The sequence below is a fragment of the Pseudomonas abietaniphila genome, from assembly GCF_039697315.1.
Lineage (GTDB): Bacteria > Pseudomonadota > Gammaproteobacteria > Pseudomonadales > Pseudomonadaceae > Aquipseudomonas > Aquipseudomonas abietaniphila_B.
In genome coordinates, this window is sequence record NZ_CP155619.1 from 4,189,838 (window position 1) to 4,247,508 (window position 57,671).

General features: G+C 59.4%; 43 protein-coding genes (1 of these 43 cut by a window edge). 20 read left to right on the forward strand and 23 right to left on the reverse strand.

Annotation, left to right across the window (positions count from 1 at the left end):
- Window positions 1-765: 765 nt before the first annotated feature.
- Window positions 766-2,349, reverse strand: coding sequence for a peptide chain release factor 3 (locus ABDX87_RS18515; protein ID WP_346829187.1), 1,584 nt, complete (start codon window positions 2,347-2,349; stop codon window positions 766-768).
- Window positions 2,350-2,683: 334 nt separating this feature from the next.
- Between ABDX87_RS18515 and ABDX87_RS18520 the strand changes: the two genes are divergently transcribed.
- The 5 genes from ABDX87_RS18520 to ABDX87_RS18540 all read left to right on the forward strand — a co-directional run bounded on the left by ABDX87_RS18520 (window position 2,684) and on the right by ABDX87_RS18540 (window position 7,870).
- The gene (locus ABDX87_RS18520; protein WP_346829188.1) at window positions 2,684-3,397 is read left to right on the forward strand and encodes an ABC transporter permease; all 714 of its coding nucleotides are present in this window, start codon (window positions 2,684-2,686) and stop codon (window positions 3,395-3,397) included.
- A 27-nt stretch (window positions 3,398-3,424) separates the two neighbouring features.
- A complete protein-coding gene (locus tag ABDX87_RS18525; RefSeq protein WP_346829189.1) occupies window positions 3,425-4,381 on the forward strand; it encodes a glycine betaine ABC transporter substrate-binding protein in 957 nt (318 codons plus the stop codon).
- A complete protein-coding gene (locus ABDX87_RS18530; RefSeq protein ID WP_346829190.1) occupies window positions 4,378-5,031 on the forward strand; it encodes an ABC transporter permease in 654 nt (217 codons plus the stop codon). The genes ABDX87_RS18525 and ABDX87_RS18530 overlap by 4 nt, the downstream gene beginning before the upstream one ends.
- 11 nt (window positions 5,032-5,042) lie before the next feature.
- Complete coding sequence (locus ABDX87_RS18535) at window positions 5,043-6,212, forward strand: osmoprotectant ABC transporter ATP-binding protein OsmV (RefSeq protein ID WP_346833558.1); 1,170 nt, start codon at window positions 5,043-5,045, stop codon at window positions 6,210-6,212.
- 494 nt (window positions 6,213-6,706) lie between these two features.
- Window positions 6,707-7,870 (forward strand): type III PLP-dependent enzyme, encoded by a 1,164-nt coding sequence (locus ABDX87_RS18540; RefSeq protein WP_346829191.1) that lies wholly within the window; start codon window positions 6,707-6,709, stop codon window positions 7,868-7,870.
- A 60-nt stretch (window positions 7,871-7,930) separates the two neighbouring features.
- On the opposite strand, the gene ABDX87_RS18545 is transcribed toward ABDX87_RS18540, so the two are convergent.
- From ABDX87_RS18545 to ABDX87_RS18565, 5 genes are all read right to left on the reverse strand, one after another.
- Window positions 7,931-8,680, reverse strand: a complete 750-nt coding sequence (locus ABDX87_RS18545) for a hypothetical protein (protein ID WP_346829192.1) — start codon at window positions 8,678-8,680, stop codon at window positions 7,931-7,933.
- Window positions 8,681-8,821: 141 nt separating this feature from the next.
- Window positions 8,822-9,823 (reverse strand): alpha-xenorhabdolysin family binary toxin subunit B, encoded by a 1,002-nt coding sequence (locus ABDX87_RS18550; RefSeq protein ID WP_346829193.1) that lies wholly within the window; start codon window positions 9,821-9,823, stop codon window positions 8,822-8,824.
- Between the two features lie 18 nt (window positions 9,824-9,841).
- Entirely contained in the window at window positions 9,842-11,071 is a 1,230-nt protein-coding gene (locus ABDX87_RS18555) for an alpha-xenorhabdolysin family binary toxin subunit A (RefSeq protein ID WP_346829194.1), read from the reverse strand.
- Between the two features lie 213 nt (window positions 11,072-11,284).
- The gene (locus ABDX87_RS18560) at window positions 11,285-12,082 is read right to left on the reverse strand and encodes a tetratricopeptide repeat protein (RefSeq protein WP_346829195.1); all 798 of its coding nucleotides are present in this window, start codon (window positions 12,080-12,082) and stop codon (window positions 11,285-11,287) included.
- Window positions 12,083-12,085: 3 nt separating this feature from the next.
- Window positions 12,086-12,766 carry a Fe2+-dependent dioxygenase gene (locus tag ABDX87_RS18565; RefSeq protein WP_346829196.1) on the reverse strand — a complete coding sequence of 227 codons (681 nt, stop codon included), beginning with the start codon at window positions 12,764-12,766 and terminating at the stop codon, window positions 12,086-12,088.
- A 193-nt stretch (window positions 12,767-12,959) separates the two neighbouring features.
- Here ABDX87_RS18565 and ABDX87_RS18570 point away from each other — a divergent pair, with 193 nt between their 5' ends.
- The 4 genes from ABDX87_RS18570 to ABDX87_RS18585 all read left to right on the forward strand — a co-directional run bounded on the left by ABDX87_RS18570 (window position 12,960) and on the right by ABDX87_RS18585 (window position 18,638).
- Window positions 12,960-15,209, forward strand: a complete 2,250-nt coding sequence (locus ABDX87_RS18570; protein WP_346829197.1) for a TonB-dependent receptor — start codon at window positions 12,960-12,962, stop codon at window positions 15,207-15,209.
- Between the two features lie 186 nt (window positions 15,210-15,395).
- A complete protein-coding gene (locus tag ABDX87_RS18575) occupies window positions 15,396-17,957 on the forward strand; it encodes a PepSY domain-containing protein (RefSeq protein ID WP_431061161.1) in 2,562 nt (853 codons plus the stop codon).
- A 217-nt stretch (window positions 17,958-18,174) separates the two neighbouring features.
- Window positions 18,175-18,306, forward strand: coding sequence for a hypothetical protein (locus ABDX87_RS18580; RefSeq protein WP_346829198.1), 132 nt, complete (start codon window positions 18,175-18,177; stop codon window positions 18,304-18,306).
- Between the two features lie 200 nt (window positions 18,307-18,506).
- Window positions 18,507-18,638, forward strand: a complete 132-nt coding sequence (locus ABDX87_RS18585; protein ID WP_346829199.1) for a hypothetical protein — start codon at window positions 18,507-18,509, stop codon at window positions 18,636-18,638.
- Between the two features lie 771 nt (window positions 18,639-19,409).
- Here ABDX87_RS18585 and ABDX87_RS18590 read toward each other — a convergent pair.
- The 11 genes from ABDX87_RS18590 to ABDX87_RS18640 all read right to left on the reverse strand — a co-directional run bounded on the left by ABDX87_RS18590 (window position 19,410) and on the right by ABDX87_RS18640 (window position 35,386).
- Window positions 19,410-20,384, reverse strand: coding sequence for a peptide ABC transporter ATP-binding protein (locus tag ABDX87_RS18590; RefSeq protein WP_346829200.1), 975 nt, complete (start codon window positions 20,382-20,384; stop codon window positions 19,410-19,412).
- Window positions 20,384-21,352, reverse strand: coding sequence for an ABC transporter ATP-binding protein (locus ABDX87_RS18595; RefSeq protein WP_346829201.1), 969 nt, complete (start codon window positions 21,350-21,352; stop codon window positions 20,384-20,386). The genes ABDX87_RS18590 and ABDX87_RS18595 overlap by 1 nt, the downstream gene beginning before the upstream one ends.
- 10 nt (window positions 21,353-21,362) lie before the next feature.
- Complete coding sequence (locus tag ABDX87_RS18600; RefSeq protein ID WP_074756062.1) at window positions 21,363-22,274, reverse strand: ABC transporter permease subunit; 912 nt, start codon at window positions 22,272-22,274, stop codon at window positions 21,363-21,365.
- A gap of 11 nt (window positions 22,275-22,285) precedes the next feature.
- Window positions 22,286-23,296 (reverse strand): ABC transporter permease subunit, encoded by a 1,011-nt coding sequence (locus tag ABDX87_RS18605; RefSeq protein WP_081565634.1) that lies wholly within the window; start codon window positions 23,294-23,296, stop codon window positions 22,286-22,288.
- Between the two features lie 75 nt (window positions 23,297-23,371).
- Window positions 23,372-24,979 carry an ABC transporter substrate-binding protein gene (locus tag ABDX87_RS18610; RefSeq protein WP_346829202.1) on the reverse strand — a complete coding sequence of 536 codons (1,608 nt, stop codon included), beginning with the start codon at window positions 24,977-24,979 and terminating at the stop codon, window positions 23,372-23,374.
- 102 nt (window positions 24,980-25,081) lie between these two features.
- On the reverse strand, window positions 25,082-26,464 hold the full coding sequence (locus ABDX87_RS18615) for an OprD family porin (protein WP_346829203.1): 1,383 nt from the start codon (window positions 26,462-26,464) through the stop codon (window positions 25,082-25,084).
- Window positions 26,465-26,619: 155 nt separating this feature from the next.
- Entirely contained in the window at window positions 26,620-28,233 is a 1,614-nt protein-coding gene (locus ABDX87_RS18620; RefSeq protein ID WP_346829204.1) for an ABC transporter substrate-binding protein, read from the reverse strand.
- A gap of 341 nt (window positions 28,234-28,574) precedes the next feature.
- Window positions 28,575-30,203: an ABC transporter substrate-binding protein gene (locus ABDX87_RS18625; protein ID WP_346829205.1), complete on the reverse strand. Its 1,629-nt coding sequence runs from the start codon at window positions 30,201-30,203 to the stop codon at window positions 28,575-28,577.
- A 286-nt stretch (window positions 30,204-30,489) separates the two neighbouring features.
- On the reverse strand, window positions 30,490-32,088 hold the full coding sequence (locus ABDX87_RS18630; protein ID WP_346829206.1) for an ABC transporter substrate-binding protein: 1,599 nt from the start codon (window positions 32,086-32,088) through the stop codon (window positions 30,490-30,492).
- Between the two features lie 104 nt (window positions 32,089-32,192).
- Window positions 32,193-34,415, reverse strand: a complete 2,223-nt coding sequence (locus tag ABDX87_RS18635; RefSeq protein WP_346829207.1) for an HET-C-related protein — start codon at window positions 34,413-34,415, stop codon at window positions 32,193-32,195.
- A 254-nt stretch (window positions 34,416-34,669) separates the two neighbouring features.
- Window positions 34,670-35,386, reverse strand: a complete 717-nt coding sequence (locus tag ABDX87_RS18640; RefSeq protein ID WP_346829208.1) for an SIMPL domain-containing protein — start codon at window positions 35,384-35,386, stop codon at window positions 34,670-34,672.
- A 384-nt stretch (window positions 35,387-35,770) separates the two neighbouring features.
- On the opposite strand from ABDX87_RS18640, the gene ABDX87_RS18645 reads away from it, so the two are divergent.
- The 7 genes from ABDX87_RS18645 to garD all read left to right on the forward strand — a co-directional run bounded on the left by ABDX87_RS18645 (window position 35,771) and on the right by garD (window position 44,779).
- Complete coding sequence (locus tag ABDX87_RS18645; protein WP_346829210.1) at window positions 35,771-37,030, forward strand: ATP-binding protein; 1,260 nt, start codon at window positions 35,771-35,773, stop codon at window positions 37,028-37,030.
- Window positions 37,027-37,587: a response regulator transcription factor gene (locus ABDX87_RS18650; protein WP_074756039.1), complete on the forward strand. Its 561-nt coding sequence runs from the start codon at window positions 37,027-37,029 to the stop codon at window positions 37,585-37,587. The genes ABDX87_RS18645 and ABDX87_RS18650 overlap by 4 nt, the downstream gene beginning before the upstream one ends.
- 98 nt (window positions 37,588-37,685) lie before the next feature.
- Window positions 37,686-39,422, forward strand: coding sequence for an ABC transporter ATP-binding protein/permease (locus tag ABDX87_RS18655; RefSeq protein WP_346829211.1), 1,737 nt, complete (start codon window positions 37,686-37,688; stop codon window positions 39,420-39,422).
- 130 nt (window positions 39,423-39,552) lie between these two features.
- Window positions 39,553-40,302 (forward strand): FadR/GntR family transcriptional regulator, encoded by a 750-nt coding sequence (locus ABDX87_RS18660; protein ID WP_346833560.1) that lies wholly within the window; start codon window positions 39,553-39,555, stop codon window positions 40,300-40,302.
- Window positions 40,303-40,661: 359 nt separating this feature from the next.
- Complete coding sequence (gene kdgD / locus ABDX87_RS18665; protein ID WP_346829212.1) at window positions 40,662-41,573, forward strand: 5-dehydro-4-deoxyglucarate dehydratase; 912 nt, start codon at window positions 40,662-40,664, stop codon at window positions 41,571-41,573.
- Window positions 41,574-41,840: 267 nt separating this feature from the next.
- On the forward strand, window positions 41,841-43,214 hold the full coding sequence (locus tag ABDX87_RS18670) for an MFS transporter (protein ID WP_346829213.1): 1,374 nt from the start codon (window positions 41,841-41,843) through the stop codon (window positions 43,212-43,214).
- Window positions 43,215-43,225: 11 nt separating this feature from the next.
- On the forward strand, window positions 43,226-44,779 hold the full coding sequence (gene garD / locus ABDX87_RS18675; protein ID WP_346829214.1) for a galactarate dehydratase: 1,554 nt from the start codon (window positions 43,226-43,228) through the stop codon (window positions 44,777-44,779).
- A gap of 208 nt (window positions 44,780-44,987) precedes the next feature.
- Here garD and ABDX87_RS18680 read toward each other — a convergent pair whose 3' ends face one another.
- Window positions 44,988-45,992 (reverse strand): ketopantoate reductase family protein, encoded by a 1,005-nt coding sequence (locus ABDX87_RS18680; RefSeq protein WP_346829215.1) that lies wholly within the window; start codon window positions 45,990-45,992, stop codon window positions 44,988-44,990.
- A gap of 311 nt (window positions 45,993-46,303) precedes the next feature.
- Here ABDX87_RS18680 and ABDX87_RS18685 point away from each other — a divergent pair, with 311 nt between their 5' ends.
- Window positions 46,304-47,515 carry a zinc-dependent alcohol dehydrogenase gene (locus ABDX87_RS18685; protein ID WP_346829216.1) on the forward strand — a complete coding sequence of 404 codons (1,212 nt, stop codon included), beginning with the start codon at window positions 46,304-46,306 and terminating at the stop codon, window positions 47,513-47,515.
- A gap of 176 nt (window positions 47,516-47,691) precedes the next feature.
- On the opposite strand, the gene ABDX87_RS18690 is transcribed toward ABDX87_RS18685, so the two are convergent.
- From ABDX87_RS18690 to cra, 5 genes are all read right to left on the reverse strand, one after another.
- Window positions 47,692-48,462 (reverse strand): alpha/beta hydrolase family protein, encoded by a 771-nt coding sequence (locus ABDX87_RS18690; protein WP_346829217.1) that lies wholly within the window; start codon window positions 48,460-48,462, stop codon window positions 47,692-47,694.
- Window positions 48,446-49,567, reverse strand: a complete 1,122-nt coding sequence (locus ABDX87_RS18695) for a DUF3182 family protein (RefSeq protein ID WP_346829218.1) — start codon at window positions 49,565-49,567, stop codon at window positions 48,446-48,448. The genes ABDX87_RS18690 and ABDX87_RS18695 overlap by 17 nt, the downstream gene beginning before the upstream one ends.
- A gap of 127 nt (window positions 49,568-49,694) precedes the next feature.
- The gene (locus tag ABDX87_RS18700; protein ID WP_346829219.1) at window positions 49,695-50,126 is read right to left on the reverse strand and encodes a low affinity iron permease family protein; all 432 of its coding nucleotides are present in this window, start codon (window positions 50,124-50,126) and stop codon (window positions 49,695-49,697) included.
- A gap of 94 nt (window positions 50,127-50,220) precedes the next feature.
- The gene (locus ABDX87_RS18705; RefSeq protein ID WP_346833561.1) at window positions 50,221-51,006 is read right to left on the reverse strand and encodes a TatD family hydrolase; all 786 of its coding nucleotides are present in this window, start codon (window positions 51,004-51,006) and stop codon (window positions 50,221-50,223) included.
- Window positions 51,003-51,998 carry a catabolite repressor/activator gene (cra, locus tag ABDX87_RS18710; protein WP_346829220.1) on the reverse strand — a complete coding sequence of 332 codons (996 nt, stop codon included), beginning with the start codon at window positions 51,996-51,998 and terminating at the stop codon, window positions 51,003-51,005. Before cra ends, ABDX87_RS18705 begins: the two co-directional genes overlap by 4 nt.
- Window positions 51,999-52,339: 341 nt before the next feature.
- Here cra and ptsP point away from each other — a divergent pair, with 341 nt between their 5' ends.
- The 3 genes in view from ptsP to ABDX87_RS18725 are tightly spaced (at most 31 nt apart) and all read left to right on the forward strand, a layout consistent with a single transcriptional unit that may run on beyond the window.
- Window positions 52,340-55,201: a phosphoenolpyruvate--protein phosphotransferase gene (ptsP, locus tag ABDX87_RS18715; protein WP_346829221.1), complete on the forward strand. Its 2,862-nt coding sequence runs from the start codon at window positions 52,340-52,342 to the stop codon at window positions 55,199-55,201.
- Window positions 55,201-56,139, forward strand: coding sequence for a 1-phosphofructokinase (pfkB, locus tag ABDX87_RS18720; protein ID WP_346829222.1), 939 nt, complete (start codon window positions 55,201-55,203; stop codon window positions 56,137-56,139). The genes ptsP and pfkB overlap by 1 nt, the downstream gene beginning before the upstream one ends.
- Before the next feature lie 31 nt (window positions 56,140-56,170).
- Window positions 56,171-57,671 carry the 5' portion of a PTS fructose-like transporter subunit IIB gene (locus ABDX87_RS18725; protein WP_346829223.1) on the forward strand. It continues 239 nt past the right edge of the window, so 1,501 of the gene's 1,740 nt are visible here — the first part of the coding sequence; it begins with the start codon at window positions 56,171-56,173; the stop codon falls past the right edge of the window.

Below are 57,671 nucleotides of genomic sequence, written 5' to 3' on the forward strand. Positions count from 1 at the left end.
TCCGTGTTGGGGTGACGCGGAGCGTCACGGTTTGCATGCCCACGCGGAGCGTGGGAACGATCAAGACAGGATTTGGGTTTGGCCACGGATCAGGCAGCGGCAAATAACCTTGTAGGAGCGCGCTTGCCCGCGAATGGCCGGTACATCCGACGCACCTTTGTCGCCTGTGCTCAAGTTTCGCGGGCAAGCGCGCTCCTACAGGATTTGTGTCTGACGCTGAACAATTGAGCGCCACAAACCACTGTGGGAGTGAGCTTGCTCAGGAAGAGGCCGGTACATCCGCAAAATATTCTGCGGCTGAAATTCAGCATTCGTGAGCAAGCTCACTCCCACAGGTTTCTGATCGTCCCCACGCTCTGCGTGGGAATGCATCCCTGGACGCTCCGCGTCCGCAGCAGGGTGACGCGGAGCGTCACGGTTTGCATGCCCACGCGGAGCGTGGGAACGATCAAGACAGGATTTGGGTTTGGCTATAGATCAGGCAACACCGCATTACGTTGTAGGAGCGCGCTTGCCCGCGAATGGCCGGTACATCCGACGCAGATCTGTCGTCTGTGCTCAAGCTTCGCCGGCAAGCGCGCTCCTACAGGGTTTGTGTCTGACGCTGAACAATTGAGCGCCACAAACCACTGTGGGAGTGAGCTCGCTCACGAATAGGCCGGTACATCCGCAAAATATTCTGCGGCTGAAACTCAGCATTCGTGAGCAAGCTCACTCCCACAGGTTTTATGTTCGCCGCGATCTGCGGCGAACCCTTATGACGCCTTAGTGATGCTCACGCGTCGCACGGAAGTTGATGTCTGGCCAGCGCTCTTCCATCAAGGCCAGGTTGACCCGAGTGGGCGCCAGGTAGGTCAGGTGACCGCCGCCGTCCAGTGCCAGGTTTTCCACGGCCTTGTTCTCGAATTCCTCGAGTTTCTTCTTGTCGCTGCTGTCGATCCAGCGGGCTGACCACACGGTGATCGGCTCGTAGGCGCATTCGACCTTGTACTCCTCCTTCAAGCGACTGGCGACCACATCGAACTGCAGCACACCGACGGCGCCGAGGATGATGTCGTTGCTGCGGGTCGGGAAGAACACCTGCGTGGCGCCCTCTTCGGCCAGCTGTTGCAGGCCCTGACGCAATTGCTTGGATTTCAGCGGGTCCTTCAGGCGGACGCGACGGAACAGTTCCGGCGCGAAGTGCGGAATACCGGTGAAGCCCAGCGCTTCGCCTTCGGTGAAGGTGTCGCCGATCTGGATCGTGCCGTGGTTGTGCAGACCGATGATGTCGCCGGCGTAGGCTTCTTCCAGCTGTTCACGCTCGCTGGAGAAGAACGTCAGCGCGTCACCGATGCGGACGTCCTTGCCGGTGCGGACGTGGCGCATTTTCATGCCCTTGTCGTACTTGCCCGAGCAGATGCGCATGAACGCGATACGGTCGCGGTGTTTGGGGTCCATGTTCGCCTGGATCTTGAACACGAAGCCCGAGAATTTCTCTTCGACCGGCTCGACGGTGCGCTCGTTGGCGACCCGTGGCAGCGGTAGCGGCGCCCAGTCGACGACCGCGTCCAGCACGTGATCGACGCCGAAGTTGCCGAGTGCAGTACCGAAGAACACCGGGGTCAGCTGACCGTCGAGGAACTCCTGCTGATCGAAGGTGTGGCAGGCGCCCTGCACCAGCTCAAGCTGCTCGACGAAACGGTCGTACTCGTCACCCAGATGGGCGCGGGCTTCGTCGGAGTCCAGCTTCTGGATGATCTTGGTTTCGGTGCGCTCATGACCGTGACCGGCGGTGTAGACGATGATGTAGTCATCGGCCAGGTGATACACGCCCTTGAAGTCGCGGTAGCAACCGATTGGCCAGGTGATCGGTGCGGCTTTGATCTTCAGGACTGCTTCGATTTCGTCGAGCAATTCGATCGGGTCACGAATGTCGCGGTCCAGCTTGTTGATGAAGCTGACGATCGGCGTGTCACGCAGACGGCAGACGTCCATCAGCGCAATGGTCCGCGGCTCTACGCCCTTACCGCCGTCGAGCACCATCAGTGCCGAGTCCACCGCAGTCAGGGTGCGATAGGTGTCTTCGGAGAAGTCTTCGTGGCCCGGGGTGTCGAGCAGGTTGATCATGTGTTCACGATACGGGAACTGCATGACCGACGTGGTGATGGAAATACCACGCTGCTTTTCCATCTCCATCCAGTCGGAGGTGGCATGGCGGTCGGATTTGCGCGACTTCACCGTACCGGCGACGGCAATGGCCTTGCCCATCAGCAACAGCTTTTCGGTGATGGTCGTCTTACCCGCATCCGGGTGGGAAATGATGGCGAAAGTGCGGCGTTTCGCGACTTCGGCGGCCTGTCTGGTCATGGGAAATCGCCCGAGAGGTGATTCAAAAAAGGGCCGGGATTATAGCCTAAACAACGGCAATAACCGAACCGTTCAGTCGATAAAGGGTGGCTAAATAGTGTCCACCGTGGGAACCTTTCAGACCACGGAGACGTCCATTCCCCCGTAACGACACGTTGCAGGGGCTGCAAAATCAGCAAGTTAGCTTGACGAAGCTGCGCTCATGGCTTGTGTTTTCGCCGAGGTTCAACCCTTTCCGGCGACCCCACCCGCTGCTCTTCGCGAACGCTCGCACGCTGCCTGAAAAGGCCAGTTACGCGCGATGCGTTCGCCGACTGAAATAAGGAGTCCGCCCGTGGCTAATCGCTATGGCAAGGGGCTATTGGGAGGTGTGATTGTCATTGCACTCCTGGCCCTGCTGGTCCAATGGATCGGCATCAGTACCATCAGGCAGTATCAGGACGATCTGCTTTTTTATCTGCAAGCTCACGTGATGCTCGTGCTGGCATCGATGCTGGCGGCACTGGTGGTCGGAATCCCGACCGGCATTGTTCTGAGCCGACCGAACATGGTTGGCCGCGCCGAACGCTTCATGCAGATCTTCAACATCGGTAACACCGTTCCTCCTCTTGCGGTTCTGGCCATTGCTCTGGGTGTCCTGGGTATTGGCAGCGGACCTGCCATCTTCGCTTTGTTCCTCGCCTCGCTGTTGCCCATCGTGCGCAACACGTACGAAGGCCTGAAAAACGTTCAGGGTTCCCTTAAAGAAGCCGCCACCGGCATTGGCATGACACCGCGTCAGGTGCTGTGGCGCGTCGAGCTGCCCAATGCCGTGCCGATCATCATCGGCGGCGTGCGGGTCGCGCTGGCGATCAACGTCGGCACCGCGCCGCTCGCCTTCCTGATCGGCGCCAATAGCCTTGGCAGCCTGATCTTCCCCGGTATCGCCCTGAACAATCAGCCGCAACTCGTCCTGGGCGCCGCGTGTACCGCGTTGCTCGCCCTGTTGCTCGACGGCGCCGTGACATTGGCGAGTCGTCTCTGGCTTGAACGTGGCCTGGCTCGTTAAGCAGCCCGCTCAGTGAAAGGAATTTGAATGAAGAAGTTATGCACATTAATAGTGGGCGCTGGCCTGCTGTTGGCAGGATTCGTCCAAGCGGCCGAAATGCCTGTCTTGCGCATTGGCGCGCGGGTCTTCACCGAGCAGACCATCCTCGCCGAGCTGACTGCGCAATACCTGCGGGACAAGGGGTATCAGGTCCAGATCACCGGCGGCCTGGGCAGTAACCTGGCGCGCAGTGCGCAGGAAGGCGGCCAGCTCGACATGCTCTGGGAATACACCGGGGTTTCGCTCGTGGCTTACAACCACGTCGACGAAAAACTCGACAGCGAACAGACCTATCAAAGGGTGAAAGAGCTCGACGCGAAGAAAGGCCTGGTCTGGCTCTCGCCCTCGAAGTTCAACAACACCTACGCGCTGGCGCTGCCCGACAAAATCGCTCGACAGTACCCGCAGATCAACAATGTCTCCGAACTGACGACGGTGCTCAAGGATGAGGCCAAGAAGGGGCACATCGTTGCCCTCGACACCGAGTTCGCCAACCGCTCCGACGGGCTGGTGGGCATGGTCAAGCACTACGATATGAACCTGAGCCGTGAAAACACGCGTCAGATGGACGCCGGTCTCGTGTACACCGCGCTGCGCAACGGTCAGGTGTTCGCCGGGCTCGTCTACACCACCGACGGTCGCCTGAACGCCTTCAAACTCAAGGTGCTGGACGACGACAAACACTACTTCCCGGACTACACCGCAGCGCCGGTGATCCGCAAGGAATACCTGGACAAGCACCCGCAACTGGCCGAGCAACTCAAGCCGCTGGCGGCCTTGCTGGATAACCAGACGATGATCGATCTGAACGCGCGCGTGGACGTTGATCACGAAAGTCCTACTGTCGTGGCGGCTGACTTCCTGCGCACGCACCCGATCAACCCGTCCGCCGAGAGCGTGCCGATCAAACAGACGCCCGTAGAGCAGCAGGAGAAGAAACTATGAGCTTCCTGAGCGCTTTCTCTCATCTGGACTGGAATCAGGTCTTTCATCTGACCGTGCAACACATCACCCTCGTCGGCATCGCAGTCACCCTGGCCATTGTGGTCGGCGTGCCGCTGGGCGTGCTGATGACCCGCTTCCCGACCCTCGCCGGCCCGTTGCAGGCCAGCGCCACGGTGCTGCTGACCATCCCGTCGATTGCCTTGTTTGGCCTGCTGCTGCCGTTCTACTCCAAGTTCGGTCAGGGCCTGGGGCCGATGCCGGCGATCACGGCGGTGTTCCTTTATTCACTGCTGCCGATCATGCGCAACACCTACCTGGCGCTGACCGGCGTCGAGCCGGGCATTCGCGAAGCCGCGAAGGGCATCGGCATGACCTTCGGCCAGCGCCTGCGCATGGTCGAACTGCCGATTGCCGTGCCCGTGATTCTCGCCGGTGTCCGCACCGCCGTGGTCATGAACATCGGCGTCATGACCATCGCCGCCACCATCGGTGCCGGTGGCCTTGGCGTACTCATCCTCGCTTCCATCAGCCGCAGCGACATGTCGATGCTCATTGTCGGCGCCGTGCTGGTCAGTGTTCTGGCCATCTTCGCTGACCTGCTTCTGCAATGGCTGCAACGCTCGCTGACTCCAAAAGGATTGCTCAAATGACTGTCAAAACCATGATCGAACTTCAAAACCTCTCCAAAACCTTCCAGAGCAACGGCAAGGAAGTGAAGGCTGTCGATTCCGTGAGCCTGACCGTCAACGAAGGCGAGATCTGCGTGTTCCTCGGCCCGTCGGGCTGCGGCAAGAGTACGACGCTGAAAATGATCAACCGCCTCATCATGCCAACCTCCGGCAAGGTGCTGATCAACGGCGAAGACACCACTCAGCTCGATGAAGTGACGTTGCGCCGCAACATCGGTTACGTGATCCAGCAGATCGGTCTGTTCCCCAACATGACCATCGAAGAAAACATCGTGGTCGTGCCCAAGCTGCTGGGCTGGGACAAGCAGAAGTGCCACGACCGCGCCCGTGAATTGATGAGCATGATCAAGCTCGAACCCAAGCAGTACCTGCATCGCTATCCGCGTGAACTGTCGGGTGGTCAGCAACAGCGGATCGGCGTGATCCGTGCGCTGGCGGCCGACGCGCCGTTGCTGCTGATGGACGAGCCGTTCGGTGCCGTCGACCCGATCAACCGCGAGATGATCCAGAACGAGTTTTTCGAGATGCAGCGCGCGCTGAACAAGACCGTGATCATGGTCAGCCACGACATCGACGAGGCGATCAAGCTGGGCGACAAGATCGCGATCTTCCGCGCGGGCAAACTGCTGCAGATCGATCACCCGGACACCTTGCTGGCGCATCCTGCGGACGACTTCGTCAGCAGCTTCGTCGGTCAGGACAGTACCCTCAAGCGCCTGCTGCTGGTCAAGGCCGAAGATGCGGCGGACAACGCACCGTCCGTCAGCCCGGAAACCCCGGTCGCCGATGCGCTGGAGATCATGGACGAACAGGACCGCCGCTACGTGGTGGTCACCGACGGCAATAACAAGGCCATGGGTTATGTACGCCGCCGCGACCTGCACCGCCAGAGCGGTACGTGCGAACAATACCTGCGCCCGTTCAACGCCACCGCCGCCTACGACGAACACCTGCGCATCCTGCTGTCGCGCATGTACGAGTTCAACCGTTCATGGCTGCCGGTGCTGGACGCCGAGAACGTGTTCCTGGGTGAAGTGACGCAAGAGTCGATTGCGGCCTACCTGAGTTCGGGGCAGTCACGGGGCAAGAAGACCAGCATCGTTTCGCCGGCAGAAGTGGCGGAGCAGGTGGCATCGGTTTGAACTGACGGAAGAAAGCGGGCCCTGTGGGAGTGAGCTTGCTCACGAAGGCTGGTTGTCAGACCTATACATCTGATTCGGATGTACTGGCCTCTTCGTGAGCAAGCTCACTCCCACAGAAATGTGCGTCTCTGATAGAACGCCTATCCTGATCCACGGGAACATCGTCCTGTCACATCGGTCGGTTAATACAGGGTGATGAAACAGACGCGAATGCCCGTCTGGCAAAAACGGGCAGAAAAGCGACATTTTTTGTTGATCTTGAACCCCTCAGGTCCTAAAGTTCGCGCCGAACGTCCATGCTGGAAACGATCCATCCGGCTCAAGTACTGACGACGAGACAGCAAGGCCAAGGGAACCCGCGTCCCATGGCCTTTTTGCTTTCGGCGACATGCCTTGGGAAGTAGGCGAACCAAAGTGGGGATACGGAGGACGTTCAAGAGGGCAAGGCCCTCACACCCATTGTTTTTTACCGTTTGCCAACAGGAGTCCCCCGCATGTCGATTCAGGTCGAAGACTATTTCGAGAAAAGCACCTTCGAAAAAATGAAGGCGTTTGCCGACAAGCAAGAAACCCCGTTCGTGCTCATCGACACCGCAATGATCAGCCAGGCCTATGACGACCTGCGCGCCGGTTTCGAATTCGCCAAGGTTTACTACGCGGTCAAGGCCAACCCGGCCGTCGAAATCATCGACCTTCTGAAAGAGAAAGGTTCGAGCTTCGACATCGCCTCGATCTACGAGCTGGACAAGGTGATGGGCCGTGGCGTTGGCCCGGATCGCATCAGCTACGGCAACACCATCAAGAAGTCCAAGGACATTCGCTACTTCTACGAGAAGGGCGTTCGCCTGTACGCGACCGACTCCGAAGCCGACCTGCGTAACATCGCCAAGGCCGCCCCGGGCTCGAAAGTCTACGTGCGTATCCTCACCGAAGGCTCGACGACGGCTGACTGGCCTTTGTCGCGCAAATTCGGTTGCCAGACCGACATGGCCATGGACCTGCTGATCCTGGCCCGTGACCTGGGTCTGGTGCCTTACGGCATCTCGTTCCACGTCGGTTCGCAACAGCGCGATATCAGCGTGTGGGACGCCGCGATTGCCAAAGTGAAGGTGATCTTTGAGCGTCTGAAAGAAGAAGACGGCATCGAACTCAAGCTGATCAACATGGGTGGCGGCTTCCCGGCCAACTACATCACCCGTACCAACAGCCTGGAAACCTACGCTGAAGAAATCATCCGCTTCCTGAAAGAAGACTTCGGTGATGACCTGCCGGAAATCATTCTGGAGCCGGGCCGTTCGTTGATCGCCAACGCCGGTATTCTGGTCAGCGAAGTGGTGCTGGTTGCGCGCAAATCGCGTACTGCGGTCGAGCGTTGGGTGTACACCGACGTGGGCAAGTTCTCCGGCCTGATCGAAACCATGGACGAAGCCATCAAGTTCCCGATCTGGACCGAGAAGAAAGGCGAAGTTGAAGAGGTCGTGATCGCCGGTCCAACCTGCGACAGCGCCGACATCATGTACGAGAACTACAAGTACGGCCTGCCGCTGAACCTGGCCATCGGCGACCGCCTGTACTGGCTGTCCACCGGTGCGTACACCACCAGCTACAGCGCCGTAGAGTTCAACGGCTTTCCGCCGCTGAAGTCCTTCTACATCTAAGCGTGATGCCGTGACGCAAAGAGCCCGCGAGTGATCGCGGGCTTTTTTGTGTCTGGAATATCACTGCCTCGCCGTTTGTTCAGCCTCGTTCAGAGACGGAATGGCAAGTTCAACCATCAGCTGGAAATCGGCACTGGAGACGGTGGACTGAAGCGTCCTGAACTCAGTCAAGGCAACGCTCTGCGCGTTTACCAAACGATTGAAACCCTCGCTCAGTTGCTCGGTGGTTTGAATCAGCGTCTGCTGCTGTTGGCCCATCTGGTTGATCTCTTCGTTGACGGCAGCGGTATTCGCATCGCCTTCGTTTTGGCCAGGCTTGTTGTGGCGGACATACGTTTCAAGCGCGCCGCGCATGAAATCCATGAAACGCGGCAGGATTTCCCGATTGTTCTGGTGCAGCTGATTGACGATTCCTGCGCCTGTGTGAAACGCCATGAGGGTCTGCGACACCATGGCTTTCATCTGCTGCGCGAATGGCCAGGCGGGACCAGCCCTGAGCACCAGCAGCTTGCCCTCCAGCAGAAACGGTAACTGACGTAAATCCAGCTTTGAAAGATAGTCACGACGTTGTGCGGCAGGCATGGACGCGAGCGTGGCTTCAAAGATTGCACTGAATTGCCGGATATCCGCATTCACCCGTTGCTGTTCATGGAAAGCGCGAGGGTAGATCACAGAGAGGTCCGGCCACTGTGCCAGACGGTTACTCGCGAGCCAAAGCGTCTGGTTGAGTGCAGGTTGATAAACCGTCAAAAAACGCGGGTCAGCACCGATACCCAGCCGTTTTTTTATCCGATCCGCTTGTTGCGGCAATTGAACCAGCGTTGCGTGATAGTGGTTGAGGGTGTCGAAGTGACGGGAAGAAATGAGTGCGTCTTGCATGGTGGGGTCTTCCATGTACACCGACAACAATGACGGCTCTTGAGCCGCCATTGTCCGGAGCATGAGCGGGCGTTAACGCACCGTCTCTAAGTAGCTGATCAGCGACTGCGCCGCGTTAACGAAACGGGTTTCCTTGTCGTCATGTTCTGCATTTTCGTTCGAGACCAACCGATCGAATTGCTCGACGGAGTGCTCAACTTTTACCAGTTCCTGGGTGACTGAGGTGTACTCGGCATACAGGTTGAGAACCGAGTCGACCAGCACGATTTTGTGCCCGGCTTCCGTTTGCTTTGCTTCTACGCGACCACGTGCCTCTGCCTCGACTTTAATCCTGGCAATGACGCGTTCCCGCTCCTTGTACATTTCGAGGTAGTTGAGGTTTCGGCCAATGCCTTCCAGCACCTTTTGCATGTGCGCAATGGCGAGTTTCACCAGCTCTGCTTCTGGCGGACTCACACCCAGGTTGTTCACGCTTTCCGCCGACAGCAATGCGTCTTTGGCGATATCGGTAAACCCGGTTTTTTCCAGCGGCAGCATGCCGTCGGTCAACGTCTTACGGTCGATTTCGAGGGTGGCCATGCGGGTGTCGATCGCCGTGATTTCGTCATCGAAGCCCTGAGCTTCCGCTTTCAGGTCCGGTGTATAGGCGATGAGCTGTTCGGTGTTCAGCGTGAGTCCCCGTAGCTCGGACATCTGTTTTTGCAGTTGGGCCAGGTAGTCTTTGTATTTTTTCACGACCGTACTTAATTCAAGCTCTCGGATGTGCAGGTTATCGTCTTGATCCTCGCCATCCGTCAACTTCGGGTATTCACCGCGCAGTTTATTAAGCTGCTTCAGCGACTTGGTCAGGTGGATGATCACGGTCTCCGTCTGGCTCCGGATATTTGCGCGGCCCAGGGAAGCCGTCTTGTGCAGTTTTTCCCACTTGGTCTGAACGCCTGGAAGAAAAGAGGTAACACCGAAGGCATACCGCGCAGTCGCGTCCAGTTTGATCATCTGCGCCAAGCTGTTGTCCAGAATCGAGGCGTCGGGATGAGAGAATTCTATTTCACTGTGGATGTTATAAATAGTCATGATTGAATCACTGATTAATTAATAAGATTTTTTTAAGTCTTTGCCCATTTCTGCGTCCGCCTCGGCGAAGACGCTCAACAGTTGATCGGCTTCTTCCGCGATCAACTTCCAAGGAGCGACAACTTGCTCGAAGTGGTACACAAATAGAGTGGCGCGCATGGCATCATCGATGCGTTCCGACTCTTCTCTGGATTGCAGGGCGTAGGTATGAAGCTTGTTCCAGAGTGTGATCAGGTTTTTGGTGGCACAATCTGCTTCGATGGTCAGCATTTCCAGATCTTGCAAATCGGCTTTGATATAGCCCAAACGACCGAGAATAATGTCCATCTCGTACATTTCATTGATCTTCTGGTCGCGCTTTACTTTGAGCTCGTTCCGCTCTTTGCGGATTTTTTCCGCCTCGACGCCGAAATAGATCGCCATGCCCAGGCCTACGACGTTCAGACCGGCCGCAGATTCCAGCGACGACATGACGGTTTTCTTGTACGCGGCACTCTTTTCGTCGATTTCCTTATTCAGGTCATCGATTTCTTTCTGAAGTCTTACGATGTTTGCCTTGAGTGGCGAGTTTTCGATGGCCACCAATTGAAGCGCAATCGCAGGACGAACCTCATTCGACAAGTCGTCGCCGTAGCTCGCCAAATCGTCCTTCAACTGGTTGGTGCGGGCTTCGTGATCGGCAACCTTGGTAATGATCCTGTCCAGAAGGTGCCCGAAATCGATCGCTGCGTCGGCGTCGTCTGCATCGAACTCAATGCCCGGAAACGCGTCGCCCATCTCGATCTGAACACGCTTTAAATCTTCCAGCGTCTTGATGCCCAGCTGCCGCAATGTCTGTGCGCTTTTAATGTCGGAAATAACGCTTTGTATAGAATCGCCGTACGTCAGCATTTGCGCGGCAAAGACTTTGAGTTCACCGCTCACGTTTTTTACGCGTTGTTGCAGCGGGTTCCAGCGCAGTGCGTGATTGCGAACCACAGTAAAGCAGCGAGCGAAATCGGCAGGCGCCAATCCCGGGCCTGCGATGGTCTCGCTGCTATAACCCAGGTAAGCAATAACCTTGCTGATCTCGGTGGGCAGGTTGAGGGCTTTCTTTTCATAACGATGGAGATCAATGATCTGATCTTTTGTGAGAATCAAACCTTTGGGGCGGACACTGTTTTCCAACGTTCCCAAAGAAGCGTGCATCAGCGTCTCTGACGCCGTGATGGTCTCTTCTATGACGTCGGGTTGGGTGGAGGTGTTCATCTTCAGCTATCCTGTCTGAGTAATTAACAAGCCTTCCTGGCTTGATATAAAACATGCGATATAACAACTGTTTAGTTGTTATTAAGAAGAGTAGGGCGGGGGTGGAAATGTGTCAAACGTAGAGTCTGGTCTGGATATTTCACTGTTTTACTGTGCCAGTACTTTTCCCCGCGAGTGGGCTGGCCTGCGGAAAAGTAACAGCCCGTGTATCGGTCATGTTCTGTTCTTCAAGACTTCTTTCAGGGCCTTCTGATCCTGCTTGTCACCCAGCATCGACGCCCGTTGGTAATAATCGATGGCCAGCGCACGGATTTCCGGTTGAACGGCCGACATCAGCGTCTCACGGCTCACCCGCAGAAAATTGAGGTTGCCGATGCGTAACGCGTTCCGAAACCAGGTGATGGCCTCTTCAATATGTCCTTGCTCGGCCAGAACGGACGCGTGGCTGAACTGGCCGCGGAAATCGCCACCTTCTGCGGAGCGTCGGTACCAGTCCTGCGCCGCGGGCACATTCTGCTCACAGTGCAGGCCTTCCTCCAGGTAACGCCCCAGAAGATTCATCGATTTCGCATGACCCATCTGTGCGGCCTTGCGATAACAGGCGAGCGCCCGCGCTTGATCCTTGTTCACGCCGCGACCGGTCGCCAGCAAGTTCCCGTAGTTGTAAAAGCCCCAATCGAGTTCTGCTTCGGCCGCCTGCCGATAGTACTCGGCCGCCTTGGCGGCGTCGGGTTCACAACCCCAGCCGTGCTCATGGCAACGTCCTGCCATGTTGATCGCCATGGCGTGGCCGCTGCGGGCAGCGATCTGGAACCAGGTCAGAGCCAGCGCGGCGTCCTGCTCAATGCCGGTGCCATCGAGCAGGATCTGCCCGAGCAAGGCTTGCGCGTCGGGCATGTTCTCCTGAGCAGCGATGAGGATCGCACGCGCCGCGCTTGCAGGATTGTCCTGCAGCATCGCGCGCAGCTGTTCGCCATTGAGGACTTCCTGACGTCGCAGATTCCAGCTCATCAATCAGACCTCGACCCACTGGCGCAGCAGGTTGTGATAGGTGCCGGTGAGTTGAATAAGCGACGGATGATCGGGCACGTCGCGGCTCAGTTGCTGAATCGCGGTATCCATCTCGAACAACAGCGTGCGATGGCCGTCGTCGCGCACCAGGCTTTGAGTCCAGAAAAACGAGGCGTAGCGTGCGCCGCGCGTCACGGCATTGACCTTGTGCAGGCTGGTGGCGGGGTAGAGGAGCAGGTCACCCGCAGGCAGCTTGACCTGTCGGGTGCCGAAAGTGTCCTGAATCACCAGCTCGCCGCCATCGTATTCGTCCGGGTCGCTGAAGAACAACGTCGAGGACAGGTCAGTCCGGACGCGCTCGACACCGCCCTTGGCCTGACGCACCGCGTTGTCGATGTGAAAGTCGAAACTGCCGCCGCCGGTGTAACAGTTCACCAAGGGTGGAAACACTTTGTGTGGCAGCGCGGCCGACATGAACAACGGGTTGTGCCACAGCCGCTCAAGCATCGCCGTGCCAATCTCTTTGGCCAGAGGATGACCTTCGGGCAGTTGCAGGTTGTGTTTGGCTTTCGCCGACTGATGACCGGCGGTGATCTTGCCGTCCGCCCACTCGGTCTGCTCCAGGGCCTCGCGGATGCGCTGCACTTCCTCACGGGTAAACAGGCCTGGGATGTGTAGGAGCATGGCGTCGCCACTCAGAATCGAAAAGGTAGCGAATGGTAGTGATTCTTATTGGCTGTGTAAAACCCTGCGGGCGCGCGTAGACGGACGAGTGTGAAAAAGACGTAAAGGGAAAATGTAAAGAATGTAAGTTTTATGCGAATACAAATGATTCCCAACTATATTCCGCGGCCTCAGTATTCCTTGGGGAAGGAAAATGTCGCGCCAATCACAACCAACATCCGTATCGTCTCAGCGCTCGATCGCAGGCGCAGTGGGCGTCGCCATTGCAGCAATGTCTGCCGCCCATATGGCTCAAGCCGCCGAGACCACGCAGGACAAAGCGCTGAACCTCGGGGCCACTACCATCGATGGTGAGCAGGACACCGGTTACAAGACTGAAGAGTCCGCTTCGAAGAAGTACACCGCTCCGCTGCGTGAGACGCCAAAAAGCGTCACGGTGATTCCACAACAAGTGATTCGCGATACAGCGGCTACCAGTCTCGCCGATGCATTGCGCACGACCCCCGGCATCACATTCGGCGCAGGCGAGGGTGGCAATCCGAACGCAGACCGCCCGATTATTCGAGGCTTCAACGCCGAAAGCGACGTGTTCATCGATGGCATGCGTGATGTGGCTGCTCAAAGCCGCGAGATTTTCAACGTTGAGTCCGTTGAGGTGAGCAAGGGCCCGGGCTCCGCGTTCACGGGCGCCGGTTCTACCGGTGGCAGCCTGAACCTGGTCACCAAGGGCGCTCATCTGGGTGATTCCTACAATGGCGGTTACACCTTCGGTTCTGACCAGACCCAGCGCTACACGCTGGACGTCAACCAGCAAATGACCGATACCTCCGCGGTACGCCTCAACCTGATGAAGCACGATGCCAATGTGGCGGGGCGTAACGACGTTGATGTGAGCCGTTGGGGCTTCGCGCCGTCCTTCGCCTTCGGTCTGGGCACCGATACCCGCGTGAAAGTGGATTACTACCATCTGACCACCGATGACATGCCTGACTACGGCATTCCGCTGACCAACACCACCGGTCGCAGCAAATACGTCGTCGACAAACCGGCTCACGTCAATGAGAACAACTTTTACGGCCTGACCGACCGCGACTATCGCAAGAGCGTGAACGACAGCGGCACGTTCCGGGTCGAGCATGATCTGAACGACAGCTTGACGCTTTCCAACAGCTTCCGCATGTCGCGTTCGACGCTGGACTACATCGTTACCAACCCGGATGACAGCCGTGGCAACGTTGCCAATGGGCTGGTGTCGCGTTCGGCCAAAAGCCGTAACTCCACCTCCAGCGGCTTCGTCAACCAGACCGACCTTCAGGCGAAATTCAACACCGGTTTTGTCGAGCACAGCCTGGTCACCGGGATCGAGTTCTCGTATCAGGACACGCACAACCGTGGCTACAACGTGCTGAGCGCCACGGGCGGCACCATTGGTTCAACCTGTAACGCGGCCTTGTTGAGGTCCGGTGACTGCACGAGTCTCTACGACCCGACGCCAAAAGACGCCTGGAACGGCACCATCACCGACAGCCTGGCGTACACGGATACCGACACCAAGACCAGCGCGGCGTACGTGTTCGATACCTTGAAATTCAATGATCAGTGGTCGTTGAACCTGGGCTTGCGCTATGACGATTACGACGTGACGTCGAGCGGGTACAGTACTGGTGGACGTGGGTCGGTGGCCGGAACGTTCAAACGTGAGAACACCAGCCAGCTCTGGAACTATCAGGTCGGCCTGACCTACAAGCCTTTGCCTAACGGCAGCATCTATGCGGCCTGGTCGACATCTAGCAACCCATCGGGTGAAACCAGTGGTAACGGTGGTCTGGAACTGGCTGCGAACAACACCGATCTTGACCCAGAAAAGAACCGCAACTATGAGATCGGCACCAAGTGGGACTTCTTCGACGACAACTTGTCGCTGACCGCAGCCCTATTCCGTACCGAAAAGACCAATGCCCGAATCACCGATCCTGACAACGCGACCTTCCAGGTGCTTGATGGTGAGCAGCGCGTCGACGGTCTTGAGTTGACCTACAGCGGCAACATCACCAGCAAGTGGAAGGTGTACGGTGGTTACACATACATGGAGAGCGAAATCGTCAAGGCCAGTAGTGCCGCCGATGAAGGCAACCACATGCCGAGCACTCCGCGTAACAACTTCAACTTCTGGTCCACCTACGAGCTGATGCCCAAGCTGACAGTCGGCGGCGGTGCAACCTTTGTCGATTCGCGCTTTGGCAACGAGGCCAATTCGGTAGAAGTACCGTCTTACTGGCGTTACGACGCTATGGCGACCTATGCATTGACCAAGAATGTCGACCTGCAACTTAACGTGCAGAACCTGACCGACAAGCGTTACTACGATCAGGTGTTCACTACTCACTATGCGCACATGGCCGCTGGCCGTACTGCGCTTATGAGCGCCAGCTTCCACTTCTAACCGCACGTGCAACGACTGAGCCCCGCTTGCTTTGGTGAGTGGGGCTTTTTGTATGAAGGGCGGTCAGGTGCGACCACGCCTAGGGTGTATCTGACCTGATACCGAATACAGAATCATATACGGATGAGAATAACTGCTGTTTGTGCGCATAATGCGCGTCGCGAAGGGTTATCGAGGTGATCGAGGGTGTTGAAGAAAGTCCTGTTTCAAGTGCATTGGTTCTTCGGAATCACCGCCGGTCTGGTGTTGGCCTTGATGGGCATCACGGGCGCGCTGTATTCGTTCGAGGACGAAATCGTCGATGCGCTCAACCCCGAGACGCTGTTCGTGCAACCGCAGGGGGCTTATCTATCGCTGGCTGAAATGGTCACCAGGGTCGAGGCTCAGGCCCACGATAAAGTGTCCATGTTCCGCATCGAGCCGGGCAGCAACCGGATCGCTCAGGTCTGGTTTCAGCCGGCACCGGGCCAGCGTCGTGGCGAGATGCACAACTTCAATCCCTACACCGGCGCGTTCACCGAAGACGCGGTGGGGCAGGACTTCTTTGGCTTCATTCTGAACCTGCATCGCTTTCTGGCGGCGGGTGAATATGGCAAGCAAGTGACGGCGGCCTGTACGCTGATTCTGCTGTTCTTCTGCCTGTCGGGTTTGTACCTGCGCTGGCCGCGTCAGGCGCTGAACTGGCGCGTGTGGCTGACGCTGGACTGGGCGAAGAAGGGACGCAGTTTCAATTGGGATCTGCATTCGGTGTTTGGCACTTGGTGCCTGATCGTCTATCTGTTGCTGGCCGTCACCGGCTTGATGTGGTCTTACGACTGGTTCAACAACGGCGTGACCAAGTTGATTGGCGATCCGCCCGTGGCCGGCGAACAGCGGCGTGGTGGCGGCCCGCGCCCGGCGCCTGGCCCGAGAGACGCTGCACCCGTTCAGAGCGCAGCGGCGGATTACGCGGCGATCGCAGACACGATCCAGAAAACCGCGGGCCCCGATCTCAAAGCCTACAACCTGCGCATGCCGCAGGGACCGGGGCAAATGGCGACCGTTTTTTATGTGCTCAAGGACGCGCCCCATCCACGTGCGCTGAACCAGATCACCCTCGATCCTTCCAGCGGGCAGCTCAAGGCCGTTTCCCGCTACGCGGATAAAAGCTACGGCGCGCAACTGTTGGTCAGTAACTACTCGTTGCACACCGGCAGCTACTGGGGACTTCCCGGCCGCATCGTGGTCACGGTCGCGGCGCTGCTGATGCCGCTGTTTTTCATCACTGGCTGGCTGCTCTACCTGGATCGCCGTCGCAAGAAGCGTGAAGTCCGCGCTGCGCGTGGCGAAGTGTCAGCTAGCCAGAGTCGCAATGACAGCCAGGGGCCGGCGTGGCTCATCGGCTTCGCCAGCCAGAGCGGGTTCGCCGAGCAACTGGCCTGGCAGACGGCCGGGCAGCTGCAATCGGCGGGATTGCCGGTGCGTGTGCAGCGTCTGTCAGACATGACCGAGCAGGACCTGAACCAGAGCCGCAATGCGCTATTTGTCGTCAGTACCTTCGGTGATGGCGAAGCACCGGACAGCGCCCGTGGTTTCGAGCGCAAGCTGCTGGGGCGGCCGTTGTCGCTGGAAAACCTCAATTACGCCGTGCTGGGGCTGGGTGACCGGCAGTATCAACATTTCTGCGGTTTCGCCCAGCGGCTGCATGGCTGGCTCGCCGAGCGCGGCGGCAGCACCTTGTTTGCACCGGTTGAGGTGGACAGCGGCGACAGCACCGCATTGCAACACTGGCAGCAACAGCTCGGTGAACTCACGGGCTCGACGCCGGCGGTGGCGTGGACGGCGCCGGATTACGAGAGCTGGACGCTGAGCCAGCGCGACTTGCTCAACCCGGGGAGCGTGGGCTCGAAGGTGTTTTTGCTGGGGCTGACGTCGGACACCGGGACGCGCTGGGAGGCCGGGGATTTGGTCGAGGTGTTGCCACGTAATGCGCCATCCGCCGTCGAGCATTTCCTGGCTGGATTGGGCATCGCGGCCGGCACGCAGGTCAAGGTCGACGGCTTGAATGAAACGCTTGGCCAAGCCCTGACTGCTCGTCAGTTGCCGGCTAATCGCAGCCATCTGGTCGGCCTGCATGCGCAGGCGCTGGTCGACGCGTTGGTGCCGCTGGCGATGCGTGAATATTCGATTGCGTCGATTCCCGAGGACGGTTCGTTGCAATTGATCGTGCGTCAGGAGCTGCATCCGGATGGCAGTCTTGGCCTGGGCTCCGGCTGGCTGACCGAGCACGCGGTAGTGGGCGCTTCGATCAGCCTGCGGGTTCGCCGCAACAGCAGTTTCCACCTGCCGAGCGAGCCAGCGCCGATGATCCTCATCGGTAACGGCACAGGTTTGGCGGGGTTACGCAGTTTGCTCAAAGCGCGAGTTGCTCAGGGCGAACAGCGTAACTGGCTGCTGTTCGGCGAGCGCAACGTCGCACACGATTTCCATTGTGGTGATGAGTTGAAGGGCTGGCTGGCGCGTGGTGATCTGGCGAGGATGGATCTGGCTTTCTCTCGCGATCAGGCCGAGAAAATTTACGTGCAGGATCGCCTGCGTGAGGCCGCCGATGAGTTGCATCGTTGGCTGGCGGACGGCGCGGTCATTTATATCTGCGGCAGCCTGGAAGGGATGGCAGCGGGGGTCGATGAAACATTGAAAGCCTTGATCGGTGAGGAAGGCGTACAAGCGCTGATCGAGCAGGGGCGCTTTCGCCGGGACGTTTACTGACTCGAGCGCGGGCGGTATCGCTGTGGCTGTGGGAGCAGTCGGAGGTTACGACGGCCGCGAACGCGGTAGGTCAGTGCCTTCATTGGCGGATGGCACAACGCATTCGCTGCCGTCGTAACCTCCGACGTCTCCCACAGGTCCGTCATCAACCTGCAGCCGTGCGGCAGCTCCGAAACCGCTTGATACTGATCGTTCCCACGCTCCGCGTGGTAATGCGGTGATTGACGCTCTGCGTCAACGCTGGACGCAGAGCGTCCTGACAGGCATTCCCGCGCAGAGCGTGGGAACGATCATCATCGGTGAAGAAACCGTACAAGCGCTGATCGAGCAGGGGCGGGACGTTTACTGACTCGAGCGCGGGCGGTATCGCTGTGGTTGTGGGAGCAGTCGGAGGTTACGACGGCCGCGAACGCGGTAGGTTAGTGCCTTCATTGGCGTATGGCACGACGCATTCGCTGCCGTCGTAACCTCCGACGTCTCCCACAGATCCGTCATTAACCTGCAGCCGTGCGGCAGCCCAAAAACCGCTTTGCTCCGCGTGGTAACAGAGTGATTGACGCTCTGCGTCAACGCTGGACGCAGAGCGTCCTGACAGGCATTCCCGCGCAGAGCGTGGGAACGATTATCATCGGTGAAGAATGCGTACAAGCGCTGATCGAGCAGGGGCGGGACGTTTACTGACTCGAGCGCGGGCGGTATCGCTGTGGCTGTGGGAGCAGTCGGAGGTTACGACGGCCGCGAACGCGGTAGGTCAGTGCCTTCATTGGCGGATGGCACAACGCATTCGCTGCCGTCGTAACCTCCGACGTCTCCCACAGGTCCGTCATTAACCTGCAGCCGTGCGGCAGCTCCGAAACCGCTTGATACTGATCGTTCCCACGCTCCGCGTGGTAATGCGGTGATTGACGCTCTGCGTCAAGGTGGACGCAGAGCGTCCTGACAGGCATTCCCACGCAGAGCGTCGGAACGATCAAAGCCTTGATCGGTGAGGAAGGCGTACAAGCGCTGATCGAGCAGGGACGGTATCGGCGGGACGTTTACTGACTCGAGCGCGGGCGGTATCGCTGTTGTTGTGGGAGCAGTCGGAGGTCACGACGGCCGCGAACGCGGTAGGTCAGTGCCTTCATTGGCGGATGGCACAACGCATTCGCTGCCGTCGTAACCTCCGACGTCTCCCACAGGTCCGTCATCAACCTGCAGCCGTGCGGCAGCTCCGAAACCGCTTGATACTGATCGTTCCCACGCTCCGCGTGGTAATGCGGTGATTGACGCTCTGCGTCAAGGTGGACGCAGAGCGTCCTGACAGGCATTCCCACGCAGAGCGTGGTAACGATCATCACAGGGCTGTCATCAATTCTGCTCTTACTGATCGTTCCCAAACCCCCAGCCATAAAAAAAGGCCGTTCACGCTCACACGCAACGGCCTTTCTTCACTCAGCAATCAGCGACACATCACGCCACAAACTGCTCCGCGTAATGACACGCCACCTGACGGTTATCCACCGTCCGCAGTTCTGGAATCTCCGCACTGCAACGCTCTGTCGCATACGGGCAACGCTTGTGGAACGCGCAACCCGATGGCGGGTTCAGCGGGTTAGGCAATTCACCCACGATCTTGATCTTCGGCTTCGACGGATCCGGGTGAATCGTCGGCGTGGCCGACAGCAACGCCTGCGTGTACGGGTGCAGAGGACGGTTATAAATCTCCTCCTTCGGACCCATTTCCGCCGGACGGCCCAGGTACATCACCAACACCGTGTCGGCGACATGACGTACCACCGCCAGGTTGTGCGAAATGAACACATAGCCGGTGTTGAACTCCTGCTGCAGATCCATGAACAGGTTCAACACCTGCGCCTGGATCGACACGTCCAGCGCCGAGGTCGGTTCGTCCGCCACCAGCACTTTCGGTTGCAGCATCATCGCGCGGGCCAGCGCGATACGCTGACGCTGACCACCGGAGAACATGTGCGGATAGCGCTGATAGTGCTCAGGACGCAGACCGACCTGCTTCATCATGGCCTGCACTTTCTCGCGACGTTCGGCCGCCGACAGGCTGGTGTTGATCAGAAGCGGTTCGCCCAGTTGATCACCGATCTTCTGGCGAGGGTTCAGCGACGCATACGGGCTCTGGAACACCATCTGCACGTCTTTGCGCAGTTGCTTGCGTTGTGCCTTGGTGGCGCCGGTTACTTCCTGGCCAGCGATTTTCAGCGAGCCCGACGACGGCTCCTCGATCAGGGTCAGCGCGCGGGCGAGGGTGGATTTGCCGCAGCCAGACTCACCGACGACCGCCAGGGTCTTGCCGGCTTCCAGTTCGAACGACACACCGTTGAGTGCGCGCACGGTGGCGTGAGGTTTGAACAAACCACGGGATACATCGTAGTGACGGGTGAGGTCACGGGCGGTCAGTACGATTTCGCTCATTACGCCACCTCCTGATTCAGCGGATAGAAGCAGCGCACGATGCTGTGGGCTTTAGGGTCCAGAGCAGGGCGCTGCTGGCGGCATTTTTCTTGAACGTAAGGGCAGCGCGGCGACAGCAGGCAGCCGCTCGGACGGTCGTAACGACCGGGAACGATCCCCGGCAGTGTCGACAGTCGCTCAGCGCCCATGCTGTGCTCGGGAATCGCCGCCAGCAGGGCTTCGCTGTACGGATGCGCAGGGACGTTGAACAGGCCTGGAACCTGACCGACTTCCACTGCTTGGCCGGCGTACATCACGCAGACGCGCTGAGCGGTTTCCGCTACGACCGCGAGGTCGTGGGTAATGAGCACCAGCGCCATGTCCTGCTCTTTCTGCAAGGCCAGCAGCAGGTCCATGATTTGGGCCTGAATGGTCACGTCCAGTGCGGTGGTCGGTTCGTCGGCGATCAGCAGTTTCGGCTCGCCGGCAATGGCCATGGCGATCGCGACACGCTGGCTCATACCGCCGGAGAGTTGGTGCGGGTAGGCGTCCAGACGCTGTGCGGCGCCCGGGATTTCAACCTTCTGCAGCAATTCCAGCGCGCGCTGGTGAGCGGCTTTGCCCGACAGGCCGAGGTGCTGCTTGAGGACTTCCTTGATCTGGAAACCCACGGTGTAGCTTGGGTTCAACGCGGTCATCGGGTCCTGGAAGACCATCGACAAGTCCTTGCCGACGATCTGGCGACGCTGACGCGGGTTGAGCTTGAGCATGTCCTTGCCGTCGAAGATCAGGGAGTCGGCGGTGACGATGCCGGGGTGATCGATCAGGCCCATCAGCGCCATCATGGTCACGGATTTACCCGAGCCCGATTCGCCGACGATTGCCAGCACTTCACCCTTGTCCACGGCCAGGTCCAGGCCATCGACGACCGGCGTGGCGGTGGCGTCGCCGAAGCGAACGTTGAGGTTTTTTATTTCTAAAAGTGGCATTCGGACGTCCTCAGGCGGCGTTCTTGAGTTTCGGGTCCAGCGCATCGCGCAGGCCGTCGCCCATCAGGTTGATTGCCAGCACGCTGAGCAAAATGGTCAGACCAGGCAGGCTCACCACCCACCAGGCGCGTTCGATGTAGTCGCGGGCCGAAGCGAGCATGGTGCCCCACTCAGGCGTTGGCGGTTGTACACCCAGACCCAGGAAGCCCAACGCCGCAGCGTCGAGAATCGCCGAGGAGAAACTCAGAGTGGCCTGAACGATCAGCGGCGCCATGCAGTTCGGCAGCACGGTGATGAACATCAGGCGGGGCAGCGTGGCGCCAGCCAGACGGGCAGCGGTCACGTAGTCGCGGTTCAGTTCGCCCATGACGGCTGCGCGGGTCAGGCGCACATAGGACGGCAAGGACACGATCGCGATGGCGATCACGGTGTTGATCAGGCCAGGGCCGAGGATTGCGACGATGGCCACAGCCAGCAGCAGCGAAGGCAGCGCGAGCATGATGTCCATCAGGCGCATGATGGTCGGGCCGAGGATTTTCGGGAAGAAACCGGCCAGCAGACCCATGAGGATCCCTGGAATCAACGACATCACCACCGACGACAGACCGATCAGCAGCGACAGGCGCGAACCCTGGATCAGACGCGACAGCAGGTCGCGGCCCAATTCATCGGTGCCCAGCACGAACTGCCATTGGCCGCCTTCGAGCCAGACCGGCGGGGTCAGCAGGAAGTCGCGGTATTGTTCGCTCGGGTCATGCGGCGCGACCCACGGGGCGAAGATGGCACAGAAAACGATCAGCAGCATGAATGCCAGACCGGCCACTGCGCCTTTGTTCTTGGCGAAATGCTGCCAGAACTCTTTGTATACGGACGGGTAGAGCAGGCTTTGATCGACTGCTACTACAGGAGTAGGTGTGCTCATAAAAAGTGATCTCAGCGCTGGTGACGAATGCGTGGGTTGGCAAAGCCGTAGAGGATGTCCACCACGAAGTTGACCAGAATCACCAGGCAGGCGATTAGCAGGATGCCGTTCTGCACGACAGGGTAGTCACGTGCGCCAATGGCTTCGATCAGCCATTTGCCGATACCCGGCCAGGAGAAGATCGTTTCGGTCAGTACGGCGCCGGCGAGCAATGTGCCCACTTGCAGGCCGAACACGGTCAGGACCGGAATCAGGGCGTTGCGCAGGCCGTGGACGAACACCACGCGAGCGGGCGACAGGCCTTTGGCCCGTGCAGTGCGCACGTAGTCTTCACGCAGGACTTCGAGCATCGAGGAGCGGGTCATCCGGGCGATCACCGCCAGCGGGATGGTGCCCAGCACGATGGCCGGCAGAATCAGGTGACGCAGCGCGTCGATGAACGAGCCTTCTTCATCGCTGAGCAAGGTGTCGATCAGCATGAAGCCGGTTTTAGGCGGAATGTCGTACAAGAGGTCGATACGACCCGATACCGGGGTCCAGCCCAGCGATACCGAGAAGAACATGATCAGGATCAGGCCCCACCAGAAGATCGGCATCGAGTATCCCGCGAGCGAAATACCCATCACGCCATGGTCGAACAGGGACCCTCGCCTGAGGGCTGCAATGACACCGGCCAGAAGGCCGAGGATGCCAGCGAATATCAGCGCCGCAATCGACAGTTCCAGTGTTGCCGGGAACAGCGAGGTGAATTCGGTCCACACGCTCGTGCGCGTTCGCAGCGATTCGCCGAGGTCGCCATGGGCGAGCTTGCCGACGTAGTCGATGTATTGCGCATAAAGGGGTTTGTTCAGGCCAAGACGTTCCATGGCTTGGGCGTGCATTTCCGGATCGACCCGGCGTTCACCCATCATCACTTCGACCGGGTCGCCCGGGATCAGGCGAATCAATGCGAAGGTCAGCAAGGTGATGCCGAAGAAGGTGGGTATTAGCAACCCCACTCGGCGAGCGATAAAACTAAACATCTTCTCGTGTACCTCATCTGCCGGTTAGGCGTGTACCGGCGGGGCCCGTTGTTGCGGGCCCGCCGGATTCTTCTTCTACTTCACTTGGGTGGTAGCGAAGTTATTAGTGGTGAGCGGGCTAATGTAATAGCCCTCTACGTTCTTGCGCATTGCAGTGAACATCTTGGTGTGCGCCATGCTGATCCATGGCAGATCCTGATTGAAGATCGCCTGTGCCTGCTCATAGAGCGCAGCACGTTCGGCCGGGTCGGTTTTTTCCCGAGCCTGATCGATCAGCGTCTGGAACTTCTGATTGCACCAGCGCGCGTAGTTTTCGCCGTTTTTGGCGGCCTCGCAACTCAGGTTCGGGGTCAGGAAGTTATCAGGGTCGCCATTGTCGCCTGCCCAGCCCGCCGACACCATGTCGTGTTCGCCGTTTTTCGCCCGTTTGAGCATTTCGCCCCATTCCATGACGCGAATATCTAACTTAATGCCGACTTTCGCCAAATCGGCCTGCATCATTTGTGCCCCCATGGTGGGGTTCGGGTTGGTTGCGCCGCCGCCGTTGCGAGTGAACAGGGTCAGCACGGTGCCTTCTGGTACGCCTGCTTCCTTGAGCAAGGCGCGTGCCTTGTCCAGGTCATGGGCCGGGTTTTTCAGCTGATTGTTGTAGCCCAGCAGGGTAGGCGGGTACGGGTTGACCGCAACGCTGGCATTGCCCGGGCCGAACAGCGCGTTAACGTAGGCTTGCTTGTCGAACGCGATATCGATGGCTTTACGCACCCGCACATCGCTCATGTATTTGTGCGTGGTGTTCATCGCGACATAGGCGGTGGTCATCGCCTGCAGTTCGTCGATCTTGAGGGCAGGGTCTTTTTTGATGTTCGGAATGTCATCAGGCTTTGGATACAGCGCGATCTGGCACTCGTTGGCCTTGAGTTTCTGCAGGCGCACGTTGCTGTCAGTGGCGATGGCCAGAATCAGTGCGTCAGCCGGTGGCTTGCCACGGAAATAATCCGGGTTGGCTTTGAAGCGCACCTGAGCGTCCTTGGCGTAACGCTGGAAAACGAAAGGTCCGGTGCCGACCGGGTGGCTGTTCAGCTCATCGGTCTTGTTGGCCTTGAGCAACTGGTCGGCGTATTCGGCCGAGTAGATCGAGGCGAAGGCCATGGCGACGTCGGCCAGGAACGGCGCTTCGCGACGGGTCAGGGTGAACTTGACGGTGTTGTCGTCAACCTTTTCGACGCCTTTGAGCAGCTCTTTGAAGCCCATGCTTTCAAAGTACGGGTAGCCGACGGTCGATTGCTTGTGCCATGGGTGGTTCGGGTCCAGTTGACGCTGGAAGCTCCAGACCACGTCGTCGGCGTTCATGTCGCGCGTCGGCTTGAAGTATTCGGTGGTGTGGAACTTGACGCCTTTGTGCAGGTGGAACGTGTAAGTCAGGCCGTCTTCACTGATCTCCCAGGACTCTGCCAGAGCCGGCTGGATGTCAGTAGTGCCGGGCTTGAAGTCCACCAGACGGTTGAAAATGGTTTCCGCCGCCGCGTCGGCAGTGACGGCGGTGGTGTACAGCGCCGTGTCGAACCCTTCCGGGCTGGCTTCGGTGCAGACCACCAGAGGTTTGGCCGAAACGCCGACCGCGACGCTGAACAGTGCCAGTGCGACCGCGTTACGCAATGTTGCGAGTTTGAATGTCGATTTCAAGTAAACGCCCTCTGCAAGTGATGAACCCGATAATGAGTGGGTGTTTCGGGCCATTAAGTTCTCTGCGAACCCACGGCCCGGAACACTCACCGGTTTTTGTGATTACAGGATGTTGAACGGGATGGTGGTGACCAGACGGAACTCGTTGATGTTGCCGTCAGCCTGTTCTGCGCTCGCGCGGTGCGTGGTGTAGGTCGCACGAACGGTCGAGGCCTTCAGCGGGCCGGACTGCAGGGTGTACGAGGAACCAATGCCGTATTCGTAATGGGTTTCGCCGTCCATTCTCGATACGTCATAAGCGGTGCCTTTGTAGTGCGTACCGTCGATGTCGAAGCCGCGCGCCTGATAGATGTTGAATTTCAGGCCAGGGACGCCGTAGTCAGCCATGTTCAGCAGGTAGCTCAGTTGAACCGACTTCTCGTTCGGTCCGTTGAAGTCAGACAGCAGGGAGTTGGCCAGGAAGATGGCGTTGCTGTCGTGGACGTAGTCGAAGTAGGTGTCACCCTCGACTTCCTGATACGCAATGCTGAAGCTGTGCGCCTTGTGGGTAGCGGTCAACGACAAGCTGTACGTGTCGTTGTCGATCTTGCCCATTTTGGCCTGACCGGAATCTTTGGTCTTGTAGTAGTTCAGGTTGGTGCTCAGACCCAGGACGTCGGTGTCGCCCATTTCATGGGTGAACGCGAAGTAGTACTGGTGCCAGAAGTCTTCGACGTTAGAGGCATAGAGGCTGGTGGTCAGGCTCTTGAACGGCTTGTAGTCCACGCCGGCGATATCGACGCGATCCGCTTCGATGTTCGGGTTTGCAGTGTACTCAGAACGGAACTTGGTCAGGCTCTGCTCAGAGCGCGGAGAAACGCGGTCGAAGCTGCCGGCGGTGAACGACAGGTTGTTGAACTCTTCGCTCAGGATGCTCACGCCTTCGAAGCTCGACGGCAGTGCACGGTTGCCGATGTAAGCCAGCACCGGTGTGTTCAGCGACTGACGGCCAGCGGTCAGCGTGGTGTTGGAGATGCGTGCCTTGATGTTGCCCAAGCCCAGTTTGCTCCACTGGCCGACCGCATCACCGTTGTTTTTGGTGAGCGTGCGGTTGGCGCCGCCCATCAGGTCGTCTTTGTCACGGTCCAGCGCGACGGCGTTGTAGACCGCCAGTTCAGTAGCGAAGCCCACAGTGCCCTGAGTGAAGCCCGAGCTGTAGTCGACAATGGTGCCTTGCACCCAGTTGATACGGCGTGGATCGCGATCGACCACGACGCCGTTCTCGCTACGGCTGAAATTGCCGCCGCGACGCAGCAGTTCGTTGGCGTACCAGTTCTTGGTCGAACCGGTGATCTTCGAGTCTTCGAGGAAGCCTTTGGCTTCGCTCTGGGCGTTGGAGGTGGCCAGTGTGGTCGGAACGAATTCCTGACTGGTTGGCTCTGCCTGGGCCGCGACGCTTACTGCGATCAGGGACAAGGCGAATACAGCGGTGCTGGCTTTTTTCACGTTTTGAAGCTCCCGATTACTGCTTTTATAGAGGCCGGCTTTTATGGGTTAGCCGGCTTTGGTGGTGCGGCCTTGTGGGCCTTTTTTGCTCGATTCCGCGGATCGCGGATAAAGCGCTGCCAAAGACGCGACGCGCCTCTGGCATGGGTTAACGATTAATCGGCGATGCTCACGCCTGAGAAGTTGTTGCGATTGAACGGGCTGACCAGAAAGCCTTTCACGTTGGCTCGCAGCGGCTGAATCACCGTCGAGTGGGCGATCGGTGTGATCGGAACCTGGCTTTTAAGGTAATGCTGGGCCTGCTGGTAAAGGCTGATGCGCTGATCTTTGTCGGCAGTGGAGACGGCTGATTTGATCAAGGCGTCGTATTTCTCGTCGCACCACATCGAGTAGTTGTTGCCACCAATCGACGCGCAGCTGTAAAGCGTGCCCATCCAGTTGTCCGGGTCACCGTTGTCACCGGTCCAGCCGATCAGCGAGATATCGTGCTCGCCGTTCTTGCTGCGCTTGAGGTACTCGCCCCATTCGTAACTGACGATGGTGGCCTTGATGCCGACCTTGGCCCAGTCGGCCTGAAGCATTTGCGCCATCAGTTTGGCGTTGGGGTTATAGGGGCGTTGGACGGGCATTGCCCACAGGGTCAGTTCGGTGCCTTCCTTGACGCCCGCCGCACGCAGCAACTCCCTGGCTTTCTCGGGGTTGTATGGCGCGTCCTTGACGGTGTCGTCGAACGACCATTGGGTCGGCGGCATGGCGTTCTGCGCCAATTGACCCGCGCCCTGGTACACCGCATCGATGATGGCTTTCTTGTCGACGGCCATGTCCAGCGCCTGTCGAACCTGAAGATTGTCCAACGGCGCGTGACGCACGTTGTAGGCGATGTAACCGAGGTTGAAGCCGGGCTTCTCGATCACCTTCAAGTGTTTGTCGGCCTTGATCGACTCAATGTCGGCGGGACGAGGATTGAGGGTGACCTGGCATTCGTTCTTTTTGAGTTTCTGGATGCGAACCGAGGCATCGGTATTGATGGCAAAGATCAGCTGGTCAATTTTAACCCTGCTCGGGTCCCAGAACTGTTTGTTGGCGACATAACGAATTTGCGAATCTTTCTGATAACGCTGAAAGATAAAAGGTCCGGTACCAATCGGCGATTGGTTTATATCGCGAACATTGCCCGATGCCATCAGTTTGTCAGCATACTCAGCGGAAAGAATAGACGCGAAGTTCATCGCTATATTCTGGATGAATGCCGCATCCACTTTGTTCAACGAAAACACAACGGTCATGGGGCCGGTTTTTTCAACCGACTTTATATTCTTGTCCAGACCCATGCTGGTGAAGTACGGAAACTCGGTCGGGTAGGCAACGCGAAACGGATGATCCTTGTGCAGCATGCGATTGAATGTGAACAGCACATCGTCGGCGTTGAAGTCGCGGGTCGGCGTGAACGTCTTGTTGCTGTGGAATTTCACGCCCTCACGCAGGTGAAACGTATAGCTCAAGCCGTCAGCGGAGATGTCCCAGCTCGTCGCCAACGCAGGCACGACGCTGGTCTGGCCGCGCTCGAACTCGGCCAACCGGTTGTAGATCGGCTCGGCCGCGTCGTTATCGGTGCCCGAGGTGTATTGACCGATGTCGAAGCCTGCGGGACTGCCTTCAGAGCAAAACACCAGACTCTTGGTCGCGGCCTGTGTAACCGTAGTAGTGGCTAATAGCCCAGCAGCTAACCCGGTCATTAATAATGACGACACAACAATATTCTTTCTCATGACAATCCTTATCGTCTGGAACGTGAATAACCAGCAATAGCGGGGGAAACTCCTAGGCAATCGTTTGCGCAAATGGAGTTTCAACGGCTACGGGAGAACCCGACCGACCGATAAACGACACATATCAGGTGCGGGAACTCGAGAAGGTATGTCCGTCGAGCCGCACAGTAAATAGTTCCGAGTGCTTCAATGTTTGTAGGAAAAATGCATATCGTTAGTAGGCAAATTCTTTGCGCAACACATTACTCATCTAACGATATTCAATTTCATTATGAATCGCGCGCATAACGACACGGTCGCATTACCCGAAGGTAACGCGACCGTGAAGTCATATAGAGGTATTACTTACCGCTGACGCTCACACCGTAGAACGAGTTCAGACCGAATGGGCTGATCTTGAAGTCCTGAACTTCCTTACGCATCGGCTGATAAACAGTCGAGTGCGCAATCGGGGTCATAGGGACTGCGTCCTTGAGCAAGTGCTGAGCCTGTTTGTACAGCTCGGTGCGCTTGGCCTGGTCGGTGGTTTCCTTGGCCTGGTGGATCAAGGTGTCGAAAGGCTTGTCGCACCACTTGGCGAAGTTGTTGCCGTTGACGGCGTCGCAACCGAACAGCGTGCCCAGCCAGTTGTCCGGGTCACCGTTGTCGCCGCTCCAGCCAATCAGCATCGCGCCGTTTTCGCCCGCTTTGGCGCGCTTGATGTATTCGCCCCACTCATAGGAAACGATCTTGGCGTTGATGCCGATCTTCTTCCAGTCGTTCTGGAGCATTTCAGCCATCAGCTTGGCGTTCGGGTTGTACGGACGCTGAACCGGCATCGCCCACAGGGTGATTTCGGTGCCTTCAGCCACGCCTGCTTTTTTCAGCAGCTCTTTGGCCTTGGCGACGTCGTACGGAGCGTCCTTGATGGTGGTGTCATAGGACCACTGAGTCGGCGGCATGGCGTTGACGGCCAGCTGACCTGCACCCTGATACACCGCGTCGATGATGGCTTTTTTGTCGACAGCCATGTCCAGCGCCTGGCGAACTTCCAGCTTGGCCAGCGGGTTTGGCTTGGTCTCGCCCTTGATGGTCGGCATCACGTTGTAGGCGATGTAGCCCAGGTTGAAGCCCGCCTGATCAGGCATCTTCAGCGCCGGGTCAGCCTTCAGCGGAGCGAGGTCCGCAGGACGTGGGTAAGCGGTGATCTGGCATTCGCCTTTCTTCAGCTTCTGTGCGCGGACCGAAGCGTCGGTGGTGATGGCGAAAATCAGGTTGTCGACTTTGACGTCTTCAGGCTTCCAGTAGTCCTTGTTTCCGGTGAAACGGATGTTGGAGTCTTTCTGGTAGCTCTTGAACACGAACGGACCAGTGCCGATTGGCTTCTGGTTGATGTCTTCGGCCTTGCCTTCCTTGAGCAGCTGGGCGGCGTATTCAGCGGACTGAATGGACGCGAAGCTCATCGCCAGGTTCTGAATGAACGCAGCGTCAACGGTGGCCAGGGTCATTTTGACGGTGTGGTCGTCAATCTTCTCGATCTTGGTGATGTTGGTGTCCATCGCCATGTCGGTGAAGTACGGGAATTCGGTCGGGTACGCCTTACGGAACGGATCGTCCTTGTTGATCATGCGGTTGAACGTGAACAGCACGTCATCGGCATTGAAGGTACGGGTCGGTTTGAAGTACGGCGTGGTGTGGAACTTGACGCCTTCACGCAAGTGGAAGGTGTAGGTCAGGCCGTCCGGGGAAACGTCCCAGCTGGTGGCCAGGCCTGGAATAACGGCGGTGCCGCCACGTTCGAACTGGCTCAAGCGGTTGAAGACGGTCTCGGCCGAAGCATCGAAGTCGGTACCGGTGGTGTATTGACCTGGGTCGAAACCAGCGGGGCTGCCTTCGGAGCAGAACACCAGGTTCGATGCTGCTTGAGCGAAGGGAGCGCTGGCGATCAAACCTGCGCCGATAAGAAACGGAATGACCGCTTTTTTGAGCATGGTGGCCTCAGTTGTTGTCATTTTTTGATTGAGGGGTACGGGCTTTTTGAGCCGACCCCGCGGATACTTATGCAGGCGCCATACCCAAAGCAAGATACTGGCGCCAATCGAGTGTCAAAGAGTGGCACGAACGTACACGAATGTCGCAAAACTATAATTTCTGACGCTGTTGAACGTTTGCGTGTCGCATATCGACATCTTTGTTGCACTATTGGGGTGCGTCGCAACGTGGCGAATGCACCCGCTTGAGCCACAAGTGTTACTTCACTGTTGGTTTTCTGTGGTGCTATCTGGCCAGGCTTACCCCGTAGAAGGGCGTCAGGCCGAACGGGCTGAGCTTGAAGTCCTGCACCTCCTTGCGCATGGGCTGAAAGACTTTCGAGTTGGCGATCGGAGTGATCGGCACGTCGTTTTTCAGAATGTTCTGCGCCTGCTGATACAGCTTGATCCGCTCGTTGCGATCGCTGGTCAGCTTGGCCTGGGTCACCAGCTTGTCGTAACCGGTGTTGCACCATTTGGCGTAGTTGCTGCCGTTGACCGCTGCACAGCTGTAGAGCACGCCGAGCCAGTTGTCCGGGTCGCCGTTGTCACCTGTCCAACCATAGATCATCACGTCGTGTTCGCCAGCCTTGGCCCGCTTGATGTACTCGCCCCATTCGTAGCTGACGATGTTCGCCTTGATGCCGATCTTTGCCCAGTCGGACTGAATCATCTGCGCCGACATCCGTGCGTTCGGGTTGGAGGCGCGCTGCACGGTCATCGCCCACAGATTGATTTGCGTACCGGGTGCGACGCCTGCTTCCTTGAGCAACTGCCGAGCTTTCTCCGGATCGTGAGGCGCGTCCTTGATGTTGGGGTCATAGCTCCATTGCGCGGGCGGCAATGCGTTCTGCGCCAGTTGTCCCGCGCCCTGGTAAACCGCCTTGATGATGGCGGGCTTGTCGATGGCCATGTCCAGCGCCTGGCGGACCTTGAGCTGGTCAAGCGGCGGATGGGTCACGTTGTAGGCCAGGAAGCCCAGGTTGAAGCCAGCTTGGCTGAGCACCTTGAGGTTCGGGTCCTTCTGCGCTTCTTCAATGTCCTGTGGACGCGGATAGCCGCTGACCTGGCATTCGCCGGTCTTGAGCTTCTGCAAGCGGGTGGCGGCGTCCGTGTTGATCGAAAAGATCAGGTTGTCGAGCTTCACGTCTTCCGGCTTCCAGTAGTCCTTATTGCCGGTATACCGGATCTGCGCGTCCTTCTGATAGCGCTTGAACACGAACGGTCCCGTGCCGATCGGCTTCTGATTGATGTCGCCAGCCTTGCCTTCCTTGAGCAATTGGGCGGCATATTCCGCCGACTGAATGGACGCGAAACTCATGGCCAGATTCTGAATGAACGCCGCATCGATGTTGTTCAGGTGAAACCGGACGGTTTGATCGTCAACTTTTTCGACCTGTTTGATCGTCGTGTTCATGCCCATGTCGGTGAAGTAGGGCGACTCGGACGGATACGCCTTGCGGAAAGGATTGTCAGCATTGAGCAGGCGATTGAAGGTGAACAGCACGTCGTCGGCATTGAAGGTGCGCGTCGGCGTGAAGTAATCGGTGGTGTGGAATTTCACGTTTTCACGCAAGTGGAAGGTGTAGGTCAGTCCGTCATCGGACACTTCCCATTGCGTTGCCAGACCTGGCTCGACTTCGGTGCCTCCGCGCTTGAACTGCGTCAGCCGGTTGAAGACAGTTTCCGCCGACGCGTCGAACTCGGTCCCGCTGGTGTACTGACTGGGATCGAAGCCGGCCGGGCTGGCTTCGGAGCAATAGACCAGGGTGCTGGCAGCCTGGACGGATGGCACGCAAAGCGCCATGGCGGCGGCCAGCAGCAGTGGCTTGAAGGTTTTTTCCATGTGAACCTCATACAAATGCGGCATTCGCGCCTGAATTCATCGACGGATGATAGACAGCGGAGAATGCCGCACGGTTGTATCGGCTTACAAGGTCATGCGGGCCATCAGCGGAGCAGGCCCAGCATCTTCATGATCATGCGTGCAGTGGCGCCTCCGGGCTTGAAGTTTTGCATTTGCCAGATCGGCGAATTGCTGTCCAGCATCTCGCCCCGAAGGAAGTCAAGGTAAGCCACGCTGTCCTTTCTCAGCTGTTCTTTTACGTTGTCTGCGGTTTGCGCCATGCGCTGGCTGATGGTGGCCAGCTCGGTCTTGGACTCGGCTCTGTGGATTTCATGCTTATTGTCCGCGGCCCAGCCTGAGACGACCGGGTCCTGCCAGTCACTGTCCAGCGGATGTCGGAAGTAGCTAGACGCAACCGCTGACGGATCAGTCCCGTGATCGCCGTGCCAGTACCGGTTCATGGCGAAACCCACGCTGCGTACCGCGTTGCCCGCCAGCAATGCCGCCAGAAGGTGGAGAGGGTGATCGGCATGATCCTTGGCCAACTGCGAATGAGTGGGATCGGTGGAGCCGTTGGTATTCGGGTCTTCGCCATAACGGGTTTGCCAGTCATCGACGTGGTTGCCCAGCAGCTTGAGCATGTCGTGCTGGATGATGCCGACCGCGTTGCCGACGACGGCATTGGCACCCTTCAGGTAGTGCGCACATCGTTGCAGGTATTCGACCATGGGGAGACCGACCCAGGCATCACGTTCTGAGAGGAACGCCTGGTAGATTTCCAGGTAACGCGGGTTTTTATGTTCTTCAAGCAGAATCAACAGAATCTGCTCTCGCTCGCTGCGCTCTCCCGGCCTGAGGGGTTGATAGGCGACTGTGTCCAGGCCGAACAGCACCTCACCCAGCGGTTCCGCGAGGCTGGCAATCACATCGGTGGGGCCGAACATGCCGGTCACCAGTGGCAGGCCAGCTTTGCAGTTTGCCGGTGACGTCCAGGGCACCACCTGGGTGTAGCCATTCTTGATCAGGCTCAACTCGACAAAGTTGGAGTGCGCGAAGAAGTCTTCAAGCACATGAAGCGCCGAGCCGAATGCGCGCATGCCTTTGGGCGTCGGACCAGCCTTCATCGCCGTGTGCAGTTCGGACGCCATGAAACGTTCAGAGCGCGCCAGGTAGCGTTTCATCGACGTGTCGTAATCCACCTCCAGCAGCGGATCGCCGGGGAGCACCAACGGCTCGAAGTCGGGGTCGCGCAGTCTGGGGTCCGAAGTGGCCGAACCGCTGGATTTCGGGTTGTCGATGTGCTCCGAGGGGCGGTAGACGCCGAGTATTTCCGGCGTGACCCTGAAGTGCTCCGGCGCTGCTTTGCGCAAGTGGCCGAAGGGTTTTATCGACAGCACGTCGACGATACGGGTAAGCGCCTCACGCGAGAGCACATCGGGAAAGTTTTTCGGCATGCTGGCCGCACGAACCAGCTTGGGGTCCAGCAGCTGTGAATAGTCACGCAGCCAGTTGCCGAAGTAGATTTTATCCCGCTCCTCCGAGTTGAACCCGGCGGCCTCCAGGGCTTTTTCGATCTGCCGGTGCGTCATGTGGTCGTTGTGACCGTGACCTGCTTCGAAGGCTTCACGATCGGGATTGTCGAGCTTGATCTCCTGATAGGGGCGGCCATGGATGTCCGCGCCCAGCGCCAGGGCTTTTTGCCAGCTGACGCCGAGCGGTTCAGGACGGGCGTTGTAAAGCAGGTCGGAGTAGAAGCCCAGCAGCAGTTCGTCGGGCTTGTCGGGATGGAACAGCCAATCGTCCATCTGCGGTCGATCTTCGGGCTTGAAGACTTCCAGCATGCTCAATGCGAAGCGGCCTCCTTCCTCACGCGGTGCGTCAGGTGCAAGGGTGGGCATTCCGTGTTCATCCTTGTCGCACAGATCCTGGCGCAGAACATTGTCGATATGGTGACCGAACTCGTGCAGCAGGATCACCAGCAGGTACACGTCTCGGTCCGCCTCTGGGTCCGGAGCGAACATGATGGCTTCCATGATCCCGGAGTTGATGCGAATGATGCGATCACGGTTGTCGTAGTCGGCCATGACCGGACCGCCCTGGACGGGCTCGATATGAGGCGGATGAATGAAGCCCGCCAGCAATGCGTTTCTCAGTGCCGCGTAGGTATGCCTTGGGATGTCGTTGCCGAACACCGGGCGCATCAGGGCGTCGAATTCATCTTCATCCTTGAGCCTGGCGATGTTGGTAAGGTAATCCAGCGCGAACGTGCTTTTGAAATATTCGCCGGCCGCCGGGGTTTGCGGGCGGTAGAACACTATTTTGTCCATTTGAAATCTTCATCCTTGAAGTAAAAAGAGCACACAGACCGATGCCAGACGTTCATCACCGGCGTGGCTTGTGTGCGTAAGCGTTTGGGGTGAGCCGTTGATTCTATGGATTCGGGAGGCGGGGAAAATCAGCAGACTCGCCGGGCGGTGTAGGCCGAGGATTCAGGACTGTGAGGAGGCTGCGACCGGGAGAGGGAAAACGGGAGCGGAGCGGGGAGGAAACGGCGGCAACCCTTGGCTGCCGCCGTTTTGCGTCAAGGCAGGGTGACTTCGATGACGCCGTCAGCCGTGACACTGACCTGGCTGGTGCCGGCTTCGACTTCAGGCGTTGGCGCAGCGTCTGCCCGTTCGGCTTTCATCATCATGACCGGCGCACGCAGGTAAGGCTGTGGATAACCTGACGTGTTGAGGTTCAGGTTGACCAGTTTGTACGCGCTGCCGCCAAGGGCCTCGGTGACCAGTTGCGCGCGCGCCTTGAACGCGGTCACCGCGTCCTTGAGCAACGCGTCTTCGCTGGCTTTGCGCGCCGGGTTGGAGATGGAGAAGTCCATACCACCCATTTTCATGTCGCTGGCCAGCAGTTCGCCGGTCAGTTTGGACAGTGCGGCGAAATCAGGGCTTTCCAGTCGCAGTTCGGCACGTTCGCGCCAGCCGGTGATCTTCTGACCCTTGTCGTCATAAATCGGGTAACTGTTGCGGCTGCCTTGGCGAATGGTCACTTCCTTGACCTTGCGCGCCTCACCCAGGGCCTTGTTCAGCGTCTCTGTGATACCCGCGGCCAGTTTGGCGGGGTCAGCGTTCTGCGATTCGGTGTACACGGTGACTGTCATCAGGTCGCGCTGGACTTCCTGATTGACCTCGGCGCGCACTGAAACCTGGTTGTAATGAACGTCATCGGCCATAGCGGGCACGCTGGCCAGAGCGGCGGCGCCGAGAGCGAAAAGTGTCGCGGTGGGACGAAGGCTGAACATAGAAACTCCTTGTTTGGCGAACCGTTTGCGGCGAATTGAAGATCGCTCGTCAAACGGATGCCCATGAGACTGTCATCCGGGGATCTTGTTCCGGACAGGCTTCCACCGTTCGATGGCTGCCGCAGGTTCTCGGGCGTATCCGGTACCTGTAGGAGCCGTCCGAGGTTATGAGGGTCTGGGCCGCACTTCGGACGAGCGTGGGCTGCCATTCACCATCGTCATCACCAACCCGCCGCGCTCGCCAGCAAGCCGGCGTGTTCACAGGGGATACCTGCATGCTGAGTGTCGCTGATAACTGTGGCGCTTTGACGCACTTCGAAGGAAAGCGCTGTCGCTTTGGTTATACTCGCTCCGATTCGCCTGGAGCGCTCATCAGGAGAGCTCATGCTCGCCCCCGTACAATTGCTGTCCGCCACTCGCCAGAACCTCTGGCGGCTGACCTTTATCCGCATTCTGGTGCTGGCCGCCCAAGCCGGCTCGGTCGGGTTCGCCTATCTGTTCGATCTGTTGCACCTGCCTTGGTTGCAGCTGGACATCACCCTCGGATTTTCCGCCATCGTCTGCCTTCTGACGGCTATCCGCCTGCGCACCTCATGGCCGGTGACCGAGCTTGAGTACGCCGTGCAGCTGGCGTTCGACCTGTTTATCCACAGCGCGCTGCTGTATTTCTCCGGTGGTTCGACCAACCCGTTCGTTTCCTATTATCTGGTGCCGCTGACCATCGCCGCCGTGACCCTACCGTGGCGCTATTCTCTGATCCTGTCCGGGATCGCGCTGGCGCTGTACACCTTGATGCTGGCCAATTTCTACCCGGTCGAAGCCTTCGCCATCGCCCGCGAGAAGATGCAGATCTACGGCATGTGGCTGAGCTTCGCATTGGCTGCCGGCGTCATTACCTTCTTCGCTGCACGGATGGCTGAAGAATTACGCCGTCAGGAGCAGATGCGCGCGTTGCGTCGGGAAGAGGGCGCCCGCGATCAACAGCTGTTGGCCGTGGCCACCGAAGCCGCCGGCGCCGCGCACGAGCTGGGTACGCCATTGGCGACCATGAGCGTGCTGCTAAAGGAGATGCAGCAGGACCACAAGGACCCTGCGTTGCAGGAAGACCTGTCGGTGCTGCAGGATCAGGTCAAACTGTGCAAGGAAACCCTGCAACAGCTGGTGCGCGCGGCCGAGGCCAATCGCCGGTTGGCCGTGCAGGAACAAACCGTCACGCATTGGCTCGATCAGGCACTCAATCGCTGGCACCTGATGCGCCCTGAAGCCAGCTACCGTTTTCAGCGTCTGGGGCAGGGCGATGTACCGATGGTCGCGCCACCGCCCGATCTGACGCAGGCCCTGCTGAACTTGCTGAACAACGCCGCCGACGCATGCGCCGAAGGTCTGGAAGTGAACCTGGACTGGAGCGCTGCGGAGATCAGCATCACGATTCGCGACCACGGCGCAGGTGTGCCGCTGGCCGTGGCCGAACAGATCGGCAAACCGTTTTTTACCACCAAGGGCAAAGGCTTCGGTCTGGGCCTTTTTTTGAGCAAGGCCAGCGTGACGCGCGCGGGCGGCTCGGTGAAACTCTATCCTCACGAGGAAGGCGGCACGCTCACCGAGCTGCGCCTGCCCCGGAACGCAACAGGAGATGAAGCATGACTGACGAAATCCAGGTCGAAGGCGAAGAACTGCCGCACCTGTTGCTGGTGGACGACGACGCCACCTTTACTCGCGTGATGGCGCGCGCAATGGCCCGCCGTGGCTTTCGCGTCAGCACCGCCAGTTCTGCCGAAGAGGGCCTGACGCTGGCCCAGCAGGACATTCCGGACTACGCCACGGTCGACCTCAAGATGGAAGGCGACTCGGGGCTGGTGCTGTTGCCCAAGCTGCTGGAACTGGACCCGGAAATGCGTGTCCTGATACTGACCGGTTATTCGAGCATCGCCACCGCTGTCGAGGCGATCAAGCGCGGCGCCTGCAACTACCTGTGCAAACCGGCCGACGCCGACGACGTACTGGCAGCGCTGCTGTCCGAGCACGCCGATCTGGATACCCTGGTGCCGGAAAACCCGATGTCGGTGGACCGTCTGCAGTGGGAACACATTCAGCGCGTCCTGACCGAACACGAGGGCAACATTTCCGCGACCGCACGGGCGCTGGGGATGCATCGAAGAACGCTTCAGCGCAAATTGCAAAAGCGACCGGTCCGCCGTTAAGCCAGGACGCCACCTAAAGATTTCTTCATGGAAGACCGCGTGTGGCGTCTGGCACATTGGTGCCAACGCCCTTAAATGCCTGCCGCCGAGCCATCACCATGAATGTTGATATTGATGAATCCAGGGTCAATGACGCTGTGAACGGGAGCTTTTTTTCCCGGGTCTGGAAGTTGGTCACGCCTTACTGGCGCAGTGAAGAAAAAGGCATGGCCTGGGTTCTGCTCATCGCCGTGATTGCACTGTCGCTGTTCAGCGTGTTCATTTCCGTGCTGGTCAACAGCTGGTACCGGGATTTTTACAATGCCCTGCAGAACAAAGACCTGGGCGCCTTCACTCACCTGATCCTGTATTTCTGCGGCATCGCTGCCATCGCCATTCTGGGAGCGGTGTACCGGCTTTATCTCACGCAGATGCTGACGATTCGCTGGCGTCGCTGGCTCACCGAAAAGCATTTCACCAAATGGCTTGCTCACAAGAACTATTACCGGCTGGAGCAGGGCGGTTACACCGATAACCCTGACCAGCGTCTGTCGGAAGACCTCAACAACTTCACCTCCGACACGCTGAGCCTGAGCCTCGGGTTGCTGCGTACGGTCGTCAGCCTGGTGTCGTTCTCGGTGATCCTGTGGGGCGTGTCCGGCAGCATCGAACTATTCGGGATCACCATTCCCGGCTACATGTTCTGGGCCGCGCTGCTTTACGCTGCGGTCGGCAGTTGGCTCACCCATCTGATCGGTAGACGCCTGATCGTGCTGAGCAACCAGCAACAGCGCTACGAAGCGGACATGCGTTTTGCGCTGGTGCGGGTGCGTGAGAATGCCGAAAGCATTGCCCTTTCCGAGGGCGAGGCGAATGAAAATCAGCGGCTGAGCACACGCTTCGGCATGGTCTGGAGTAACTTCTGGACCATCATGAAGGTGCAGAAGCGTCTGACGTTCTTCACTGCGGGCTACTCGCAGATCGCGATCGTCTTCGCCTTCGTGGTCGCCGCGCCTCGCTACTTTGCCGGCAAGATCGAACTGGGCGAGCTGATGCAGATCAACTCGGCGTTCGGCAACGTGCAGGAGAACTTCAGCTGGTTCATCGACGCGTACACCCAGTTGGCGTCATGGCGCGCCACCTGTGATCGTCTCCTGAGTTTTCGTCAGGCCATGGACGAAAATGAAGCGCGCGTCCCGGCCATTAATGTCACCCACGAAAGCAATGCGCTGCACCTGCAAGGTCTGGGGCTGTCGCTGGTGGGCGGGCGTCAATTGCTGAACAACGCCAATGTCGACATCGCGGCGGGCGACAAAGTCATGCTCAGCGGTCGTTCCGGCAGCGGCAAAAGCACGTTGCTGCGGGCGATGGGCGGCTTGTGGAACGAGGGGCACGGCGCGGTTCGGCTGCCGGCCAAGCGTGCGTTCTTCTTGCCGCAAAAGCCTTATCTGCCCATCGGCACGCTGCGCGAAGCACTCAGTTATCCACAGGCACCCGAGGTTTACCCGGCCGAGCGGTTCGCTCAAGTGCTGGAAACCTGCCGCCTGAGTCACCTGGTGCCGCGCCTGGACGAAAGCAATCATTGGCAGCGCATGCTCTCACCCGGTGAGCAGCAGCGGGTGGCCTTCGCCCGGGCCTTGTTGTATGCGCCAGACTGGCTCTACCTCGACGAAGCCACCTCGGCCATGGACGAAGAGGACGAAGCGGCGCTGTATCAGGCGCTGCTTGACGAGTTGCCGGGCGTGACCCTGCTCAGCATCGGTCACCGCAGCAGTCTCAAACGCTTCCATCGTCGTCACTTGCGCATCGAAGGGGGTCAGCTTGAGGAGCAGCCTCATCCGGAAGCGGTGGTGTAACCGCGCTCATTTGATGCCGACGGCGCCAAAGTGCCGCAAAAACCTACATACTCGCCGGGTTTGTTATGTGATCGTACAACCCGGTGAGCTATTATTAGCCCATCAGCGTATTTAGAGATGCATGTTGGATATGGAAAATCAGAGTGCTCCGCCTCGCGCACGTAGAAAGCACCGCAGCCTCGCGCAGGAACTCGTCACTGAACTCTCCGAGCGCATTCGCAGCGGAGCGCTGAAGCGCGGCGATAAATTGCCCACCGAATCCGCGATCATGGAAGAGCAGGGCGTCAGCCGCACGGTCGTGCGCGAAGCCATTTCACGCCTGCAGGCGTCGGGTCTGGTGGAAACCCGTCACGGCATCGGCACCTTCGTGCTGGACACTCCGAGCCCGAGCGGCTTCCGCATCGATCCGGCGACAATCGTCACCTTGCGCGATGTCCTGGCGATTCTCGAACTGCGCATCAGCCTTGAAGTCGAGTCTGCCGGTCTGGCCGCCCAGCGCAGATCCACCGAGCAACTGGCCGATATGCGCGCGGCCCTCGATGCACTGAATGAAAGCGCCTCCCATGCCAGCGATGCGGTCGGCGCGGATTTCCAGTTCCACATGGCAATTGCGCTGTCCACCGGCAACCGCTATTTCACCGACATCATGAATCACCTGGGCACCAGCATCATTCCTCGTACCCGGTTGAATTCCGCGCGGCTGGCGCACGACGATCATCAGCATTACATGAGCCGTCTGAGCCGCGAGCACGAAGAAATCTACGACGCCATCGCCCGGCAGGATTCCGATGCCGCACGCGCTGCGATGCGCCTGCACCTGACAAACAGCCGCGAGCGGTTGCGTCACGCCCATGAAGAGGCAGAGTCGCAGCGGGCTTGATGTCGTATGACCTGATCTGAGGGCGCTCGCCAAGGTGCTCCGATCTGATGACAAATGAATGCCCCTGTGGGAGTGAGCTTGCTCACGAAGGCGGCATTCCAGCCCCTGGATCGTTGCGGTTGTGCCGGCCCTTTCGTGAGCAAGCTCACTCCCACAGGTTGAGTGTTTGCCGGGCGAACGCGTTTCATCGCGAGTGAGACCCTCTGCTGGGCCACTCATTGGTCACCGCTCATCCCTCGCCCGATAAATAATTCCACACCCCTATTGAGTGATCTCATTCCTAGTTGTACGATGACTTACGACATCAGCGCAGGTCTGGTGATCCATTCATACAATTAGCTTCCCAGGGTGTTCGAATAATGAATCCACAAGAACTGAAGTCCATCCTTTCCCACGGTCTGCTGTCCTTCCCGGTTACCGATTTCAATGCCCAGGGCGATTTCCACCGCGCTGGTTACATCAAACGTCTGGAGTGGCTGGCCCCTTACGGCGCCTCCGCACTGTTCGCCGCTGGCGGTACAGGTGAGTTCTTCTCCCTGACCAGCGACGAATACTCCGAAATCATCAAGACTGCCGTCGACACCTGCGAGAAGTCGGTGCCCATCCTGGCGGGCGTGGGTGGTCCTACCCGTCAAGCCATCGCGATGGCTCAAGAAGCCGAGCGTCTGGGTGCCAAAGGCCTGCTGCTGCTGCCTCACTACCTGACTGAAGCCAGCCAGGACGGCGTTGCCCGTCACGTTGAAGAAGTGTGCAAGTCGGTCAAGATCGGCGTTGTCGTCTACAACCGTAACGTCTGCCGCCTGACGCCTGCGCTGCTGGAGCAACTGGCTGAGCGTTGCCCGAACCTGATCGGTTACAAAGACGGCCTGGGCGACATCGAGCTGATGGTTTCCATCCGCCGTCGCATGGGCGACCGTTTCTCTTACCTGGGTGGTCTGCCGACCGCTGAAGTCTACGCCGCTGCTTACAAGGCACTGGGCGTGCCGGTCTACTCCTCGGCCGTGTTCAACTTCGTACCGAAGCTGGCGATGGACTTCTACCACGCGATCGCCAAAGACGACCACGCCACGGTTGGCAAGCTGATCGACGACTTCTTCCTGCCTTACCTGGACATCCGTAACCGCAAAGCCGGTTACGCGGTGAGCATCGTCAAAGCAGGCGCGAAAATCGCCGGTTACGACGCAGGTCCGGTCCGCGCTCCACTGACCGACCTGACCAAAGAAGAGTTCGAAATGCTGGCTGCACTGATGGACAAGCAAGGCCAGCAGTAATCGCTGACCTGTCGCAAAACCGCTGAGCGATCAGCGGTTTTTTGCCGTCGGGACGTCGTTTTTCGAAGGCCGCTGCGACCGCGTATTTTCCGTTTCAAGACGTTCGTGCTGGCAAGGTTGCCCGCGCGTGAGTGTGCCCTAGGCGTTACAGGCAATACCGGCAGGACCCGCTTCAATCGCATCTGGATTTAGGGGCAGAGGCGAGCAGCACACACATAAAAGATCGTTTAACCCGCGCAAAAAAATAATTAGTGGGAGTTTTCGAACATGCAAAAAACCAAGCCGACTCACGTCCGCTATTTGATCCTGCTCATGCTGTTTCTGGTGACCACGATCAACTACGCCGACCGTGCAACCATCGCCATCGCTGGCTCCAGTCTGCAAAAAAGCCTCGGCATCGACGCCGTCACCCTGGGTTATATCTTTTCCGCCTTTGGCTGGGCCTATGTGGCCGGTCAGATTCCCGGCGGCTGGCTGCTTGATCGCTTCGGTTCGAAGAAGGTCTACGCACTGAGCATCTTCACCTGGTCGCTGTTCACCGTGCTGCAAGGCTATGTCGGTGAATTCGGTCTCTCCACCGCCATCGTTGCGTTGTTCATGCTGCGCTTCCTCGTCGGTCTGGCTGAAGCGCCTTCCTTCCCTGGCAACGCGCGCATCGTCGCGGCCTGGTTCCCGACTTCCGAGCGAGGCACGGCCTCGGCGATCTTCAACTCGGCGCAATACTTCGCCACCGTTCTGTTCGCCCCGATTATGGGCTGGATCGTCTTCACGTTCGGCTGGCAGCATGTGTTCGTGGTCATGGGCGGCATCGGCATCGTGTTCTCGCTGATCTGGCTGAAAGTTATCCACAGCCCGCGCAACCACCCGAGCATCAACAAGGCAGAACTCGATCACATCGCCAACAACGGCGGCATGGTCGATATGGATAGCGACAAGGGCAAAGGCAAGAGCGGCGGCCCGAAATGGGACTACGTGAAGCAGCTGCTGACCAACCGCATGATGCTGGGCATCTATTTGGCGCAGTACTGCATCAACGGCATCACCTACTTCTTCCTGACCTGGTTCCCGGTGTACCTGGTGCAGGAACGCGGCATGACGATCCTGAAGGCCGGCTTCATCGCCTCGCTGCCCGCGATCTGCGGTTTCATCGGTGGCGTACTCGGTGGCATCATTTCCGACTATCTGCTGCGTCGCGGCAAGTCGCTGACGTTCGCCCGCAAGGCGCCTATCATCGGCGGTCTGCTGCTGTCGACCTCCATCGTGACCTGCAACTACGTCGACATCGAATGGGTCGTGGTGGGCTTCATGGCGCTGGCCTTCTTCGGCAAGGGCGTGGGCGCACTGGGCTGGGCGGTCATGTCCGACGCTTCGCCGAAACAAATCGCTGGCTTGAGCGGCGGTCTGTTCAACATGTTCGGTAACATCGCGTCGATCACTACCCCGATCGTCATCGGTTACATCATCAGCTCCACCGGCTCGTTCAAATGGGCGCTGGTGTTCGTCGGTGCCAACGCACTGGTGGCCGTGATCAGCTACGTGTTTATCGTGGGCGAGATCAAACGTGTGGAATTGAAAGACACCCCAACGCAGGGTGATTTGCCGGCCAGCGAAGCCGGCAAGCTTTCTGAAGCGAAAATCTGAGGAAAACCGTGATGAACTTGATCCAACATGCCGACTCGCCGCGTTACATCCGCTTGCATGAGCGCGATAACGTCGTCGTCGTGGTCAATGACCAGGGCGTACCGGCGGGGACAGAATTCGACAACGGTCTGGTGACCATCGATAACGTGCCACAGAGCCACAAGGTCAACACCGTGGACATCCCCGAGGGTGGGGCGGTGATTCGTTACGGGCAGACCATTGGTTATGCCCTGCAAGCGATTCCCCGTGGCAGTTGGGTCAAGGAAGATCAGTTACGCATGCCGAGCGCGCCGCCGCTGGACAGCTTGCCGCTGTCCACGGAAGTGCCGGGCAAGGGCGAGCCGCTGGAAGGCTTTACGTTCGAGGGTTACCGCAACGCCGACGGCACCGTCGGCACGCGCAACATTCTGGGCATCACCACCACGGTTCAATGCGTCACGGGTGTGCTGGATTTTGCGGTCAAGCGCATCCGTGAGGAGCTGCTGCCCAAGTACCCGAACGTCGATGACGTGGTTGCCATCACTCACACCTACGGCTGTGGCGTGGCGATCACGGCCAAGGACGCTTACATCCCGATCCGTACCGTGCGTAACCTGGCGCGCAACCCGAACTTGGGTGGCGAGGCACTGGTCATTGGTCTGGGCTGCGAAAAACTGCAGGCCGATCAGGTGATGCACCAGAACGACCCTTCGGTCGATCTGAGCGATGAATGGATGTATCGCCTGCAGGATTCCAAACACGGCTTCAACGAAATGATCGAGCAGATCATGGAGTTGGCCGAGGTGCGCCTGAAGAAGCTCGATCAGCGTCGCCGCGAAACTGTGCCGGCGTCCGAGCTGATTCTGGGCATGCAGTGCGGCGGCAGCGATGCGTTTTCCGGCATTACCGCCAACCCGGCCCTGGGTTACGCCTCGGACTTGCTGCTGCGCGCAGGCGCTACGGTAATGTTCTCGGAAGTGACCGAAGTCCGTGATGCGATCTACCTGCTCACCTCCCGCGCCGAAACGACTGAAGTGGCAGAAGAACTGGTGCGCGAGATGGACTGGTACGACCGTTACCTGGCCAAAGGCGAAGCGGACCGCAGCGCCAACACCACGCCGGGCAACAAGAAGGGCGGGTTGTCGAACATCGTCGAGAAGTCCCTCGGGTCCATCGTCAAATCCGGCAACAGCGCGATCAACGGGGTCCTTGGCCCTGGCGAGCGCGTCACCCGCAAAGGGCTGATCTTCTGCGCGACACCGGCCAGTGATTTTGTCTGTGGCACGCTGCAACTGGCGGCCGGTATGAACCTGCACGTGTTCACCACCGGTCGCGGCACGCCTTACGGTCTGGCGATGTCACCGGTGGTGAAGGTCTCGACCCGTACCGAGCTGGCCCAGCGCTGGCCGGACCTGATCGACATCGATGCCGGCCGTATCGCAACGGGTCGCGCCAGCATCGAAGAGCTGGGTTGGGAGCTGTTCCATTTCTATCTCGATGTCGCCAGCGGCAAGAAGAAGACCTGGACCGAGCATTACCGTTTGCACAACGACATTACCCTGTTCAACCCGGCGCCGATTACGTAAGCAGGCGCCGATATAAACCGTGGGAGCGAATTCATTCGCGATGCAGTGGTACATCCGACGGACATCTGTCGGATTCACCAACCCATCGCGAATGAATTCGCTCCCACAGGGGCCTGTGTTCGGCAATGCTCTGCGTCATGTTTAATCCCTCACACGTCCCACGGTCCCCGTGGGAATGACGCCGTGTTCGGCGCTCCGCGTCCTCGCCTCAATGCCGCCCATGCTCCTTATGGTGCGGATGCTCCCCGCAAAACCTCGCCAGTGTCAGCACGCTTCGGGTAATCGGCATCGGGATGTTCACCTTCGCCGCCAATTCCAGCACCGCGTCGCCAATCGCCGCCAGTTCCAGCGGCAGCCCTTTGTCGAAGTCCTGCAGCATGGATGTCCGCACCGGCCCCATGCTGGCGCCGAATTGCATGAACGTGGTCGGCTCCATGCTCAGCCTGGCGTCATAAGCGCTTGCCACTTGCATCGCCTCATTGAAGGTCGCCAACGCCAGTTCGCGCATGTCCGGCAGGCCGTATATCTGTTCCAGCGTCGCGCCCGTCACGACGGACACAGGATTCGACGTCAGGTTGGCGATGATTTTTGTCCACAGCTGATCGCGAATACGGTCAGTGCCCTGAGCCTCGATGCCGGCGCTTTCGATCAAGGCACGCAGGCTTTCGAGACGCGGCGTCAGTTGGTTGTTCAGCTCGCCGAAGATGATGCGATACGGGTTGTGGGTCTTCACCACGGCCGGCGCCGAGCTTTGCGCCGTGATGAACACCACGCAGCCGATGACCTTGTGCAGGTCCAGCGTGTCAGTGATGCGCCCGTCCGGGTCGACCGTCTCGACCCGATTTCCTTCGAAACGGCCGCCTTCGCCGTGGAAATACCACCATGGCACGCCGTTGATCACCGGCACCACGACTGTATTGGGTCCAATCAGCGGACCGATGTTTGGCAGCAGGCCGCTCAGTGAAGGCGCTTTGGTGCAGAGGAACAGCAGGTCTTGTTCACCCAGTTGTTCAGCGCTGTCGCTGGCATTGACCTGAACGTGATGCCGGCCCTTGAGATCCTGCAGATGGATACCGTTGCGCTGCAGGGCCGCCAGCGTACGACCTCGAGCAAACACATTGACCGCACGCCCCGTCAGCGCGAGCCGGGCCGCCAGCGTACATCCGATGGCGCCAGCACCCGCGATGCAGATGCGTTTGGGTGAAGAACTCATGGTGACTCCAGATCAGCGTGAAAAGGTTGAGGTGGTCGTCAGCAATATGACCTGAACCCGCCTTATCGCCAATGACCGCAATCTCTGTGGGAGCGAATTCATTCGCGATGCGTCAGTGCAACCGGCACGGCTTGTCGCTCGAGCCATTTTTCGCGAATGAATTCGCTCCCACAGAGGACGGTCGCATAGGCGTCCGCTGGTCACCTGCGACCTGTGGCTCTGAACTTCACCCGCTTGCACCTATCCCTATTGCATGCGTTCTCAGAACCCGTTTGCTTCGGCAGTTTAGCCGGCAAGACAAGGAGGTGGTCATGCGTGCACTGACGTACCACGGCGCTCACGATGTGCGTGTCGAGACCGTTGCAGACCCCATCATTCAGGAAGCCGACGATGTGCTGTTGAAGGTCACCGCGACGGCCATCTGTGGTTCTGATCTGCACCTGTATCGCGGCAAGATTCCCGCTACCGAACAGGGCGATATCTTCGGCCACGAGTTCATGGGAATCGTGGAAGAAGTCGGCCCTCAGGTCACCGCCGTCAAGCCCGGCGACCGCGTGGTCATTCCTTTCGTCATCGCCTGCGGCCACTGCTTCTTCTGTCAGATCGATGCCTTCGCGGCGTGCGAAACCACCAACACCGGCCGAGGTGCGATTCTCAACAAAAAATCCATCGCGCCAGGTGCGGCGCTGTTCGGTTTCAGCCATCTGTACGGCGGTGTGCCGGGCGGTCAGGCGGAGTACGTGCGCGTCCCGAAAGGCAATGTCGGCCCGTTCAAAGTGCCCGGAACGCTCGCGGACGAGAAGGTGCTGTTTTTGTCCGACATCCTGCCGACGGCCTGGCAAGCGGTGCTTAATGCCGGAGTCGGCAAAGGATCCAGCGTCGCCATCTACGGCGCCGGGCCGGTCGGCTTATTGAGCGCTGCCTGCGCAAAAATGCTGGGGGCCGAGAAGATCTTCATGGTCGATCACCATGCGTATCGTCTGGCGTATGCGCAGTTCACGTATGGCGTGATCCCGATCAACTTCGATAACGACGACGATCCGGCCGATACCATCATTCGCCAGACCGCCGGCATGCGTGGTGTAGATGCCGTGATCGATGCCGTGGGCTTCGAAGCCAAGGGCAGTACCACCGAGACCATCCTCGCCACCCTCAAGCTCGAAGGCAGCAGCGGCAAGGCGTTGCGACAGTGCATCGCCGCCGTGCGTCGCGGCGGGACCGTGAGCGTGCCGGGCGTGTATTCGGGGTTCATTCATGGCTTCATGTTTGGCGATGCCTTCGACAAGGGCCTGACCTTCAAGATGGGGCAGACCCACGTGCATCGTTATCTGCCGGAGTTGCTGAGGTTGATCGAGGAAGGCGCGCTGGCGCCGGAAGCGATCATCACCCATCGCTTGTCGCTGGAAGAAGCCGCGGACGGGTATGCGATCTTCGACAAGAAGGAAGAAGACTGCCGCAAGATCATTCTCACCCCGGGGTTCGACAGCCGGGTGGACGCGTCGGCAAACGATGCGGTGCTGTGAGCAAACGGCATGCTGTGAGCGCAACACGTCACCTGTAGGAGTGAGCTTGCTCGCGAGAGGTCGGTATGGCCGAAAAGTCTCTAGAGCGTGAGCCAATGCTTCGTCGGAATGCCGCCCAGACCAAGCTCGCTCCCACAGAAGGTTCAATAGTCTCCGAGTTGAGTATGTGGCGGCATTTACGAATACGCCGCCGAATGATGCGGGTAATCCACCAACCGAGAGCCGATGACCATCTCGCTGATCCAGCCGGTCAGCAGCGTCGTGTACGCATGCTGGCTGGTGTCGGTGCTCAATCCATGGTCCGCCCCGTCCAGCAGGCGATAGGTCAGCGAATGCGCCAGGTCGAATGCGGTGCGATAGCTCATCAAGGTCGCATGGGGCACGTAATCGTCCTGCTCGGATTCCACCAGCAGCACGTCACCCTTGAAGTCTTTGCAGGCCGCCAGCGCGCGGTTGTCGGCGGCGGTCACCGCGGAGCGCCGGTAATGCGCCAGCTTGTCGCGGTCCAGCGCCTGTTTCGGCATGTCCCAGTCAGCGTCCCAATACAGCGCCGGAACGCGCAGCGCGAGCCAGCGCACCGGGCGCATGCCGCTGAGAATGGTCGCCAGATACCCGCCGTAGCTGCTGCCGATCACCGCGATTGCGTTGTTATCCACAGCCGGATGGCTGGCGAGTCGGTCGTACGCCGCCAGCAAGTCTTCCATGCTGTGTTCCCGTGACACCGAGGCGCGCATTTCATGGGTGCGCTCATGGCCGCGAAGATCGAACGTCAGACAGACGCAGCCCAGACCGGTGATGTTCTTCGCTCGCGCCAGATCGCGCTGCTGGCTACCACCCCAGCCGTGAACGAAGAGAATGCCCGGCATTTTCGCGCCGGGTGTCAGGATGGTGCCGGAGATGTGATCGTCGCTGACGGCGATGTCGATGGTTTCACTGCGTACGGTCATAAGGCTGGACCTGTGTGAATTTACTGATAAGGCCGACCTCGGGGTCTTCGCCTTCGTAGAGAACATGGGCATCGGCGGGCAAGGTGGTCGGCCCGTAGATTTCGTGGCTGGAGGCGCAGATCCGCCGTAATTGAGGGTCGGCAGCGAACGCCACCAATGCCTCGACCTCTGCCGGGCTTGCGCCGCCAATGCGCCAGGACTGCTCCAGCACGCCGGAACAGATTTGGCCACGGGCATTGGTGCCGTGGGCGATGTCGTAATTGCGACGCGACGCGAGAAAGTCAGGGAAACACGCCAGCGCTGCTTTTTCGTATTGCATGGCCTGGGTCACGGACCGGCGCACGTCGTCCTCAAGATCAAGCGTGAGCAGTTCATCGTAGCCGCCGCGCACCAGCCACAGTTGTGAGCCGCCGTAGACCGTCTCACCGTTGTTGTCCTGGGTCAGGCTCTGAGTGCCGTGATAGCTCACCGTGATGCCCGCGACCTGAACCTGCCCGACGCTGTAGGTGATCACATCGCTCAAGTCCTCCTCCAGCACCAGCCCCCATTCTTCGACCTCGGCCATGTCCTGTTCCGCGATGGTCTTGTCTAGGTCGGCGTCCGTGTTGACGACCACCTGACCGCGACCCGCCGTTGCCAGCACGGGTTTGATCCGCACCGGTCCGTTCTTGAGCAACTGTCGGCCCGCACGCCGGGCATCGGCTTCGTTGAATACGCTGAAGCCTGAGAGCACGGCATCGGCGGCATCCTCGAAGAAACGGTCCGACCAACCCGCGGGTTTGGCCGTGGCACCGTCGAGTAGCGGGTGGGAGATCGCTTTGGTGGCCATGAAAGGGTGATCGATCAGGCCGCCGAAGAAGTCGTCGACGCTCAGAATGCCCAACGCATCGCCTGCTTGTTTGCCAATCAGCGTGTCGGACGGGATGTAGTAAAGCGCATGGCCTTTATGCAGCGCCGGGTCATAAGCACCGACGAATGTGGCGCCGAGCAGTTTGGCGATTCGCTCCCCCAGCGCTTGCTGGACGACCGTTTCATGGGTGGCCAGTTTTTTGTGAGTAGCCAGCAGAACGACTTCAGACTTTGCAGCGCTGCGTGATCCGCTCATGGGCGAACTCCCTGTTGAGACCGAGGTGTTTCGCAATGCATCTGTTGGGTCTGACCCATCTTTCGCGAATGAATTCGCACGCACAGGCATGAACACGCGCCATTCGATGGTCGGTGGCGCCTGCAATCTACTGTGGGAGCGAAAGCTGGCCTGACGTCTCCCTCGCGTCATCAGCGTCACATTTCGGAAACGGCTGGGTGTGGTCCGTGTCTTCCTGATCGCCCATCGCCTTATATTTTTTGCGCAGTTGACGCAGCTCTTTCTGGTCCAGATTGTCAAGGCTCAACACGGCGTTCTGCGCATCCTTGGTGACGCGCAGCAGTTCATCGATCTTGATGTGCAACTGATCAGTGTCGCGGTTCTGGGTGTTCTGGATCAGGAACACCATGAGGAAGGTGATGATGGTGGTCGACGTGTTGATGATCAGCTGCCAGGTGTCGTTGTAGTGGAACAACGGCCCGGTCGCCGCCCAGACGCAAATCAGCAGCACAGCCACGAGAAAGGTCCGGGGGCTGCCCGTCCACTTCGACAACGCCTGTGCGAACTTGGAGAATTTCATTGCCGGTGTCCTTAGCGATCGAGAGAGATAACCTAGGGACCTCAGCGGAGCTGTGAAATTTCTTCTTACAAAATGAATTCTCGCCAGCGGCGCGTCAGTTCCAGCCGAAGAGCTGATTGGCGTTATCCGTACTGGCTTGGGCCAGGCGTTCGGCGGGAATGTTCATCAGGGCAGACAGGGCGGTGCAGATATCCGGCAAGTGCTCCGGGCTATTTCGCACCTGTGGATGCATCGCGGGCGCCATGTCGGGCGAGTCGGTTTCCAGCACCACACTGTCGAGCGGCAACTCGGCGATGACCCGGTGCATGCGTAACGCCTGCGGCCAGGTCGCGGCACCGCCGAGGCCCAGTTTGAAACCCAGCTTGATGTATTCCTTTGCCTCTTCACGGCTTCCGGCAAACGCATGAACGATACCGCCGCGCTTGAGCTTGAACCGCTTGAGGGTGGCGATCGTGTCGGCGTGGCTGCGACGCACGTGAAGCAGCGCCGGAAGGTTGAAGTCGGCAGCCAGCTGCAACTGACTGTCGAACACGGTCTGCTGGTGTTCGCGGTTCAGGGACTCGACGTAGTAATCCAGCCCGATTTCTCCCACGGCGCAGAGCTTTGGATGGCCGGCCACGGCTGATAGCCGGTCGCGCAACTCCTGCAGATGTTCCGGGAGATGCTCGTCGAGGTAGATCGGATGCAGCCCCAGCGCGGCGTAGACCTGAGGTTCACTCAAAGCCAGATCCCACACGCGTTGCAGATTGCGCTGATAGACACCCAATACGACCACGCGCTCGACGCCCAACTGCTTGCAGTGGCTGAGCACTGCTTGGCGATCCGCATCGAAGTCGTCGAAATCCAGGTGCGTGTGGGTGTCGATCAGCCTCACGGTCAGGCCTCGTGAATCCGCTGTTTGAAGGTCCGAACGATGGCGTGCACACCGGGCTCGTACTGGTCCTGTTCGATGGCAGACAGCGCCAGCGACAGGGCTTTCTCGGCGATCAACGGGTGTTGCTGAGCCATGGCGTTGACCGGCAACGGCAGGAAATCGAGCAGTTGAGTGTCGCCGAACGTGCCCAGGTGCAGTTGATCCGGATTGAGGCGGCGTTGATGCAGCAAGTCGAACACGCCCTGCAGCAGCACGTAGGACGTGGTGATCAGCGCATCCGGAAAATACCCGAGACGGTCCAGCATTTCGCCGGCGATCTGCAGGCCACAATCGCGACTGAAGGATTCGCCGTGTTCAACGATCACCGAGCCCTTGAAGCCCTCCAGCGCGTCCTCGAAACCGCTGGCACGCGCTTTACTGACGCTAAGCTCAGGTCGGGCGCCGATCAGCGCAATGTGTTTCGGCCGGGTTTCCAGCAGGCTGCGGGTCAATTGTTGGCTGGCATCGTGGTCGTCGCTGACCACCGAGCAGAAGTGCGCCGGGTCCATCTCGCGGTCGATGGCGATCACGGGAATGCCTTGCTGTTGCAGCGCGCGATAACTGTCATCGCTGGCGGGCAGGCAACTGGCGACGAACAGCGCGTCGCAGCGTCGGGCGCGGAATAACTGCAACAATTGCAGTTCGCTGATGGGATCGTCGTCGGAACTGGCGATCAGCAACTGGTAGCCTCGTGCCCGGGCACCTTGTTCCAATTGCTTGGCAATCCGGGCGTAGCTGGGGTTTTCCAGATCGGGGAGGATGAAACCCAGCGTGCGGGTGTGACGGCTGCGCAAGCCGGCGGCCTGTGGATTGGGCCGGAAGCCGTGGGCTTCGACCACGGCGCGGACGCGCTCGACCGTTGCGTTGCTGATGCGCTGCTGTTCGGCCTTGCCGTTGATCACGTAGCTGGCGGTGGTCACTGAAACACCGGCCAGACGCGCAATATCACTGAGTTTCAAGCCGAACTTCCTTTTGTTATGGGCAGGTCATTGAAGTGGATCGATGCGCGGAGGATTTTCACCGATTCGCGGTCATCATTACAGCAGACCCTGGGCATGAATGAAGCTCCGAGGTTTTTTAGGACGCTTCCTACAGCAATCGACCAGATGAGCTTCAATCCGCAGAGATTATCGAGTAACGTGCCCGCCCATCTAGATTAAACGATTCAGCAAGCCTGTTTATGGCTGTAATCGAGCAAAAACGCCGGTCGAAGTCCGGCGTTCGTTGCGGTAATCGACCGTAGACAAGCGGTCTTACAACAAAAAATCAGGCGCAACCGTGCGCTGCACAGGAGAACGGCATGCTCGAGCTGACTGTTGAGCAAATTTCCATGGACCAGGTGGCGGCCGACAAATCCGCCGCATTGCAGTTGCTCGCTGACTTGCTGGTGGCCGATGGCTTGGTAGCGCCGGGTTATCTGCAAGGTTTGCAGGCGCGCGAACAGCAGGGCTCGACCTTCCTCGGACAAGGCATCGCGATTCCGCACGGCACACCACAAACCCGCGATCAGGTGTTTGCCACCGGCGTGCGCCTGATGCAATTCCCGCAAGGGGTGGATTGGGGTGACGGGCAGATGGTCTACCTGGCCATCGGTATCGCCGCGAAGTCCGACGAGCACCTGCGTTTGCTGCAACTGCTGACCCGCGCGCTGGGCGAAACCGACCTCGGCGAAGCCTTGCGTCAGGCGAAGAATCCCGAGGCGCTGCTCAAGCTGCTGCAAGGCGCGCCGCAGGAGCTTGCGCTGGACGCGCAGATGATCAGCCTGGGCGCGTCGGTGGATGATTTTGAGGAACTGGTCTGGCGGGGCGCGCGCCTGTTGCGTCGCGCGGACTGCGTGAACAACGGATTCGCCGCCGTGCTGCAACAGGTCGAGCCGCTGCCGCTGGGCGAGGGACTCTGGTGGCTGCACAGCGAGCAGATGGTCAACAAACCGGGCCTCGCGTTCGTCACCCCGGACAAACCGATGCGTCATCTGGGGCAGCCGCTGACCGGCCTGTTCTGCCTGGCCAGCCTGGGCGAGTCTCATCAAGCGTTGCTTGAGCGGCTCTGTGCGCTGCTGATCGAAGGTCGTGGCCATGAATTGGGCCAGGCCACCAGCAGCCGTACCGTGCTTCAGGCGCTCGGCGGTGATGTGCCGCCGGACTGGCCGAGCGAGCGTGTGGCGCTGGCCAATGCTCACGGCTTGCATGCACGTCCCGCCAAGATCCTCGCTCAGTTGGCGAAGGGCTTCGAGGGCGATGTGCGGGTGCGCGTTGTCGATTCCACCGAGAACCCGGTGTCGGTAAAAAGCCTGAGCAAACTGCTGAGCCTGGGCGTGCGCCGTGGGCAAGTGCTGGAGTTCATCGCAGAGCCTGCCGTGGCCGCTGACGCGTTGCCCGCGCTGATTGCCGCCGTGCTGGAAGGACTGGGTGAGGAGATCGAGCCGCTGCCGACCGAAACCGCGCCGACGCCCATCACCACCGTACTGGAAAAATCCCTGACGGCACCGGCTGCCGGTTCACAGATACAAGCGGTGCCGGCCGCACCGGGGATCGCCACCGGCCCCGCGCATGTGCACGTATTGCCGGTGTTCGAATACCCGTTGCGAGGCGAATCCTACACGGCCGAGCACCAACGGCTGCACGCCGCATTGGCGCAAGTGCGTGATGACATCGAGGGGCTGATTCAGCGCAGCACGGCCAAGGCCATTCGCGAGATTTTCGTCACGCATCAGGAAATGCTCGACGACCCCGAGTTGGTCGACGACGTCGCGTTGCGTCTGAAGCAAGGTGAGAGCGCCGCTGCCGCGTGGATAAACGTGATCGAAGCTGCTGCTGTGCAGCAGGAACAGCTCAAGGACGCGCTGCTGGCTGAACGCGCCGCCGACCTTCGTGATGTGGGCCGCCGGGTATTGGCACAGATCTGCGGTGTCGACGACCTGATCGAGCCTGAAGAACCTTACATCCTGGTGATGGACGAAGTCGGTCCGTCCGATGTGGCGCGTCTGGACCCGGCCCGCGTCGCGGGCATTCTGACGGCGCGCGGCGGAGCGACAGCGCACAGCGCCATCGTTGCGCGAGCGCTGGGCATTCCCGCGCTGGTCGGTGCAGGCGATACCGTGCTGCTGATCAAGTCAGGCACGCTGCTGTTGATCGATGGCCAACGCGGCCGTCTCGACGTTGCGCCGGATGACCTGACGCTGCAACGGGCACTGCTTGACCGCGACACCCGCGAGCAACGCCTGAAAGTCGCTGCGGCGTTGCGCATGGAGCCGGCCATTACCAAAGATGGCCATCCGGTCGAAGTGTTCGCCAACATCGGCGACAGCGCCGGCACGCCTGCGGCGGTGGAGCAGGGCGCAGAGGGGATTGGTCTTTTGCGCACGGAGTTACTCTTCATGGCGCACAGTTCCGCGCCCGATGAAGCCACGCAAGAAGCCGAATACCGCCGCGTGCTCGACGACCTTCAAGGGCGTCCACTGGTGGTTCGCACGCTGGACGTCGGTGGCGACAAACCGCTGCCGTACTGGCCCATCGACAAGGAAGAAAACCCTTTTCTCGGCGTGCGCGGCATTCGCCTGACCCTGCAGCGTCCCGACGTGATGGAAAGCCAGTTGCGCGCCTTGTTGCGCGCGGCTGACAACCGTCCATTGCGCATCATGTTTCCGATGGTCGGCACCCTCGAAGAATGGCGTCAGGCGCGGGACATGACCGAACGGCTGCGTCTGGAGATTCCGGTGGCCGACCTGCAACTGGGGATCATGATCGAAGTGCCGTCGGCTGCCTTGCTGGCGCCGGTGCTGGCCAAGGAAGTGGACTTCTTCAGCGTCGGCACCAACGACCTGACGCAATACACACTGGCCATCGACCGGGGCCATCCGACGTTGTCCGCCCAGGCCGACGGTTTGCACCCTGCGGTGCTGCAACTGATCGACATTACCGTGCGCGCGGCCCATGCCCATGGCAAATGGGTCGGGGTGTGCGGCGAGCTGGCGGCCGATCCGCTGGCGGTGCCGGTGCTGGTCGGGCTGGGTGTGGATGAATTGAGTGTCGCGGCGCGCAGTGTTGGCGAAGTGAAAGCCTGCGTACGTGAATTGAATGTAATCGGTGCCCGACAGCTTGCGCAGGCCGCGCTGGCTGTGGGGAGTGCCGCGCAAGTGCGTGCCCTCGTGGAGGGGCTGTAATGGCGAAAATTCTGACATTGACCATGAACCCGGCGCTCGACCTGACCGTGCAGTTGGGGCCGTTGCAGGTGGGGCAGGTCAACCGCAGCGAATGCATGCTCAGCCATGCGGCGGGCAAAGGCATCAACGTGGCGCAGGTCCTCGCCGATCTGGGGCATGAATTGACCGTGGCGGGGTTTCTCGGGGTCGACAATCAGTTGCCGTTCGAGTCGCTGTTCGCCAAACGGGGATTTGTCGACGAGTTCGTGCGTGTGCCTGGCGAGACGCGCAGCAACATCAAGCTGGCCGAAAGCAGCGGCCGAATCACCGACCTCAATGGCCCGGGGCCTGAGGTCAGCGTGGCGGCGCAGCAGGCGCTGGCAACGCGTGTCGAGCAGATCGCGGGCGATTTCGATGCCGTGGTGGTGGCGGGCAGTCTGCCGCGCGGTGTCGATGCGCACTGGCTGAAAACCTTGCTTCTGCGTTTGAACGCGATGGGCCTGAAAGTGGCGCTGGACACCAGTGGCGAAGCGCTGCGGGCCGGTCTTGAGGCGTCACCCTGGATGATCAAACCCAACACGGAGGAACTGGCCGACGCACTGGACGCGCCCATTATCTCTATCGCGGCCCAGGCCCAGGCAGCCGCCGAATTGCGTCAGCGCGGCATTGAGCACGTGGTGATTTCTCAGGGCGCGGAGGGCGTGCACTGGTTCAGTTCCTCGGTCGCCTTGCAGGCGTTGCCGCCGAAGGTCACGGTCGCGAGCACCGTGGGGGCGGGGGACTCGTTGCTGGCGGGCATGGTTCATGGCCTGCTCAGCGGTCATACGCCCGAGCAGACGTTGCGCACGGCAACGGCGATTGCGGCGATGGCAGTCACCCAGATCGGTTTCGGTATTAACGACTCCGCGCAACTCAAACGGCTGGCAAGCGGCGTCAGCGTACGCGCACTGACTGCATAACGCCGAATCGAACAAGAAGAGAGGAAACGGGATGAAGTTAGCCATTGTTACGGCCTGTCCGAACGGAAAAATCAGCAGTGTCCTCAGCGCCCGTCTGCTCGACGCGGCCGCACAGCGCCAGGGCTGGAGCACCTCTGTCGAAGTGTACGATCCGCGTCATCCGGAAAAACAGCTGTCCGCCACTGACATCGAAGCAGCGGACTGGGTGCTGGTGGTCAACACCGGCCCACTGGATTTGCAGCGCTTCTCGGGCAAGCGTCTGTATCAATCGACGCCGTCCCGGGCGCTGCAGGATGTCGACAGCTTTGTGCATTCGGCCAGCGAACTGGCGTCGGTTTACACCGCCAGCGTAAACGCGGAATCCGAAGCGCCTGCGGTCAATGCGGCGCCGCGTCTGGTGGCCGTCACCGCGTGTCCTACGGGTGTGGCGCACACCTTCATGGCCGCCGAGGCGATCCAGCAAGCGGCGAAAAAGCTCGGCTATGACCTGCAGGTGGAAACCCAGGGTTCGGTCGGCGCGCGTAACCCGCTCAGCGCTCAGGCGATTGCTGACGCGGACGTCGTGTTGCTGGCCGCCGACATCGAGGTGGCCACCGAGCGTTTCGCCGGCAAGCCTATTTATCGCTGCGGCACCGGCATTGCACTGAAACAGTCCGAGGCGACGCTGAAAAAAGCGCTGGCCGAAGCGCAAGTCGAATCGACCGCCACAGCGTCGAAGGCCTCGACCAAGAAAGATAAAACCGGCGTCTACAAGCACCTGCTGACCGGTGTGTCGTTCATGCTGCCGATGGTGGTGGCCGGTGGTTTGTTGATCGCGCTGTCGTTCGTGTTCGGCATCACCGCCTTCAAGGAACAAGGCACGCTGGCCGCCGCGCTGATGCAAATTGGCGGTGATGCCGCGTTCAAACTGATGGTGCCGCTGCTGGCGGGTTACATCGCTTATTCCATTGCGGACCGGCCGGGCCTTGCGCCGGGCATGATCGGCGGCCTGCTGGCCAGCACCCTGGGTGCGGGCTTCATCGGCGGCATCATCGCGGGCTTTCTGGCGGGCTACAGCGCGGCGGCGATCAACCGTTATGCCAAGCTGCCGGCCAGCGTCGAGGCGCTCAAGCCCATCCTGATCATTCCACTGCTGGCGAGCCTGTTCACCGGGCTTGTGATGATCTACGTGGTCGGCAAGCCGGTCGCGGGGATGCTCGAAGGGCTGACCCACTTCCTCGACAGCATGGGCACCACCAACGCCATTCTGCTGGGCGTGTTGCTGGGCGCGATGATGTGCGTCGACCTGGGCGGCCCGATCAACAAGGCGTCGTACGCGTTCTCGGTCGGTCTGCTGGCGTCTCAGAGCTACGCGCCAATGGCCGCTGCGATGGCAGCCGGCATGGTGCCGCCGATCGGCATGGGCATCGCCAGCGTCATTGCCCGTCGCAAGTTCGCCCAGAGCGAGCGTGAAGCAGGGAAGGCGGCGTTCGTGCTCGGCCTGTGTTTCATCTCCGAAGGCGCGATTCCGTTTGCCGCGAAGGACCCGCTGC

Bases quoted from the DNA above. Each gene is read 5' to 3' on its own strand.
- ptsP (WP_346829221.1), top strand. From the start codon at position 52,340: ATGCTCGAGCTGACTGTTGAGCAAATTTCCATGGACCAGGTGGCGGCC.
- ABDX87_RS18535 (WP_346833558.1), top strand. From the start codon at position 5,043: ATGATCGAACTTCAAAACCTCTCCAAAACCTTCCAGAGCAACGGCAAG.
- ABDX87_RS18565 (WP_346829196.1), bottom strand. From the start codon at position 12,766: ATGCTCCTACACATCCCAGGCCTGTTTACCCGTGAGGAAGTGCAGCGC.
- ABDX87_RS18560 (WP_346829195.1), bottom strand. From the start codon at position 12,082: ATGAGCTGGAATCTGCGACGTCAGGAAGTCCTCAATGGCGAACAGCTG.
- ABDX87_RS18600 (WP_074756062.1), bottom strand. From the start codon at position 22,274: ATGAGCACACCTACTCCTGTAGTAGCAGTCGATCAAAGCCTGCTCTAC.
- ABDX87_RS18670 (WP_346829213.1), top strand. From the start codon at position 41,841: ATGCAAAAAACCAAGCCGACTCACGTCCGCTATTTGATCCTGCTCATG.
- ABDX87_RS18645 (WP_346829210.1), top strand. From the start codon at position 35,771: ATGCTCGCCCCCGTACAATTGCTGTCCGCCACTCGCCAGAACCTCTGG.
- ABDX87_RS18555 (WP_346829194.1), bottom strand. From the start codon at position 11,071: ATGAACACCTCCACCCAACCCGACGTCATAGAAGAGACCATCACGGCG.
- ABDX87_RS18550 (WP_346829193.1), bottom strand. From the start codon at position 9,823: ATGACTATTTATAACATCCACAGTGAAATAGAATTCTCTCATCCCGAC.
- ABDX87_RS18660 (WP_346833560.1), top strand. From the start codon at position 39,553: ATGGAAAATCAGAGTGCTCCGCCTCGCGCACGTAGAAAGCACCGCAGC.
- ABDX87_RS18625 (WP_346829205.1), bottom strand. From the start codon at position 30,203: ATGCTCAAAAAAGCGGTCATTCCGTTTCTTATCGGCGCAGGTTTGATC.
- ABDX87_RS18540 (WP_346829191.1), top strand. From the start codon at position 6,707: ATGTCGATTCAGGTCGAAGACTATTTCGAGAAAAGCACCTTCGAAAAA.
- ABDX87_RS18595 (WP_346829201.1), bottom strand. From the start codon at position 21,352: ATGCCACTTTTAGAAATAAAAAACCTCAACGTTCGCTTCGGCGACGCC.
- kdgD (WP_346829212.1), top strand. From the start codon at position 40,662: ATGAATCCACAAGAACTGAAGTCCATCCTTTCCCACGGTCTGCTGTCC.
- ABDX87_RS18655 (WP_346829211.1), top strand. From the start codon at position 37,686: ATGAATGTTGATATTGATGAATCCAGGGTCAATGACGCTGTGAACGGG.
- garD (WP_346829214.1), top strand. From the start codon at position 43,226: ATGAACTTGATCCAACATGCCGACTCGCCGCGTTACATCCGCTTGCAT.
- ABDX87_RS18530 (WP_346829190.1), top strand. From the start codon at position 4,378: ATGAGCTTCCTGAGCGCTTTCTCTCATCTGGACTGGAATCAGGTCTTT.
- ABDX87_RS18685 (WP_346829216.1), top strand. From the start codon at position 46,304: ATGCGTGCACTGACGTACCACGGCGCTCACGATGTGCGTGTCGAGACC.
- ABDX87_RS18640 (WP_346829208.1), bottom strand. From the start codon at position 35,386: ATGTTCAGCCTTCGTCCCACCGCGACACTTTTCGCTCTCGGCGCCGCC.
- ABDX87_RS18650 (WP_074756039.1), top strand. From the start codon at position 37,027: ATGACTGACGAAATCCAGGTCGAAGGCGAAGAACTGCCGCACCTGTTG.
- ABDX87_RS18630 (WP_346829206.1), bottom strand. From the start codon at position 32,088: ATGGAAAAAACCTTCAAGCCACTGCTGCTGGCCGCCGCCATGGCGCTT.
- ABDX87_RS18700 (WP_346829219.1), bottom strand. From the start codon at position 50,126: ATGAAATTCTCCAAGTTCGCACAGGCGTTGTCGAAGTGGACGGGCAGC.
- ABDX87_RS18690 (WP_346829217.1), bottom strand. From the start codon at position 48,462: ATGACCGTACGCAGTGAAACCATCGACATCGCCGTCAGCGACGATCAC.
- pfkB (WP_346829222.1), top strand. From the start codon at position 55,201: ATGGCGAAAATTCTGACATTGACCATGAACCCGGCGCTCGACCTGACC.
- ABDX87_RS18570 (WP_346829197.1), top strand. From the start codon at position 12,960: ATGTCGCGCCAATCACAACCAACATCCGTATCGTCTCAGCGCTCGATC.
- ABDX87_RS18515 (WP_346829187.1), bottom strand. From the start codon at position 2,349: ATGACCAGACAGGCCGCCGAAGTCGCGAAACGCCGCACTTTCGCCATC.
- ABDX87_RS18635 (WP_346829207.1), bottom strand. From the start codon at position 34,415: ATGGACAAAATAGTGTTCTACCGCCCGCAAACCCCGGCGGCCGGCGAA.
- ABDX87_RS18590 (WP_346829200.1), bottom strand. From the start codon at position 20,384: ATGAGCGAAATCGTACTGACCGCCCGTGACCTCACCCGTCACTACGAT.
- ABDX87_RS18695 (WP_346829218.1), bottom strand. From the start codon at position 49,567: ATGAGCGGATCACGCAGCGCTGCAAAGTCTGAAGTCGTTCTGCTGGCT.
- ABDX87_RS18605 (WP_081565634.1), bottom strand. From the start codon at position 23,296: ATGTTTAGTTTTATCGCTCGCCGAGTGGGGTTGCTAATACCCACCTTC.
- ABDX87_RS18620 (WP_346829204.1), bottom strand. From the start codon at position 28,233: ATGAGAAAGAATATTGTTGTGTCGTCATTATTAATGACCGGGTTAGCT.
- ABDX87_RS18525 (WP_346829189.1), top strand. From the start codon at position 3,425: ATGAAGAAGTTATGCACATTAATAGTGGGCGCTGGCCTGCTGTTGGCA.
- ABDX87_RS18680 (WP_346829215.1), bottom strand. From the start codon at position 45,992: ATGAGTTCTTCACCCAAACGCATCTGCATCGCGGGTGCTGGCGCCATC.